This is a genomic window from Microvirgula aerodenitrificans DSM 15089, assembly GCF_000620105.1.
Taxonomy (GTDB): Bacteria; Pseudomonadota; Gammaproteobacteria; order Burkholderiales; family Aquaspirillaceae; genus Microvirgula; species Microvirgula aerodenitrificans.
In genome coordinates, this window is record NZ_JHVK01000013.1 from 1 (window position 1) to 54051 (window position 54051).

The 54051-nt window shown below is 66.1% G+C and carries 60 protein-coding genes (1 of these 60 only partly in view); 5 read left to right on the forward strand and 55 right to left on the reverse strand.

Features of this window, described 5'->3' with window-relative positions; genetic code table 11:
• Positions 1–356 precede the first annotated feature (356 nt).
• From Q352_RS24120 to ydiK, 15 genes are all read right to left on the reverse strand, one after another.
• Positions 357–1286, reverse strand: a complete 930-nt coding sequence (locus Q352_RS24120; protein ID WP_084300104.1) for an isochorismatase family protein — start codon at positions 1284–1286, stop codon at positions 357–359.
• A gap of 28 nt (positions 1287–1314) precedes the next feature.
• A complete protein-coding gene (locus Q352_RS0111700; protein ID WP_028499503.1) occupies positions 1315–1968 on the reverse strand; it encodes a glutathione S-transferase family protein in 654 nt (217 codons plus the stop codon).
• A gap of 73 nt (positions 1969–2041) precedes the next feature.
• Positions 2042–2236 carry a Fe-S cluster assembly protein IscX gene (iscX, locus tag Q352_RS0111705; RefSeq protein ID WP_028499504.1) on the reverse strand — a complete coding sequence of 65 codons (195 nt, stop codon included), beginning with the start codon at positions 2234–2236 and terminating at the stop codon, positions 2042–2044.
• 2 nt (positions 2237–2238) lie between these two features.
• Complete coding sequence (locus tag Q352_RS0111710) at positions 2239–2742, reverse strand: YbaK/EbsC family protein (protein WP_244879577.1); 504 nt, start codon at positions 2740–2742, stop codon at positions 2239–2241.
• A gap of 48 nt (positions 2743–2790) precedes the next feature.
• Positions 2791–3129 carry an ISC system 2Fe-2S type ferredoxin gene (gene fdx, locus Q352_RS0111715; RefSeq protein WP_028499506.1) on the reverse strand — a complete coding sequence of 113 codons (339 nt, stop codon included), beginning with the start codon at positions 3127–3129 and terminating at the stop codon, positions 2791–2793.
• Positions 3130–3138: 9 nt separating this feature from the next.
• Positions 3139–4998, reverse strand: a complete 1860-nt coding sequence (hscA, locus tag Q352_RS0111720; protein ID WP_028499507.1) for a Fe-S protein assembly chaperone HscA — start codon at positions 4996–4998, stop codon at positions 3139–3141.
• A gap of 104 nt (positions 4999–5102) precedes the next feature.
• Complete coding sequence (gene hscB / locus Q352_RS0111725) at positions 5103–5618, reverse strand: Fe-S protein assembly co-chaperone HscB (protein ID WP_028499508.1); 516 nt, start codon at positions 5616–5618, stop codon at positions 5103–5105.
• Positions 5619–5687: 69 nt separating this feature from the next.
• On the reverse strand, positions 5688–6011 hold the full coding sequence (gene iscA, locus Q352_RS0111730) for an iron-sulfur cluster assembly protein IscA (protein WP_028499509.1): 324 nt from the start codon (positions 6009–6011) through the stop codon (positions 5688–5690).
• A 13-nt stretch (positions 6012–6024) separates the two neighbouring features.
• Positions 6025–6414: a Fe-S cluster assembly scaffold IscU gene (gene iscU / locus Q352_RS0111735; protein WP_028499510.1), complete on the reverse strand. Its 390-nt coding sequence runs from the start codon at positions 6412–6414 to the stop codon at positions 6025–6027.
• A 64-nt stretch (positions 6415–6478) separates the two neighbouring features.
• Entirely contained in the window at positions 6479–7696 is a 1218-nt protein-coding gene (locus Q352_RS0111740) for an IscS subfamily cysteine desulfurase (protein WP_028499511.1), read from the reverse strand.
• A 29-nt stretch (positions 7697–7725) separates the two neighbouring features.
• On the reverse strand, positions 7726–8202 hold the full coding sequence (gene iscR / locus Q352_RS0111745; protein WP_028499512.1) for a Fe-S cluster assembly transcriptional regulator IscR: 477 nt from the start codon (positions 8200–8202) through the stop codon (positions 7726–7728).
• Positions 8203–8254: 52 nt separating this feature from the next.
• Positions 8255–9037, reverse strand: a complete 783-nt coding sequence (gene cysE, locus Q352_RS0111750; RefSeq protein ID WP_255420215.1) for a serine O-acetyltransferase — start codon at positions 9035–9037, stop codon at positions 8255–8257.
• Between the two features lie 22 nt (positions 9038–9059).
• Positions 9060–9806 (reverse strand): S-methyl-5'-thioinosine phosphorylase, encoded by a 747-nt coding sequence (locus tag Q352_RS0111755; RefSeq protein ID WP_028499514.1) that lies wholly within the window; start codon positions 9804–9806, stop codon positions 9060–9062.
• Positions 9807–9891: 85 nt separating this feature from the next.
• Positions 9892–10506, reverse strand: coding sequence for a hypothetical protein (locus tag Q352_RS0111760; protein ID WP_028499515.1), 615 nt, complete (start codon positions 10504–10506; stop codon positions 9892–9894).
• Positions 10507–10509: 3 nt separating this feature from the next.
• Positions 10510–11634 carry an AI-2E family transporter YdiK gene (gene ydiK, locus Q352_RS0111765; protein WP_028499516.1) on the reverse strand — a complete coding sequence of 375 codons (1125 nt, stop codon included), beginning with the start codon at positions 11632–11634 and terminating at the stop codon, positions 10510–10512.
• A 127-nt stretch (positions 11635–11761) separates the two neighbouring features.
• On the opposite strand from ydiK, the gene Q352_RS22325 reads away from it, so the two are divergent.
• Complete coding sequence (locus tag Q352_RS22325; protein ID WP_051528900.1) at positions 11762–12427, forward strand: 4'-phosphopantetheinyl transferase family protein; 666 nt, start codon at positions 11762–11764, stop codon at positions 12425–12427.
• Here Q352_RS22325 and Q352_RS0111775 read toward each other — a convergent pair.
• The 25 genes from Q352_RS0111775 to Q352_RS20855 all read right to left on the reverse strand — a co-directional run bounded on the left by Q352_RS0111775 (position 12395) and on the right by Q352_RS20855 (position 35908).
• A complete protein-coding gene (locus Q352_RS0111775) occupies positions 12395–13471 on the reverse strand; it encodes a methyltransferase (protein WP_028499517.1) in 1077 nt (358 codons plus the stop codon). The two genes, Q352_RS22325 and Q352_RS0111775, sit on opposite strands and share 33 nt — an antisense overlap.
• A gap of 83 nt (positions 13472–13554) precedes the next feature.
• Positions 13555–13992 (reverse strand): hypothetical protein, encoded by a 438-nt coding sequence (locus Q352_RS0111780; RefSeq protein WP_028499518.1) that lies wholly within the window; start codon positions 13990–13992, stop codon positions 13555–13557.
• Between the two features lie 34 nt (positions 13993–14026).
• Positions 14027–15259, reverse strand: coding sequence for a beta-ketoacyl-ACP synthase (locus Q352_RS0111785; RefSeq protein WP_028499519.1), 1233 nt, complete (start codon positions 15257–15259; stop codon positions 14027–14029).
• Positions 15256–15987 carry a 3-oxoacyl-ACP reductase FabG gene (gene fabG / locus Q352_RS0111790; RefSeq protein WP_028499520.1) on the reverse strand — a complete coding sequence of 244 codons (732 nt, stop codon included), beginning with the start codon at positions 15985–15987 and terminating at the stop codon, positions 15256–15258. The genes Q352_RS0111785 and fabG overlap by 4 nt, the downstream gene beginning before the upstream one ends.
• 105 nt (positions 15988–16092) lie before the next feature.
• A complete protein-coding gene (locus Q352_RS0111795; RefSeq protein ID WP_036386131.1) occupies positions 16093–16548 on the reverse strand; it encodes a hotdog family protein in 456 nt (151 codons plus the stop codon).
• Positions 16548–17732 carry a beta-ketoacyl-ACP synthase gene (locus Q352_RS0111800; protein ID WP_028499522.1) on the reverse strand — a complete coding sequence of 395 codons (1185 nt, stop codon included), beginning with the start codon at positions 17730–17732 and terminating at the stop codon, positions 16548–16550. Before Q352_RS0111800 ends, Q352_RS0111795 begins: the two co-directional genes overlap by 1 nt.
• Positions 17729–18331 (reverse strand): DUF3261 domain-containing protein, encoded by a 603-nt coding sequence (locus Q352_RS0111805; RefSeq protein ID WP_028499523.1) that lies wholly within the window; start codon positions 18329–18331, stop codon positions 17729–17731. Before Q352_RS0111805 ends, Q352_RS0111800 begins: the two co-directional genes overlap by 4 nt.
• Entirely contained in the window at positions 18328–20688 is a 2361-nt protein-coding gene (locus Q352_RS0111810) for an MMPL family transporter (RefSeq protein WP_028499524.1), read from the reverse strand. The genes Q352_RS0111805 and Q352_RS0111810 overlap by 4 nt, the downstream gene beginning before the upstream one ends.
• The gene (locus Q352_RS0111815) at positions 20681–21286 is read right to left on the reverse strand and encodes an outer membrane lipoprotein carrier protein LolA (RefSeq protein ID WP_028499525.1); all 606 of its coding nucleotides are present in this window, start codon (positions 21284–21286) and stop codon (positions 20681–20683) included. Before Q352_RS0111815 ends, Q352_RS0111810 begins: the two co-directional genes overlap by 8 nt.
• A complete protein-coding gene (locus Q352_RS0111820; protein ID WP_028499526.1) occupies positions 21283–21702 on the reverse strand; it encodes an acyl-CoA thioesterase in 420 nt (139 codons plus the stop codon). The genes Q352_RS0111815 and Q352_RS0111820 overlap by 4 nt, the downstream gene beginning before the upstream one ends.
• Positions 21692–23236 (reverse strand): HAL/PAL/TAL family ammonia-lyase, encoded by a 1545-nt coding sequence (locus Q352_RS0111825; protein ID WP_028499527.1) that lies wholly within the window; start codon positions 23234–23236, stop codon positions 21692–21694. Before Q352_RS0111825 ends, Q352_RS0111820 begins: the two co-directional genes overlap by 11 nt.
• Complete coding sequence (locus Q352_RS0111830) at positions 23217–24170, reverse strand: lysophospholipid acyltransferase family protein (RefSeq protein WP_028499528.1); 954 nt, start codon at positions 24168–24170, stop codon at positions 23217–23219. The genes Q352_RS0111825 and Q352_RS0111830 overlap by 20 nt, the downstream gene beginning before the upstream one ends.
• On the reverse strand, positions 24167–24904 hold the full coding sequence (locus Q352_RS0111835; protein WP_028499529.1) for a glycosyltransferase family 2 protein: 738 nt from the start codon (positions 24902–24904) through the stop codon (positions 24167–24169). Before Q352_RS0111835 ends, Q352_RS0111830 begins: the two co-directional genes overlap by 4 nt.
• Entirely contained in the window at positions 24901–26589 is a 1689-nt protein-coding gene (locus Q352_RS0111840) for an ApeI family dehydratase (protein ID WP_028499530.1), read from the reverse strand. Before Q352_RS0111840 ends, Q352_RS0111835 begins: the two co-directional genes overlap by 4 nt.
• Positions 26582–27124 (reverse strand): COG4648 family protein, encoded by a 543-nt coding sequence (locus Q352_RS0111845; RefSeq protein ID WP_028499531.1) that lies wholly within the window; start codon positions 27122–27124, stop codon positions 26582–26584. Before Q352_RS0111845 ends, Q352_RS0111840 begins: the two co-directional genes overlap by 8 nt.
• A 7-nt stretch (positions 27125–27131) precedes the next feature.
• Positions 27132–27389 carry an acyl carrier protein gene (locus Q352_RS0111850; protein WP_028499532.1) on the reverse strand — a complete coding sequence of 86 codons (258 nt, stop codon included), beginning with the start codon at positions 27387–27389 and terminating at the stop codon, positions 27132–27134.
• A gap of 67 nt (positions 27390–27456) precedes the next feature.
• A complete protein-coding gene (locus Q352_RS0111855; protein ID WP_028499533.1) occupies positions 27457–27717 on the reverse strand; it encodes a phosphopantetheine-binding protein in 261 nt (86 codons plus the stop codon).
• The gene (locus tag Q352_RS0111860; RefSeq protein WP_028499534.1) at positions 27704–28483 is read right to left on the reverse strand and encodes a lysophospholipid acyltransferase family protein; all 780 of its coding nucleotides are present in this window, start codon (positions 28481–28483) and stop codon (positions 27704–27706) included. Before Q352_RS0111860 ends, Q352_RS0111855 begins: the two co-directional genes overlap by 14 nt.
• On the reverse strand, positions 28476–29186 hold the full coding sequence (locus Q352_RS0111865; protein ID WP_107889280.1) for a beta-ketoacyl synthase chain length factor: 711 nt from the start codon (positions 29184–29186) through the stop codon (positions 28476–28478). Before Q352_RS0111865 ends, Q352_RS0111860 begins: the two co-directional genes overlap by 8 nt.
• 284 nt (positions 29187–29470) lie before the next feature.
• On the reverse strand, positions 29471–30565 hold the full coding sequence (locus Q352_RS20845; protein ID WP_051528901.1) for a sigma-54 interaction domain-containing protein: 1095 nt from the start codon (positions 30563–30565) through the stop codon (positions 29471–29473).
• A 52-nt stretch (positions 30566–30617) separates the two neighbouring features.
• Positions 30618–31826 (reverse strand): acyl-CoA dehydrogenase family protein, encoded by a 1209-nt coding sequence (locus Q352_RS0111875; protein ID WP_084300106.1) that lies wholly within the window; start codon positions 31824–31826, stop codon positions 30618–30620.
• Between the two features lie 11 nt (positions 31827–31837).
• On the reverse strand, positions 31838–32986 hold the full coding sequence (gene ssuD, locus Q352_RS0111880; protein ID WP_028499537.1) for an FMNH2-dependent alkanesulfonate monooxygenase: 1149 nt from the start codon (positions 32984–32986) through the stop codon (positions 31838–31840).
• A gap of 45 nt (positions 32987–33031) precedes the next feature.
• A complete protein-coding gene (msuE, locus tag Q352_RS0111885; RefSeq protein ID WP_028499538.1) occupies positions 33032–33604 on the reverse strand; it encodes an FMN reductase in 573 nt (190 codons plus the stop codon).
• Positions 33605–33659: 55 nt separating this feature from the next.
• Positions 33660–34787 (reverse strand): acyl-CoA dehydrogenase family protein, encoded by a 1128-nt coding sequence (locus Q352_RS20850; RefSeq protein WP_084300108.1) that lies wholly within the window; start codon positions 34785–34787, stop codon positions 33660–33662.
• Positions 34788–34798: 11 nt separating this feature from the next.
• Positions 34799–35908, reverse strand: a complete 1110-nt coding sequence (locus Q352_RS20855; protein ID WP_051528903.1) for an acyl-CoA dehydrogenase family protein — start codon at positions 35906–35908, stop codon at positions 34799–34801.
• A 276-nt stretch (positions 35909–36184) separates the two neighbouring features.
• On the opposite strand from Q352_RS20855, the gene gor reads away from it, so the two are divergent.
• Positions 36185–37534 carry a glutathione-disulfide reductase gene (gene gor, locus Q352_RS0111900; protein ID WP_028499539.1) on the forward strand — a complete coding sequence of 450 codons (1350 nt, stop codon included), beginning with the start codon at positions 36185–36187 and terminating at the stop codon, positions 37532–37534.
• A 103-nt stretch (positions 37535–37637) separates the two neighbouring features.
• On the opposite strand, the gene Q352_RS0111905 is transcribed toward gor, so the two are convergent.
• The 5 genes from Q352_RS0111905 to gabT all read right to left on the reverse strand — a co-directional run bounded on the left by Q352_RS0111905 (position 37638) and on the right by gabT (position 42641).
• Complete coding sequence (locus Q352_RS0111905; protein ID WP_028499540.1) at positions 37638–38330, reverse strand: hypothetical protein; 693 nt, start codon at positions 38328–38330, stop codon at positions 37638–37640.
• Positions 38327–38986 carry a hypothetical protein gene (locus Q352_RS0111910; protein WP_199489804.1) on the reverse strand — a complete coding sequence of 220 codons (660 nt, stop codon included), beginning with the start codon at positions 38984–38986 and terminating at the stop codon, positions 38327–38329. Before Q352_RS0111910 ends, Q352_RS0111905 begins: the two co-directional genes overlap by 4 nt.
• Positions 38987–39040: 54 nt before the next feature.
• Positions 39041–39688 (reverse strand): hypothetical protein, encoded by a 648-nt coding sequence (locus Q352_RS0111915; RefSeq protein ID WP_199489805.1) that lies wholly within the window; start codon positions 39686–39688, stop codon positions 39041–39043.
• 140 nt (positions 39689–39828) lie between these two features.
• The gene (gene gabD, locus Q352_RS0111920; RefSeq protein ID WP_028499543.1) at positions 39829–41289 is read right to left on the reverse strand and encodes an NADP-dependent succinate-semialdehyde dehydrogenase; all 1461 of its coding nucleotides are present in this window, start codon (positions 41287–41289) and stop codon (positions 39829–39831) included.
• Between the two features lie 71 nt (positions 41290–41360).
• A complete protein-coding gene (gabT, locus tag Q352_RS0111925; protein WP_028499544.1) occupies positions 41361–42641 on the reverse strand; it encodes a 4-aminobutyrate--2-oxoglutarate transaminase in 1281 nt (426 codons plus the stop codon).
• A gap of 355 nt (positions 42642–42996) precedes the next feature.
• Between gabT and Q352_RS0111930 the strand changes: the two genes are divergently transcribed.
• Genes Q352_RS0111930 through Q352_RS22330 form a run of 3 tightly spaced genes read left to right on the forward strand, consistent with a single transcriptional unit; the run spans position 42997 to position 44493 of the window.
• Positions 42997–43557, forward strand: a complete 561-nt coding sequence (locus tag Q352_RS0111930; RefSeq protein ID WP_028499545.1) for a YqgE/AlgH family protein — start codon at positions 42997–42999, stop codon at positions 43555–43557.
• Between the two features lie 25 nt (positions 43558–43582).
• Positions 43583–44044, forward strand: coding sequence for a Holliday junction resolvase RuvX (gene ruvX / locus Q352_RS0111935; protein WP_028499546.1), 462 nt, complete (start codon positions 43583–43585; stop codon positions 44042–44044).
• Entirely contained in the window at positions 44041–44493 is a 453-nt protein-coding gene (locus Q352_RS22330; protein ID WP_051528904.1) for a DUF3592 domain-containing protein, read from the forward strand. The genes ruvX and Q352_RS22330 overlap by 4 nt, the downstream gene beginning before the upstream one ends.
• 310 nt (positions 44494–44803) lie before the next feature.
• Here Q352_RS22330 and Q352_RS20865 read toward each other — a convergent pair whose 3' ends face one another.
• The 10 genes from Q352_RS20865 to Q352_RS0111990 all read right to left on the reverse strand — a co-directional run.
• Positions 44804–45118, reverse strand: coding sequence for a cupin domain-containing protein (locus tag Q352_RS20865; protein WP_051528905.1), 315 nt, complete (start codon positions 45116–45118; stop codon positions 44804–44806).
• A gap of 65 nt (positions 45119–45183) precedes the next feature.
• Positions 45184–45618, reverse strand: a complete 435-nt coding sequence (locus Q352_RS0111950; protein WP_028499547.1) for a ClpXP protease specificity-enhancing factor — start codon at positions 45616–45618, stop codon at positions 45184–45186.
• A 5-nt stretch (positions 45619–45623) separates the two neighbouring features.
• A complete protein-coding gene (locus Q352_RS0111955) occupies positions 45624–46226 on the reverse strand; it encodes a glutathione S-transferase N-terminal domain-containing protein (protein ID WP_028499548.1) in 603 nt (200 codons plus the stop codon).
• 177 nt (positions 46227–46403) lie between these two features.
• On the reverse strand, positions 46404–47165 hold the full coding sequence (locus tag Q352_RS0111960) for a cytochrome c1 (RefSeq protein ID WP_028499549.1): 762 nt from the start codon (positions 47163–47165) through the stop codon (positions 46404–46406).
• A 14-nt stretch (positions 47166–47179) separates the two neighbouring features.
• Positions 47180–48511, reverse strand: a complete 1332-nt coding sequence (locus tag Q352_RS0111965; RefSeq protein ID WP_028499550.1) for a cytochrome b — start codon at positions 48509–48511, stop codon at positions 47180–47182.
• 16 nt (positions 48512–48527) lie between these two features.
• Positions 48528–49112, reverse strand: a complete 585-nt coding sequence (petA, locus tag Q352_RS0111970) for a ubiquinol-cytochrome c reductase iron-sulfur subunit (RefSeq protein WP_028499551.1) — start codon at positions 49110–49112, stop codon at positions 48528–48530.
• A 363-nt stretch (positions 49113–49475) separates the two neighbouring features.
• The gene (locus Q352_RS0111975) at positions 49476–50222 is read right to left on the reverse strand and encodes a Nif3-like dinuclear metal center hexameric protein (RefSeq protein WP_028499552.1); all 747 of its coding nucleotides are present in this window, start codon (positions 50220–50222) and stop codon (positions 49476–49478) included.
• A gap of 108 nt (positions 50223–50330) precedes the next feature.
• On the reverse strand, positions 50331–51950 hold the full coding sequence (locus Q352_RS0111980) for an electron transfer flavoprotein-ubiquinone oxidoreductase (RefSeq protein WP_036386181.1): 1620 nt from the start codon (positions 51948–51950) through the stop codon (positions 50331–50333).
• A gap of 167 nt (positions 51951–52117) precedes the next feature.
• Positions 52118–53308 carry a CaiB/BaiF CoA transferase family protein gene (locus Q352_RS0111985; RefSeq protein WP_028499554.1) on the reverse strand — a complete coding sequence of 397 codons (1191 nt, stop codon included), beginning with the start codon at positions 53306–53308 and terminating at the stop codon, positions 52118–52120.
• 15 nt (positions 53309–53323) lie between these two features.
• Positions 53324–54051: the 3' portion of an acyl-CoA dehydrogenase gene (locus Q352_RS0111990; protein ID WP_028499555.1), read on the reverse strand. The gene runs 460 nt beyond the window's last position; only the last 728 of its 1188 coding nucleotides appear in the window; the start codon falls outside the window, past its right edge; its stop codon occupies positions 53324–53326.

Here is a 54051-nt window from a genome sequence, read left to right on the forward strand (position 1 = left end):
TTGCATGTGTAAAGCATGCCGCCAGCGTTCAATCTGAGCCAGGATCAAACTCTTCAGTTCAATCTTTGCAAAACTGGCTGACGCAATTCTCAAAAGAACTTCTGAAAGTTCTTCCTTGACTGTGTAAGCCTTGCTTTTCAGCAAGCGCCTACACTTATCGGTTGTCTGTTTTGTTAAAGAGCGTTTTTCCGAACTGAATCAGCAACTTGCTGCTTCGTTCGGCGCTGCGTCGTGCAGCGAGGAAGCGAACTATACGTCCGCCCCTCCCTTCCGTCAACACCCGTTTTCCGCTTTTTTGTCACCGATCCGGCAAGTCCTTGAGCGGAAAGATTTTTCCTGAAACCACTTTTCCCGCTTCATCCTGCGACGGCAATCAGCGAAGGCGATTTCCCGCTGGCGATGTCCAGCAGACGGTCGATATTCGGGTGTTTTCCGGGGTTCGCCCGGGCATCCGCGCTGTGTTCCGCATACAGCAGCAGCCCGGCTTCGGCCGCTTCCGGGCCGATACGGGCCTGGAAATGATCGAGCAGATAGCGGTAGACGCGCAACGAACCGCTCTGTCCCGGCTTGTCTTCCAGCAGGACCGGAGGCACTTCGCTCTCGAACCCCAGCAGCGTCAGCCGGCAGGCCGCCGCAAAGTGGCCGCGCCCTGCGTCCAGCAGCGGCAGGATTTCGGCAAAGGTCTTGCCGCGCAGCTGCCCCTGCATGACCGCGCTCTCCCGCTGCGACACGCCAAGCGGCTTGTCTTCCACCAGGTAGGTCTTGCTCATATGGCGGAACAGGTCGGTGCCGGCGAGACGCAGGGTCTCGAACAGCACCATTTCGCGCGTCACCAGAATCACTCCGGCCTGCTGGCAACGCAGCAGGGCGACGTCGACGTCGCTGTCGGCGCGGGAGCCGATGCAGTCGCGGACCAGGAAGACCTGCCTGCCCTGCGCGCGCAGTTCCAGCACGGTCTGCAGCACGCAGACGTGGGCTTCCATCCCGCACACGATCACTTGCGAGCGCGCCATCAGGCTGTCCGGCAGGCAACCGGCGGCCACGCAGGAGAAGTGGTTCTTTTCGACGATATCGGCACGCGGCGCCCGCGCCAGCAGCGACGGGGCGGTATGCCCCAGTCCGCGCGGGTACTGTTCGGAGAAGACAATCGGCAGACCGGCATCGGCCGCGGCCGAGATCAGTTTGCCGGCATTGGCCAGCAGCGCTTCCGCGCCACGAATGGCCGGCAGCAGCTTGTCCTGGATGTCGACCACCAGCAGGGTGGCGTCGGAGAGATCAATCAGCATGCGGAGTCCTCGTTCTGGGGAAGGAAGATCAGGCGTCGGCGTAGGGTTCGGCCGAACGGATGAGCGGTTCGCTTTCTGCGGCCTGCAGCCATTCGTTCATTGCCGGCAGTGCATAGAGGGCATCGACCCAGTCGCGCACCAGCGGCGGCAGCTGGACGCCGTAGGTGACAAGCCGGGTCGCCACTGGCGCATACATGGCATCGGCAATGCCGAACTCGCCAAACAGGAAACGTCCGGTGCCGCCAAAGCGGGTCCGGCAGTCACTGACCAGTTCGACCACCCGCGCCACGTCGGCCAGGGCCGCGTCGGTATGGCCGCGCCCGGGCAGGCGGGCGCAGAAGTTGGTCGGCATCGCCTGGCGCAGTGCGCCAAAGCCGGCATGCATTTCTGCGGCGATCGAACGCGCATGGGCACGGGCAATCCGTTCCGCCGGCCACAGCGGCAGTTGCGGAAAACGCTCGGCCAGATAATCAAGGATCGCCAGCGATTCCCAGACCAGCGCGCCATCGTCGATCAGTGCCGGCACCTTGCCGGTCGGCGAGTAAGCCAGCCGCTCGGCACGGGTGTCACCCTGGTACAGGTTGACCATGATTTCGTCGAACGGCAGATCGAAGTGGCGCATCAGCAGCCAGGGCCGCAGCGACCAGGACGAATAGCGCTTGTTACCGATGATCAATTGCATGAAATCTCCCGCGTGCAGGTCACAGTGAGCAAAACGCTCCGGCATGCGGAGCGTTTCTGGTAATAGCTACAGCTTATTCGGCTTCATCGATCCACGCCATCTGGATGGCTTCGAGGATCTTCTCGCCACAGTGACCGGGGTCGTCGTCGAAGTCGGGCAGTCCCATCACCCAGTCGCGCAGGTCGGTAAAACGTACCGTTTTCGGGTCGATGTCCGGGTGCTGCTCCACCAGCTCGATGGCGATATCCAGCGTATCGGTCCATTTCATGTTCAATTCTCCTTGATGTCGGCGACACGGGTACCGGTAGCCGCCACCAGGTCGGCGGCCGTGGTGCGGAACACGGCGAACGGGCTGCCGGCTGCGGCCCAGAGCTCGTCATACTGGAACAGGTCTTCATCCAGCAGCAGATCGACCGGATCGTTGGCATGGCCGACCGGCGATACGCCACCGATGGCGAAGCCGGTCTTTTCGCGCACGAAGTCCGCGTTCGCCTTGCCGATGGTCTTGCCGGTCAGTGCCGCCAGCTTGGCGGTCGACACGCGGTTGGTGCCGCTGGCGACGACGATCAGTGCGCGGTCGCTGTCGACCTCGCGAAAGACCATGGATTTGGCAATCTGCGCCACGCTGCAGCCGATGGCGGCGGCGGCTTCGGCCGAGGTGCGGGTCGAATCCGCCATTTCGCGGATCTCGGCCTGCAGGCCCAGTGCTTTCAGTGCTTCCGCGACCCGGGCGACGCTGCCGCCGCCTGTCGCGCCCTGAGGATGCTCACTCATGCTTCTCCCCTGCCCGGCCGGCAGTTGACGGCCGGTCCGATGAGCTGATCAATGATGTTCGCGGGCGTGGTTGACGGTATAGCGCGGAATGTCCACGACCAGATCGTCTTCCGCCACGATGGCCTGACATGACAGGCGGGACTGCGGTTCCAGCCCCCATGCCTTGTCGAGCATATCGTCTTCCAGCTCGTCGGACGGATCAAGGGAATCGAAGCCTTCGCGCACCACGACGTGGCAGGTGGTGCAGGCGCAGCTCATTTCGCAGGCATGCTCGATCTCGATATCGTGTTCCAGCAGGAGCTTACAGAGGTTCTGCCCGGGAACGGCGTCGATGACCGCCCCGTCCGGACACAGGTCGGGATTGGGCAGGACGATGATTTTCGGCATGGGGAGTCCTTACAGGTCGCTGATTTTCTGGCCGGCCAGCGCGCGACGGATATTGCGATCCATGCGCCGGGCGGCAAATTCGTTGGTGGCGTCGTTCAGGCGGGCAGTGGCGGCGTTGATGGCCACGGTCTGTTGCGAGGCGATCGCGCTGCGCAGCCCGGCTTCGGCATCGACGATCGCGGCCCGCTCGGCGCCGTCGAGCAGATCGCCGTCGACCTGCAGTGCGGCTTCCGTCGTGGCGAGCAGGCTTTCCGCGTCAACCACGGCTTCGCGCAGCTTGCGCGCGACGATATCGTCCTTCACGTGCTCGATCGAGTCGGCCAGCATCTGGGTGATCTGGTCGTCGGTCAGGCCGTAGCTCGGCTTGACCGAGATGCTGGCCTCGACGCCGCTCGACTGCTCGCGCGCGCTGACGCCGAGCAGGCCGTCGGCATCGACCTGGAAGGTGACGCGGATCCGCGCCGCACCGGCCACCATCGGCGGGATGCCGCGCAGTTCGAAACGCGCCAGGCTGCGGCAATCGGTAACCAGTTCGCGCTCGCCCTGCAGCACATGCACCGCCATGGCGGTCTGCCCGTCCTTGAAGGTCGTGAATTCCTGCGCCCGCGCGGTCGGGATGGTGCTGTTGCGCGGAATGATCTTTTCCACCAGCCCGCCCATGGTTTCGATACCGAGCGACAGCGGAATCACGTCCAGCAGCAGCCAGTCGTCTTCGGTCTTGTTGCCGGCCAGCACATTGGCCTGCATGGCGGCACCGAGGGCGACGACCTGGTCCGGGTCGAGGTTGGTCAGCGGCGTGCAGCCGAAGTACTCGCCGACCGAGCGGCGGATTTGCGGCATGCGCGTCGCGCCGCCGACCAGCACCACGCCGTTGACGTCCGCCGGCGCGATCTTCGCGTCGCGCAGCGCCTTGCGCACCGGCAGCAGGGTCTTTTCCACCAGCGTGCGGCTGATGTCGCCGAAGACGTCGCGCGTCAGCAGCAGGTCGACTTCGGTCTTGTCCGACAGCACGGTGTTGATATGCGCCTCGCTGGCGTCGGTCAGGCGTTCCTTGGCAGCGCGGGCGTGGGTCAGCAGCAGGCGGATGTCGTGGTCTTCGAGTTGCGACAGCGATGCCTGTTCGAGAATCCAGCAGAACACGCGCTGGTCGAAATCGTCGCCGCCCAGCGCGGAATCGCCGCTGGTCGACAGCACTTCGAACACGCCGCGTGTCAGGCGCAGCACCGACACGTCGAAGGTGCCGCCGCCAAGGTCATAGACGACGTACACGCCTTCGGACGCGTTATCCAGGCCGTAGGCGATGGCCGCCGCCGTCGGTTCGTTCAGCAGGCGCAGCACATTGAGGCCGGCCAGCCGCGCCGCGTCCTTGGTCGCCTGACGCTGTGCGTCGTCGAAGTAGGCCGGCACGGTAATGACGGCACCGGTCAGTTCGCCGCCCAGCGACGCTTCGGCGCGGACTTTCAGTGCCCGCAGGATGTCGGCGGAGATTTCGACCGGCGACTTGACGCCCTGGCGGGTCGCCAGCTGCACCATGCCCGGCGCATCGACAAAGCGGTACGGCGTCGAGGCGGTGTCGCCGATGTCTTTCAGGTCGCGGCCCATGTAGCGTTTGACCGAGACGATGGTGTTGTGCGGATCGTCGCTCTGCCGCGCGCGCGCGGCATGGCCGACGACGACGCTGCCGTCTTCCATGTAGCGGACCACCGAGGGCAGCAGGTTGTAGCCATGCTCGTCCGGCAGCACGGTGGCAGAACCGCTGCGCACGGTCGCCACGAGGGAGTTGGTCGTGCCCAGGTCGATGCCGACCGCGAGGCGATGCTGGTGCGGAGCGGCCGACAGGCCGGGTTCGGAGATTTGCAGCAGAGCCATGAACGTTATGTCACCACAAAACGGGACGAGGACGACCGCTGGCGGCGGCACGCCGGATCAGTCCGGCGGCCTGCGGTCTCGTCACCCCTTGGGAATCATCGGAATCAGAACAGCAGCGCCTCGATGGCATCGCCGATTTCTTCATCGAGTTTTTCGAGAAAACGCAATTTTCGCACGAGCAGCGCCGCAGTTTCATTGTCTGCGTCGACATCCAGCGCCTGCCCGAGGCTGACGGTCAGCGCGTCGGTGTCGCGACGGACGTCGGCCGACAGGCGTTCCAGCTGGTCGACGTCGCGCGCGATCCGCGCGTCCGCCACGGCCTCGCGCCACTCCATCTGTGCCATCAGGAAGTCGACCGGCATCGCGGTGTTGGTTTCTTCCTGGGTATCGACACCCGCCAGCGACAGCAGATAGCGCGCGCGCAGCAGCGGGCGCTTCAGCACCTGGTAGGCTTCGTTCACGCGTGTCGCGTACTGCATGGCCAGACGCCGGTCGGCATCCGGCTTGTGCGCATGGCGGTCAGGGTGGACCTCGGCCTGCACGCGACGGTAGGCGGCTTCAAGTGCCGGCAGGTCGACGGCGAAGCGCTGGGGCAGGTCGAACAGGGAAAAGTGGGTCATCGGGCGGACAGTGCAGCAGAAATGAACAAGGCGCGCCTCCTCGCGGAGGGCGCGCCTGGCAAGCGGGGCTCAGACGTGGAAGCTCTCACCGCAACCACACTCGTTCTTCACGTTCGGGTTGTTGAACCTGAAGCCCTCGTTGAGGCCTTCCTTGACGAAATCGAGTTCGGTGCCGTCAAGGTAGGCCAGGCTCTTCGCATCGGTAAACACCTTGACGCCGTGGCTCTCGAACGTCAGGTCCGAACCGTCGACCGCGTCGACGAACTCGAGCTTGTAGGCCATGCCGGAGCAGCCGGAGGTTTTGACGCCCAGCCGCAGTCCGACACCCTTGCCACGCTTTTCGAGGTAGCGCTGGACGTGACGCGCCGCGCTTTCGGTCAGGGTAATCGACATCATGCGTCCCTTCTCAGTTTTCCGCGCCGTGCTTCTGCTTGTAGTCGGTCACGGCCGCCTTGATGGCGTCCTCGGCCAGAATCGAGCAGTGAATCTTGACCGGCGGCAGCGCCAATTCTTCGGCAATCGCGGTGTTCTTGATCGTCAGGGCTTCGTCGAGCGTCTTGCCCTTGACCCATTCGGTGACCAGCGAGCTGGAGGCGATGGCGGAACCGCAGCCGTAGGTCTTGAACTTCGCGTCCTCGATCACGCCGTCGGCACCGACCTTGATCTGCAGCTTCATCACGTCGCCACAGGCCGGTGCGCCGACCATGCCGGTCCCGATGGTGGTGTCGCCCTTTTCGAACGAACCGACGTTGCGGGGATTCTCGTAGTGGTCGATGACCTTGGAACTGTAAGACATTTCTCTACTCCTCGAAGCGAGGCCGATCCGCCCTGTTTCCGGTCGGGATCAGCCCGTCAGTCAATCAATGCGCGGCCCACTGGACGCTGTTCAGGTCGACGCCGTCCTTGAACATTTCCCACAGCGGCGACAGTTCGCGCAGCTTGCCGATCTTGTCGTGCAGCAGCTTCACGGCAAAGTCGATTTCCTCGACCGTGGTGAAGCGGCCGATGGTGAAGCGGATCGAGCTGTGCGCCAGTTCGTCGTTGCGGCCCAGGGCGCGCAAGACGTAGGACGGTTCCAGCGACGCCGACGTGCAGGCCGAACCCGACGACACGGCCAGGTCCTTGATCGCCATGATCAGGCTTTCGCCTTCGACGAAGTTGAAGCTGACGTTCAGGTTCTGGGCGACGCGGCGTTCGAGGTCACCGTTCAGGTAGACCTGTTCGATGTCGGACAGCCCGCTCCACAGCCGGTCGCGCAGCATGCGGATGCGTTCGTTCTCGGTGGCCATTTCCTCGCGGGCGATGCGGAATGCCTCGCCCATGCCGACGATCTGGTGCGTGGCCAGCGTGCCGGAGCGCATGCCGCGTTCGTGACCGCCGCCATGCATCTGCGCCTCGATGCGCACACGCGGCTTGCGGCGGACGTACAGCGCGCCGATGCCCTTCGGGCCATAGGTCTTGTGGGCGGAGAAGCTCATCAGGTCAACCTTGAGCTTTTCCAGATCGATCACGACCTTGCCGGTGGCCTGGGCGGCATCAACATGGAACAGCACGCCCTTTTCGCGGCACAGGTTGCCGATGGCATCCATGTCCTGAATCACGCCGATTTCGTTGTTGACCAGCATGACCGACACCAGGATGGTGTCCGGACGGATGGCGTCGCGCAGGCGGTCGAGGTCGAGCAGACCGTTGTCCTGCACGTCGAGATAGGTGACTTCAAAGCCCTGGCGCTCCAGCTCGCGCATGGTGTCCAGCACGGCCTTGTGTTCGGTCTTGACCGTGATCAGATGGCGGCCCCGGGTCTTGTAGAACTGGGCCGCGCCCTTGATGGCCAGGTTGTTGGACTCGGTCGCACCGGACGTCCAGACGATTTCCTTCGGATCACAGTTGACCAGCCGCGCGACTTCGGTACGGGCGTTTTCGACCGCCTCTTCCGCGACCCAGCCGAAGCTGTGGCTGCGCGATGCGGGGTTGCCGAATTTTTCGGTCAGGAACGGGATCATCGCCTCGGCGACACGCGGGTCGATCGGGGTGGTTGCCGAGTAGTCGAGATAGACGGGAAGCGAAAGTTGGCTCATCGATATGCTCCAGTTGCCAATGAGGTTCGTCAGGCTGCGGCGCGTGCGTCGCTGCGGCCGCGCCGCTCACGGGCGTCGACCAGCACATTTTGTCCGCACTGCGCGCGCTGCTGATCCACCAGGCTGCCGAGCGTAACGGCCTCGAGGTAGGCATAGATTGTGCGGTTGAGATCGGTCCACAGATCGTGGGTCATGCAGCGGTGGCTGTCGTGACAGTTTTCCTGCCCACCACAGGAGGTGGCGTCGAGCGGTTCGTCGACGGCGATGATGATGTTCGCGACGGAAATGTTGACTGCATCCCGGGCCAGACAGTAACCACCGCCCGGACCGCGCACGCTGTCCACCAGTTCGGCACGGCGCAACTTGCCGAACAACTGCTCGAGATAGGACAGGGAGATGCCCTGGCGCTCGCTGATGCCGGCGAGCGTGACCGGACCGTTGTGCTCGCGCAGCGCCAGATCCAGCATGGCGGTTACGGCGAAGCGGCCTTTGGTGGTCAATCGCATGTCGTTCTCCCTCATCGAATTTCGATGGTGAGAATACTAAAACCCGAGTGTTTTAGTCAACAATTTTATTGAGCCGGTCAGGGTCGAAATCGTCGCCGTTGCGGCCGGCGTTTCCGGTGTCGATACCGTGCTGTTCGAGCAGGGCGAGCAGCCGTTCCAGGCGCCGGTCGGTCAGTGCCGAATGGTCGATCAGCGCGTGCAGCGCCTTGACCACCGGATCGTTCATGTCGCCGCCGACCCCGTACTGGGCAAAGCGCGTGTCGGTGCTGCCGCCATCGCGCGACTCGACCAGTCTGGCCGGGATGCCGACGGCGGTCGCGCCAGCCGGCACGTCCTTCATGACGACAGCGTTCGAGCCGATACGCGCCTTGTCGTGCACGGTGATCGGCCCCAGCACCTTCGCGCCGGCGCCCACCACGACCCCGGCGCCGAGTGTCGGGTGGCGTTTGCCTTTCTGCCAGCTGGTGCCGCCCAGGGTGACGCCATGATACAGCGTGCAGTCATCGCCGACTTCTGCCGTTTCGCCGATCACGACGCCCATGCCGTGGTCGATGAACACCCGGCGGCCGATACGGGCGCCGGGATGGATCTCGATGCCGGTCAGCCAGCGCGACAGATGCGACACGAAGCGCCCGCTCCACTTGAAGCCGCGCTGCCACAGCCCGTGCGCCAGCCGGTGCAGTGTCAGGGCGTGGAAGCCGGGATAGCAGGTAAGCACTTCCCAGACGGTCCGCGCGGCGGGATCACGGTCGAACACGCAGCGGATATTTTCGCGCAGCCGGGAGAACATTGTCGGGTCCGGTGTCAAAGAAGGGACACCGCGAGTGTGGGCCACCCGCGGGCAAATGCAAACCGGTTCAGTGGCTGCCGTGGGTGACCGCGGCGATCAGGATCTTGCCGACCGACTCCAGTGCGGCGGCAAAGGCCTGGCTCTGGCTGTCGAAGGTCACCGAGGCGACGCTGTCGCCCTTGCCGGCGGCCCAGTTCACCACCGGCGCCAGGCACGCATACGGCACGCCCTTTTCCCGGGCCAGCGCGGCTTCCGGCATGCCGGTCATGCCGACCATGTCGGCACCGTCGCGTTCCAGCCGGCGGATTTCCGCCGCGGTTTCCAGTCGCGGCCCCTGGGTGCAGGCATACACGCCGCCATCATGGGCGTCGACGCCGGCGCTCTTTGCGGCCTGCAGCAGGCGCGCGCGCAGTCTGGCGTCATAGGGCAGTGTCAGGTCGGTGTGGACGACCGGGATGTCGGCGCCTTCGAAATAGGTGTGCGCGCGGCCCCAGGTGTAGTCGATGATCTGGTCCGGCACCGCGACGGTGCCCGGTGGCACGCCGGCGGAAATGCCGCCGACCGAGCCGACGGCGACGATGCCGCTCACGCCCTGCTCCGCCAGTGCCCAGATGTTGGCGCGGTAGTTGATCTCGTGCGGCGCCAGCGAATGTCCGTAGCCGTGGCGGGCGATGAACACGACCGGATGGCCGCCGATCAGGCCGAAGGTCAGCGGGCAGGACGGATCGCCGAACGGGGTGCGGACGATCTGGCGCTGGGTGGATTCGAAACCGGGCAGGCGGTACAGGCCGCTGCCGCCGATAATGGCGAGCATCACGTCTCCATGACGGAATGAGGATGGCGAAACATACCATTCGCTTCGCCATCCACCAACGGCCACGCGCCGCCGTGATCCGGAATTACAGTACGCCGTCCTTGCGCATGCGCTCGATCAGCACCCCGGCCAGCTTCGTGGTCAGCCCGGCCACGTCCTGCCCGGCGATGGTTTCGCTGGTGCCGCTCCAGATGACTTTTTCCTGTTTGAAGTCCCACAGCGTCGACTCGATGACCAGCACTTCATACTGGTCGACCTGCGGCGGCATCGATGCCCAGGCCGCGCCATACCAGCCATAGAAGCCGCCATAGCCCGGTCCCATGTAGCCGGGCGACACGCTGATGCGCTGATCGACGCGCAGCAGCCGGGTGACCAGGATCGCGTCGGAACCGGTCCGGGTGACCGTGTCGCGGATGTCGGCCCGCGACAGCTGCCCGCTTTCCGGCAGCAGCGCATAGCTGGTCGCGGCCGGGATGCCGGCATCGCGCAGGCTCCGGACAAAGCTGTCCTCGAAGATGCGGCGATGACTGTCGCTCTTGCTGATGCCGATCACCAGTATCTGCTTCGGTGCCGGTCCGCTGAAATCGGGGCTGCGCCAGACCGAGGTCAGTTGCGGCGTCGAGCAGGCGGTCAGTACGACGCAGGCGGCCACGGCCAGCCAACCGGCAATCCGGCGGCCTCCGGTGGAGAGGATCGACATGGCTTACTCCTGTGAGTGGGGGGAATGACTGTCGGCAGGGGTCGGGACGCTGTCCGGCGTCACGACAGGCGACACCAGGCCCTCATCGATCCATGCCTTCAGCAAGGTATAGGACACGGCCAGAATCACCGGACCGACAAACAGGCCGACGATGCCGAAGGCCAGCAGGCCGCCGATCACGCCGACCAGGATCAGCAGCAGCGGCAGGTCGGCGCCGCGCCGGATCAGGATGGGGCGCAGCACATTGTCCAGCGTGCCGACGATGCCGGTCCAGACCAGCAGCGACGTCGCCCACACCGGCTCGTTCTGCCAGTACAGCCATGCTACCGCGCCCAGCAGTGGCAGCGTCGGCCCGATCTGGGCGATGCACAGCAGCAGCATCAATACGGTCAGCAGACCGGCAAACGGCACGCCGGCAATCCAGACGCCGAGCCCGCCGAGCGCGGACTGGGTCAGCGCGGTGACGACGATGCCCAGCGCAACGGCGCGGATGGCCATGCCGGCCAGCAGCAGCGCATTCTCGCCCCGGGAGCCGGCCAGCCGGCGTGCAAAGCGCCGCAGGCCGCAGGCCGCCGCTTCGCCCCGGGCGTACAGGATGGCGGACACCGCCAGCGTCAGCAGCAGGTGGACGACCAGCATGCCGGCCGAGCCGGCGGCAGCCAGCCCCTGGTTGGCGATCAGCATCGCATACGGCTGCAGCCGGGCCAGCACGCCGCCGGAGCCGGCATCGGACAGGCGCTGCCACTCGCTGCCGACGGCGTTGCCGATCAGCGGCAGCTGTCCCACCCACGCCGGCGGCGCCGGCAGGGTGTAGGCGGGCAGTGCCTTGGCCCAGCCGGCGATCGCGTCGGCATGCTCGGCCACGATGGAAATCCCGGCGACGATGGGCAGCACCAGCAGCACCAGCATGATCAGCATCATGACCAGCACTGCCAGGCTGCGACGTCCCCACAGCCGGCGCTGCACCGACAGCAGGATGGGCCAGGTCGCGACGACCACCGTGGTCGCCCAGACCAGCGCGACCAGGAACGGACGCAGGACCCAGAGGCTGCCGGCAATCAGCAGACTGGTAATCAGGATGAGGAGCAGCGCGCGCGCCAGATCGTTGCGGGGAGAAACAGGGTTCACGGACGCTCCATGGCGCAGGGTCGAATGACTAGGATGCCCGGAGCCCGGGCAGAATGCGAGTGAGTATAGAACAGCGTTCCCTTGCCGGCGGCGGGCCAAACCCGCGCGGCAGGCGGATAATGCGCGCATGAACATCCATCTGGCCTTTGCCCGCCTTGTGCCGCCGGACGCTGATGCGGCGCCGCTCCCGCAGCGCGCCTCGCTGGCCGCCCGCGCGCTGCTGGCACGATTGCTGGCGGTAACGCACGGCATGGAGGTGCTGCCGGAGATCGTGCGCGAGGCCGGCGGCCGCCCCCGTTTCCGCGATGCCGCGCTGCCCGCCTTCAGCCTCAGCCACAGCCGCGACTGCATTGCGGTTGCCCTGGGCGGAACCGGGCCGGTCGGCCTCGATATCGAACTGCCGCGACCACGCACGCACATGGCCGACATGGCCGATGCGCTGTATTCGGCACCGGAGCGCGACTGGATGGCGTCAGGTCCGGCACTGGAACGCTTCTACCTGCTGTGGTGCATCCGCGAGGCGGCGCTGAAGGCGGGAGGGCACGGGCTGGCGGAGCTGTCCCGGGTCGAGGTCGATCCGGTCGCCGCCACGCTGCGCTATCCGCGCACGCCGCACGGCCAGGTGCTGGCCGGCCTGCATGACGGCTGCAGCTGGGCGCTGCATGTGCCGTGGCCGGCGCGGCTGCACTGGCGGGATGCGCAGGCCGCGCCGATCGGCAGTCCGCCGCTTGTCCTCCGGCTGGACTGCCTGCCGGCCGGATCAGGCGTCGGCCAGCTTGCGACAGATCAGTAGCGTGTGACCCTTGCCGAGGTCGTCGTATTCGTCCTCGACATGAAAGCCCGCCAGCCGCAGGCACTTCAGCATCACTTTCGAGTGATAGAAACGGCTGTTGCCATTGGCGAGGCAGGTAAAGTACAGCGATGTCGCATTGAGACTGAAGGCTGCCGCCTCGAAGCGCTGACGGTCCCAGAACAGCTCCATGATCGCCAGCCGGGCGTCCGGGCGCATACTGCGGCCGATCAGCTTGAGGATGTGGACGATCTCGTCCTCGCTGAAGCAGTCGAGGAACTGGCTCATCCACCACAGGTCGGCGTCGCCGGGCAGCTGTTCCGCCTTGAGAATGTCGACCGGCCAGCCGTCGATGCGGCCGGCCAGCCCCTCGCGTTCGATGTTGTCCTGCGCCAGGGCCAGTTGCTGCGGCAGATCCAGCAGCGTGACACGCACGTCCGGATCGTGGCGCGCACAGCGCAACGCCCACTTGCCGGTATTGCCGCCGACGTCATAGATATGCGCAGGCCGGTAGTGGAAGATTTTCGCCAGCGCCTCGCTGAACGCCTGATCGGAATAGAAGTGGTCGAATTCGAACCAGCTTTCGCGCGCCTCGTCGGGCAGTTCGCCGAGTGCCGGGTAGATGGTCGGCCAGTCGCCGAACACCTGCAGCCCGGACGGCTTGCCACTGCGGATGGCATCCAGCAGATGGCGCATCGCCTCGTAGCAGGTGTGCTGGGTGAAGTCCATGTTGGTCCGGGTCATCGGATCGTTCAGCAGGTAGTGACCGACCCGGGTCAGCCGGTAACGCGCCGACTTCAGGAACAGCACGCCACCGCTCAGTCCCATGTCCAGCAGCACCCCCACGGCATAGGGTGTCAGCCCGCTGTCGTCGACAAGGGTTTCCAGACTCGCGCCGTCGCGGTCATGCCGTTCCAGCGCGGCCAGCAGGCCGGTCTCGCGCAGGCACCAGACCGCCTGGAACAGAATCGGCGCAAAGGCGATCTTCTGCGCAGCCGATACGGCCTCCAGCGCGTTCAGTCGATCATGGTCATAAACGGTTTCCACCCTGTCTCCCTGTTGCGGTCCGGCCAGCCGGACCCGTCGTGCATAGATGATGCCGGCCCGCATCATGCGGGCCGGCGGACCACTCAGTTGGCCATCTTGCCGTAGCGGCCCTTCAGCGCCACGCCGGCGACCATGGCGCCGGCATGGCATTCATAAGTCGTGCTGCTGCGGGTTTCGTTTTTCTTGTAGTAGCTGACGATGTCGTACACCGCATTCGCCCCCAGTGACTTGGCCTTGTTCTGGAAAGCCATCAGCGCGGACAGCGCGGCCCAGCGGCAGGCGACGTCGTCGGCCTTGCCAAAGCCGTTGGTCTTGCGGTTGGACACGTCCTCACCCAGCTGCTCGGTAATGGCCGGGGTCTTCTGTCCGGCCAGGTAGAACTTGACCGAGCCGTCGAGCTTGTCCTTGGCTTCCGGCATGTTCAGCACGTCCTCGAACGGCAGGTGCAGCTCGGTGTCGCGGGCATGGGCCTGGCCGGCCAGCAGCAGGGCAAGCATCGAAAGCGCCAGTGTTTTTTTCATGATTCGTTCATCCTGTTGTCGATTGAAAAGCGGGTCAGTCGCAGCGGCGGAAGATCAGCGAGGTGTTGATGCCGCCGAAGGCAAAGTTGTTGCTCATGACCACGTCGGTTTCCAGCGCGCGCCCGTTCCCGGTCAGGTAGTCGAGCTCGGCACAGGCCGGATCGACGGCGTCGAGGTTCAGCGTCGGCGCAAACCAGCCGGCCCGCATCATCTCGATGGTCATCCAGGCTTCCAGCGCACCGCAGGCGCCGAGGGTGTGGCCCATATAGCTTTTCAGCGACGAGATCGGCATGCGGGCACCGAACACGTCCTGCGTGGCATGCGATTCGGCGACGTCGCCATGGTCGGTCGCCGTGCCGTGCGCGTTCACGTAGCCGATGTCGGCCGGCGCCAGGCCGGCGTCGTCAAGGGCCAGACGCATGGCAACCGCCATGGTGTCCGGGCGCGGCTGGGTCACGTGGCGGCCGTCGCTGTTGGTGCCATAGCCGATGATTTCCGCATAGGGCCGCGCGCCGCGCGCCAGCGCGTGCTCGCGCTCTTCCAGCACCAGCGTGCATGCGCCCTCGCCGAGCACCAGCCCGTCGCGGCGGGCATCGAACGGGCGCGGGGTCAGGGACGGCGTGTCGTTGTGGTCCGCGCTGGCGGCAAACAGGGTGTCGAACACCGCCGCCTCGGTCGCATCGAGTTCCTCGGCGCCGCCGGCGAGCATGGCGACCTGCTTGCCGGACTGGATCGCCTCGAAGGCATAGCCGATGCCCTGGCTGCCTGAGGTGCAGGCGCTGGAGGTGGTCACGATGCGGCCGGTAATGCCGAAGAACACGCCGATATTGACCGCTGCCGTATGCGACATCATCTTGATGTAGGTAGTTGCGCTGATGCCGGCGGTGGTCTTCTCGCTCATCACCGTGCCGAAATCGCCGATCGCGCCCGGCGAGCCGGCCGACGAGCCGTAGGAAATGCCCATGCGGCCCGAACTGACCAGCGGATCGCCATACAGGCCGGCATCACGCAGTGCCAGTTCGCTGGCACGGGTCGCCATCAGCGCCACCGGTCCCATGCTGCGGGTGCTCTTGCGGTGGTACAGCTCGGTCGGCAGGACATACGGCGCGACCGGCGCGCCGACCTGGGTGTTGAGCCCGGCATAATCGGCCCAGGCACTCATGCGCTGCACGGCGTTGCGGCCGGCGCGCAGGCGCGCATGCACCGTTTCCCAGTCATGGCCGAGCGGGCTGAGCGCACCGATGCCGGTAATCACTACGCGCTTCATCCGAGCAGCCCCCCGTTGACCGAAATGACCTGGCGGGTGATATAGGCGGCATCCTCGCCGAGCAGGAAGCGCACGGTGGCGGCGACCTCCTCCGGTTTGCCGACCCGGCGCGCCGGAATCATTTTCAGCGCTTCCTGCAGGATGTCGTCGTCGACCATCTCGGTGCCGATCAGGCCGGGTGCCACGCAGTTCACGGTGATGCCGCGGCTGGCCAGCTCGACCGCCAGCGCCTTGCTGGCGCCGATGATGCCGGCCTTGGCCGCGCTGTAGTTGACCTGGCCACGGTTGCCCATGATGCCGGACACCGACGACAGCGTGACGATGCGCCCCGGCTTGCGCGTCCGCACCATCGGCATGATCAGCGGGTTGAGCACGTTGTAGAACGCGTCGAGGTTGGTGTGAATCACCGCGTCCCAGTCTTCCGGCGGCATGGCCGGGAAGGCGTTGTCGCGGGCAATGCCGGCATTGCAGACCACGCCGTAGTAGCAGCCGTGCTGCCCGACATCGTCGAGCAGCGCCCGGGCAGTCTCTTCGCGCTGGCCGACGTCGAACTGCAGCACGCGCACGCGCCGGCCCAGCGCCGCAATCTGCGCCGCCACCTCATCGGCCTGCTCTCGCCGCTCGCGGCAGTGCAGGACGATATCGTAGCCATCCTGCGCCAGGCACAGCGCAATGGCGCGGCCGATGCCGCGGCTCGACCCGGTTATCAATACGGTCTTGTCAGTCATGTCCTGCTCCCCGCAATCCGGGTTCCACTCGCAAACTCGATGTCATGAATTGGGTAACAATAAAAATCGTCAAAAAAGCAGCCAGCCATCATACAGAAGCCTCTTTCAGTCCGCCCTGACGGCAACGGTGTCTTCGTCGGGGCCGTAGACTGTCAGTGTGGCGGTCGCGACCGTGTCGCCGCGCAGCTGCAGCGCGCACTCGAACTGGCCCAGCCCGTTGTCGGACTGGAAAATCCGGGTCGCCGTCACCTGCAGCGTGTCGCCGGCAAGGAAGCGCGGGCAGCGGCATTCATAGCGCCGCGTACCGAGCAGGAAGCCGATCCGGGGTGTCTCGCCGACGCCGCGCGCCTGCCAGCCGGCCCAGGCGGCGACTGCCTGCGCCATGTATTCCAGCCCGACCCAGCCGCCAACGCCATCGTCGCCGTGAAACAGGTCGTCGGCGCGAATGTCGACTTCCGCCAGCACGCTGTCGCCGTCGCACGTCAGCACCCGGCTCAACAGGCACATGCGACCGGCATGGACCACCAGTTCGGTCACCGGTATCCGGCTCGGATCGGTCATCAGGCTCTCCCCAGCAGCAGCACGGCATTGCTGCCGCCAAACGCAAATGAGTTACTCAGTATCCAGTCCGGCTGGCGACCGAGCCGGCCACCGGCCGGCACCAGGTTCAGCACCGGCAGCGCCGGGTCGGCCACGCCATCCCAGCACTGCGGCGGCAGTTCGCCCTGCGGGTTGTCGTGCAGCAGCAGCCAGCCGATGGCCGCTTCGATCGCCCCGGCCGCGCCGAGCGTATGCCCGGTCAGCGGCTTGGTCGAACTGGCCAGGGTGCCGGCGCCGAACAGGGTGCGGACCGCCAGGCTTTCCATCGCATCGTTCTGCACCGTCGCGGTGCCGTGCAGATTGATGTAGTCGACCTGGCCGGGTTCGATGCCGGCCCGCGCCAGCGCCTCGCGCATGGCGGCCAGCGCCCCGGCGGCGGACGGATCGGGGGCGGAGATGTGGTGCGCGTCGGACGATTCGCCCCAGCCGGCCAGCCGCACCCCGCCCGGCTCGCGGCTCATCAGGAACAGCGCCGCGCCCTCGCCGAGGTGAATGCCGCAGCGGTTGGCGCTCATCGGGTTGCAGCGTCCGGGGCTGACCGATTCCAGCGCAGTAAACCCGGCCAGGGTGAAGCCGCACAGGGTGTCGACGCCACCGGTAATGACCACGTCGCACAGCCCGGCGCGCAGCAGCCTGGCCGCACTGGCGATGGCTTTTGCACCGGACGAGCAGGCAGTGGACACCACCAGCGCCGGTCCGGCCAGCCCGAGCAGTCCGCTCAGCGCCAGCGCGGGCGAGCCCAGTTCCTGCATGGCGAAATCATAATCGGCCGGCAGGGCGCCGCCGGCATGAAACGCCCGCGCCGCCCGTTCGCTTTCGGCAATGCCCGAGGTGCTGCTGCCAAGCACGACGCCGATCCGCTCCGGTGCATGACGCGCCAGCGCGGCATCGACCGCCGGGCGGATCTGCGCCAGCGCGGCCAGCATCAGTGCGTTGTTGCGGCTGCGCCGGGCGGGCGGCAGCAAGGACAGGTCGGCGTCAGCCACCGTCACCCGTCCCAGCAACCGTGGCTGCCCCGGCGAATCGCATTCGTCCAGGCTGCCGGGCAGCGGCGTCCGGCCCAGCATGGCGTCGCGCAGCGCCGCCTTGCCGTTTCCGGCGGCGCAGACCACGCCCAGTTCGTTCAGGTAGACCGCGGCGCTCATGGCGCTTCCTCCGGCTGCAGGGCAGATTCGATGCGCAGCCGGTAGTGCTCGGCCACATTGTCCAGTTCGGCCGTGCCGATCCAGCGTGGCGCGCCGGCGGCATAGCGGATGTTCACCACGGCGCTGCCGTCCCGGCTGCGCAGCACGCGCGCCCGTTCCGACTCGTCCAGCGTCCAGCCCGGCGGCAGCGCCGCCTGCAGCGCGCTTGCCGGCCAGTACACCAGTTGCACGTCGCGCAGCACATGCGCGGCGTCGACTTCCATCGGCAGCAGCGGATGACGCTGGCTGCGCAGTGTCTTGCCGTCATAGTCGAGCGTCAGCACGCGCTGGTTCATGACGAAACCGGCCAGCCGGACCCGTGCCGGGTCCAGTTCCAGCAGCACGTCGATGCTCCTGCCGGTCGATGCCGCCTCGCCACCGTTGCGCGGCACTTTCAGCACCGTCAGGCGCTGGACCAGGGTCAGCGAACTGCCGAGCGTGGCCGGTGCCAGCTGCAGCGGCGGCACGGCCGCGACCGGCGCCGGCGAACGCGTGGCGCAGCCGGTCAGCAACAGCAGGCAGAGCACGCCGCAGCAGCCCCATCGGTTCACGCGCCTCATGGCGTCCTTTCTTTTTGCCGCGCCGGCCCCGAGCAGAACATCGGCGCCAGCAGCCAGGCCAGGCCGATCCCGAGCAGCATGGTCAGCCCGAAGGCGCGCAGCGCCGGGGTGTGCGACAGCGCCAGCAGGCCGAACGACAGCAGGGTGCACGCCGCCCCCAGGGTGACCGACAGGAACGGAGCGCCGGCATCAGGGTCGGGCTGCTCCTGCAGGAAAATGCCGTAGTCCACGCCCATGCCGAGGATCAGCAGCAGGGCCAGGACATTGAACAGTTGCAGCGGCTGGCCGAACAGGGCGAGCACGGCGAGGGTCAGCAGGCTGGCCAGGGCGGTCGGCAGCAGCGCCCGCCACGCCTTGCGGCCGAAGCGACGCCACAGTGCCGCCAGCACCAGCAGGTAACTCGCAAGAATGACGCCGCCCATGATCTGCCGGTACCGGCTCAGCACCGACGACACTTCCGCCACCTTGTCGACCCAGCGCACGCCGGGCAGTCCGTCGGCCAGTGCCGCCAGACGCGGCAGGCGATCGGGCGAGTCCACGCCGCGCAGCATGATCACGCTGGCGTAGCCGCCATCGAGCCGGCCCAGCCACAGCGGCCGCAGCGGTTCGGAGACCGGCGCGGCCAGCCAGCGCGCCAGGGTCATCAAGGGCACCGGGCCGGCAGTGCGGGCGGCGGCCGGGGTTTCTCCCAGTCGCTGCGTGGCCAGCGCGATGACCCCGCCGTCGCCATCCAGCGTCCGGCGCAGCAGCGCCACACTGGCGCGCTGGCGGGCCGCCGACGGCACCCAGTCGGAGACCGCCTGATAGCCGCGTATCCAGCGTGCGCCGACCAGCGCGTCCAGCCGGGCCTTCAAGGCTTCTTCCCGGGCCAGCACCTGGTCCGGCGTGGCCCCGCGCACCAGGTAGAACTGGGCCGGGCTCGGCAGGTCGAGCAGGCGGGAAATGGCCAGTTGCTGTTCGATCAGCGTCGCCGGCGAGCTCTGCAGCAGGCGGATGTCGTCATTCGCCTGCAGGCGCCAGCCGCCCCCCAGCAACAGGCCGGCCAGCAGCAGCGCCAGCAGCAGTGTCGCCCGGTTGCGACCGACGCGCGGCCAGTAGCGGCGCGCACGACCGATGGCAGCGGACAGCGGCGTCACCGACATGTAACCGCGTTCAAGGAACGGGAACCACAGCATGACGGTCAGGAACGAGGCCAGCAGGCCAACGGCGGAAAACACCGCCATCTGCTTGAGGCCGGGAAATGGCGTCAGCGCCAGCGCCAGATAGCCGATCAGCGTGGTCAGCAGCGCCAGCCCCATCACCGGCGCCTGCTCGCGCACCATGCGCCAGCGTGAGGCCGGCGGCTGGCCGAGCCGGCCGGCAAAATAGTTGGTGCCGTAGTTTTCAGCCACGCCGACCAGGCTGGCGCCGAATACCAGTGTCAGCAGATGCAGCCGGCCAAACAGTGCGGCAGTGACCGAGATGGCAGCCAGCAGGCCGACGCCGATGGCCAGGGTCACCAGCACCCGCGGCCGCAGCGCGCTGAAGGCGAACACGGTCAGCAGGATGATGCCGGCCAGCGAGCCGAAACCGATGGTGTGCACTTCTCGCTCGGCCTGGCTGGCCGCCGCCGCCGCATGCAGCGGGACGCCGGCGCTGAGCACGCGCACGCCGGGCGCGGCCTGCTGCGCGGCCTGCGCAGCGCGTTCCAGCCACGGCATCAGCGCTTGCTGGGCGGAGATCGAGAACGCCGGCCCCTGCTGCTCCAGCATCAGGACCGCATGGGCGCGACCGTCCACCTGCAGCGACAGCCGGCCGTCGGCCGGCCGCACCCGGCTGTCGGCCGCACGCTCGGTCAGCCAGTCGCCATACAGGTTCAGCGGGTCCTCGATCCACGGCCCCAGCCGCGGCATGCCGACCGGGCGGTACAGCGCGGCGACGGCATCGTCGGCCAGCGCCTGCGGCGACCGGCTCGCCAGCCGCTCCGCCTGGCGCGCACTGAGCAGGGCCTGCCGGTACGGCGCAAAGAACGACAGCCAGTCGTCGGCCATCCGGTCGCTGACCCGGTATTGCAGCGCCAGCGGCAGGCGCGCCGAGGCCAGCACGGCCGCATAGGCATCGCCGGCGCGGCGGGCGTCAGCCCAGTCGTCAGCGCCGACCAGCACCACGATGCGCCGGGTGGCCGCATCGGCCAGGCGACGGGTGGCCTGCTGCACGGCCGGGTCGCGCTGGTCCTGCGGCAGCATCGCCAGCACGTCGGTGTCCAGTTGCAGCCGGTCGCCGGTCCACAGCCACAGATTGTGCCCGGCGACCAGCGCGACCAGCAGCAGCCAGAGCAGCGCCAGCCGGCGCATCAGCGGGGAGGCGGCGTCAGTCAAACCGGGCGGCCTCTTCGGCAGTCAGCGCGGGCGGCGTGCTGCGCAGCGCGGAGAACTGGATATGCGTGCTGTCGCCATTGCTTTCGTCGATGGTGATCTGGCGCACGTAGCGGTCACCGGACAGGTCTACCCGGCGCATGCTCTTCGCCAGTGCCGCATGGCGCGGCGTCAATGTCAGCGACCACGACTTGCCGGACAGCTTGCCGTCGATGGTGAAGTATTCCTTCAGCGCCAGCACATCGCCGCCGAGCAGCGAGAACATCAGGTTGTTGATGACCCGCACCGACGGTTCGCGGCCGGCGTCGAGCTGGAAGGCAACGCGGCCATCCTGGGTCGCCACGATTTCATTGCGCGTCATGCGCAGCTCGCCGGCGAAGGGTTTGCGGGTGTGCCACAGCACCCCGCGCTCGCGCGAGACCAGGAAATCCCCGTTCGACGCCAGCGGCTTCCGGAAGCCGGCCACCGACTTGCTCTGGGTGAAATCCCCGCGCAGCAGCGCCGGTTGCGCGAGTCGTTCGCGTACGCCGGCCACCAGATCGGCGGCCTGGGCCGCACCGACCGCCAGCCACAGGGCCAGGCCCAGCCACAGCCGTCTCATGCCACCTCCACGCCGAGTTTTTCCCACAATACCGGCGGGCAGACGTAGCACATCTCCCCGCTGTCGAGACCGACCGCCACCTGGATGGTCCAGGCCTCGTTCAGCTTTTCGCCGCTGTCGGCATCGGTCATCCGGTAGTCGATCTTCAGCCGGTTTTCCCATTCGACAATGCGGGCACGCAGCCGCACGCGCTGGCCGTATACCAGCGGCCGGACGTACTTGAGCCGCATGTCCACCACCGGCCATGCATAGCCGGACGCCCGCATCTGCGGGTAGTCGTAGTCGAAGCGCGCCAGCAGCGCGCAGCGGGCGATTTCGAGGTAGCGGACGTAGTTGCCATGCCAGACCACTTCCATCGGGTCGAGGTCATGGAAGGCCGGCGTCAGTTCGATCTCGTGACTCAGCTCAGTCGTCATACAGGCTCCAGGCTTCGGCGCGGATCGCCGTCAGCAGCGATTGCAGTTCTCCGTCCAGCGCGCGGTCCTCGACGATCAGCGGGATGCGCGCGGCCAGATCGTCCAGCGTGGCGGCCAGTACCGGGCTGAGGTCGGGGTCGTGCCGCAGCCGCAGCGCCACGCCCTGGCGGGCGCAGATCAGCATGGCGGCCAGCACCTGTTCGGACAGTTCCAGCACCCGCAGGCAGTCGCGGGCGGCGATGGTGCCCATGCTGACCTTGTCCTGGTTGTGGCACTCGGTCGAACGCGAGAACACCGAAGCCGGCATGGTCTGTTTCAGCGCTTCGGCGGTCCATGCCGACACGCTGATCTGCAGCGCCTTCAGGCCATGACTGATGGCGGCGCGCGGTCCGGTCGCCGCACTCAGGTTGCCGGGCAGGCCCTGGTTGTAGCGGGTGTCGACCAGCAGGGCCATCTGCCGGTCCAGCAGGTCGGCGACATTGGCCACCGCATTTTTCAGCCCGTCCATGGCAAAGGCGATATGCCCGCCATAGAAGTGGCCACCATGCAGCACCTTGCCGTGGTCAACGTCGATGATCGGGTTGTCGTTGGCGCTGTTCAGCTCGTTCTCGATCATCATGCGGAAGAACGGCAGCGCCTCTTCCAGCACGCCGATCACATGCGGCGCGCAGCGCAGCGAGTAGCGGTCCTGCAGCCGGCGTTCATTGCGCGCCGGCCGGTCGCTGGCCAGGTCGGCACGCAGGCGGGCGGCGGTCAGTTGCGGTCCGGCGTGCGGTTTGACGGCAAACAGCGCCTGATCGAAGTGGTAGGCGTTGCCGGCAGCGGCAAAGACATTCAGCGCGGTGATGCGGGTCGCCAGCCGGGACAGGTAGTCGGCGCGGCGCCAGGCGAGGCAGGCCAGCGCCGTCATCACCGCGGTGCCGTTCATGATCGCCAGTCCTTCCTTCGGCCGCAGCGTCAGCGGCGCGACGCCGATCGCGGCCAGCGCGTCGGCGGCGGCGCACGGCTCGCCACGGAACCAGACCTGCCGCTCGCCGCACAGCACCGCGGCCAGGTAGGACAGTGGTGTCAGATCGCCACTGGCGCCGACCGAACCTTCGGCCGGAATCATCGGCAGCACGTCATGGCGGAGCAGGGTTTCGATCTGTGCCAGCAGGGCCACGCTGACGCCGGACGCGCCCTGCGACAGCGATGCCAGTCGCGTCGCCAGTACGGCACGGGTTTCTTCCGGGGTCAGGAAACGCCCGGCGCCGCAGCCGTGATAGGTGTACAGCCGCGATGGCAGCTCGGCCACCAGCTCCGGCGGCACGGCGACGGTGCACGAGTCGCCATAACCGGTGGTGACGCCGTAGACCACGCCGTCCTCGGCCAGCAGGCGGTCAAGGAAATCGGCGCCGGCGGCGATGCGCTGGCGGAACGCCGGGGCAGGCGACAGCACGGCCGCGCGCTCGCGGCGACTGATGGCGACAATGTCTTCCAGGGTCAGGCGGCTGCCGTCGAAGCAGACGGCGTTATCAGGTTGATCGGACAGCATGGGGCAAGGCTTTCTGTTCCCAGAACGGGAAAAAATTGAACCAGTCATAAGGCGATGCCGCCAGCAGCGCGCCCAGCCGTCCGGCATAGCGCGATGCCTGTGCGGCCAGCGCCTGCTGGCGCTGCTGGCGTGGCAGCACGACGCGCCCGGCCAGCAATTCGAAATGCAGGGCATAGCCCTCGCCGTCGTGCAGGCAGCCCAGCAGGTACAGCGGGCACTTGAACAGCGAGGCCAGCAGATACGGACCGACCGGGAAGGCGGCGTCATGGCCGAGGAACGGGACGGTCACGGTCTGGCCGGAGCCGACCGGCACCCGGTCCCCGGCAATGACCACGTATTCGCCGGCCTCGACCCGCTCCGCGAGCATGACGGCCGTGGCCGGGCCCAGTTCGCTCACTTCGAGCAGGGTCAGCGCGGTATCGGGATTCAGTCGCCGCAGCACCCGGTTGAACTGTTCGGCATGGCGGGTATGCACCAGCACGGTCAGTTTCAGGGTCTCGGTCCGCTCGGCCAGCGCACGGCACAGCTCCAGGCAGCCGACATGCGCGGTGACAATGACGCCGCCCTGCCCGGCACGGATCGCGGCCAGGATCGGTTCGGCACCGAGGGTGCGCACGCGCTGCAGCGGGTAGCGGCCGGCAACGGCCAGCAGCTTGTCGAGCAGGGTGTCGGCAAAGGTCAGCAGATGGGAAAAGGTGTCGCGGCGGCGGGCCGGCCGGCCGAGGGCACCGGTTGCCGCCTGCAGCCGGTCCAGATACTGGCGCGACTGCGCACGCACATCGGGACGCCCCAGCCAGTAGGCGAGCACGACCGGGTACAGGCAACAGCGGAACAGCCGCCGGCCGAGCAGGCGCTCGATGCCGTACAGCAGCCAGATGCCGGCGACGAACGTGTTCTCGCCCAGCTCGGCCCAGTGCGCGCCGCGTTCGCTCATCGGCGCAGTCTCCGCCACAGCAGCAGCGGCGCGCGCAGCAGCATGCCGGCGAACAGCCCGGCATGCAGCCGGGAAATCAGCACGTTGTCGCGCAGTACCCGAAAGTGCGACACGCCGTCTTCCGGATAGCGCACCCGTGTCGGCAGACTGACGATGCGCAGCCCGCGCCAGACCAGACGCACCAGGATCTCGATGTCGAAATCCATGCGCCGTCCAAGCCGGACCGTATCCAGCAGCGCCAGCACCGGCGCCAGCGGATAGACGCGATAGCCGCACATCGAGTCGCGGATTTCCAGCGACAGGGTGTTGATCCACACCCATACATGGGTCGCGTAACGGCCATACAGCCGTCCGGCCGGCACCGAGGCGTCGTAGACCGGGCAGCCGCAGATCACCCGCTGCGGATACTGTTCGGCCAGCGCCAGGAAACGCGGAATGTCATCGGTGTCATGCTGGCCATCGGCATCGATCTGCAACGCCTGCCGGTGGCCCAGGCGTGCGGCCTCGCGCAGGCCGGCCATGACCGCCCCGCCCTTGCCCTGGTTGCTCGCCAGCCGCAGCAGGTGAACGCCGTCGGGGTCGGCGGCGGCCAGCGCATCCAGCGCGGCGGCGCAGGCGGCGTCGCTGCCGTCGTCGACCAGCACGCAGAACAGGCCATGACGGCGCACGCCGGCCAGCACCTGGCGTACGGCATCGCCATGGTTGTAAACCGGGATCACGGCGCAGACCGTCATGCCGTCTCTCCAAAAAGGATCCGCCCGCCGGCATGCCGGCCGGCATCCGAGTCGAAGGCGAAGGTCAGCGAGCCCCGCGCCGCATCGAAGTCCAGCGTCAGCGTCAGCACGCTGTCAGGCACGATCACCTGCTGGAACTTCAGCACTTCCAGCCGCTGCACGGTCGCCGGCAGCGGAAACAGCTCGCGGCCGAAACGGATCGCCCACTCGATCTGGGCGATGCCGGGCAGGATGGGCCGGCCGGGGAAATGGCCGTCGAAGTACGGGAGGCCGGCCCCGGCGCGCAGCCACAGCCGGACGGACTGCGCCTCGCGCGCCAGCAGGCACACGTCGGGCCGGCGCGGGTCGAACCAGCGCGTCAGCGCCGCCTGGGTGATCTTGCCCTGGCTGTCGGCCGGCAGCGCCCAGCCGTAACGCCAGTGGCGCGGCAGCACGCTGGCTTCCACATCGCACGCCAGCCACTGCCGCAGCCGGCGACCGAAGGCGCCGCGCCCGTCGGCAACCAGCGCCGCGCGACCGGCGGCACTCGGCACGGCGGCGACGCCGAGCCGTTGCCGCGCGCCGTCCAGCGGCAGCACGCGCACTTCGTCGAGCAGGCCGGACGCCAGCAGCCGCTGTTCCATCGCCGTCAGCGAGACGCGCTTTTCCTCGATCTTGACGATGCGGTCCTGACGGCCCAGCAGCAGGAAACCGTCGCCATGCGGCCGGGCATGGTCGGCGGAGCGGAACCAGTCGTCATCGGGCAGGTTCGGCGAACGCACCCACAGGGTGTCCTCGTAACGCAGCGTGACCGCCGGGAACGGCAGCCAGCCGGTGGCGTCGTCGCGTTCGCGCTGACGCCAGGCGATGCCGCCGGTTTCCGAGCTGCCGTAGACCTCGATCGGCGCCTGGCCCAGCAGTTCACGGCACACCGGCACGGCGTCGTCCGGCAGCGGACCGCCGGACGAGAACACCGCCCGCAGGCCGCGCGTGGCTGTTGCCCAGTCCAGCCCGGACGGCAGCCGCTTCAGGTGCGCCGGGCTGGCGACCAGCACTGCCGGCTGGCCAGCCAGGGCGGCCACGATGTCCTCCGGATACGCATGCCGGGCGGCAATGAACGGGCGACCGCTGGTCAGCGGCCACAGAATGCGGAACAGCAGGCCGTAGATATGCTGGTGCGAAACGGTAGCAAATACCGGTGCCTCACCCAGCAGCCCGTCCCAGCAGGCGGCCAGCGTGCCCACTTCGGCCATCATCTGCCGCAGGCACTTGCCGATGGCGGCCGGTACCCCGGTGGAACCGGAGGTATGGATCACCAGCGCGGAAAAATCAGGGTCCAGCGGCTGCCAGTCCGGTGTGGCGGCCCCGCTCAGCGGCGTCAGCGGCAGACAATCGGCCGGCAGATCGCCGGCAAAGCGGTCGACCTCGTCGCGCAGTCGGGCCAGCGTGCCCGGCTGCGCATCGGCCGGCAGCACCACGGTCTTGCCGGCATGCCAGGCACCGAGCAGTGCGCAGGCGAAGTCGAAGCTGTCGTTGAAGTACAGCGCCACGGTCGGACCGGGCTCGGCGGCAAAGGCCGCGTGCCAGTCTGTGCAGCCACGCAGCAGGGCGGCGTAGTCGAGCCGGGCGCCATCGCGCCAGGCGACCGTGCTGTCCGCGGCGCGGCCGCGCGTCAGCAGGGTATCGAGTGTCAGGCGTTCAGGCATGGTTCCTCCCTGCCCTGACCCGCCGCCGCACCAGCCATTCACCGGCGAACAGCACGCCCATCAGCAGGTAGGAGATCAGGCCGTTGTACAGCGCCCAGGTGGCGGCATCGCCCCACAAGGCGGTCAGCAGCGAGAGGCTGCCGTTGAACAGAAAAAATCCGCACCAGACCTGGGTGACCTTGCGGGTGTAGCCGACGGCCTCGGGCGGAAAATCCGGTTCCATCCGTCGCGCCAGGCGCTCGATCACGCTTTGCGGGCTGTACAGGCTGGCCGCGAACACCGCCAGCAGCACGGCATTGATCAGCAGCGGATACAGTTTCAGCGGCCAGGCCGCGTTGGCCAGCAGGCCGGCCACGGCCAGCACCAGCGTGCCGGCGGCCACCACCAGCCAGACCCGGTCGCGTTGCCGCCAGGCGCGCAGCAGCGCCACCGCCACCAGCGGCACGGCCAGCCAGCGCGGCTCGACCAGTCCGAGACCGAAATAGACGATCAGCGGGTAGGCGAGCAACAGCAACGACGCGAGCAGCGTGGTCATGGGCGCTTCAGCTCGGGTCCGGCGCGTGCATCAGGGTGTGCAGCGCGTCGACGACATCCTGCAGCGTACGGACCGACTTGAAGGTTTCCGGGTGCAGGCGCTTGCCGACCAGCGGGCGCAATTTCACGATCAGGTCGACCGCGTCGATGCTGTCGATGTCGAGGTCTTCCTTCAGCCGGGCTTCCGGCCGGATGCGCTCGGCATCGATTTCAAAACATTCCTGCAGGGTGGCCGACAGGCGGTCGAAAATGTCCTGTTTGTTCATTCTGTTCTCTCTGGCTGGCGGCGAAACGGGGAACGCCGCACGGGTTGCTGTCAGGTCGGGGGCGCCATCAGCGCTGGCGGCTCGCCGCGACGAAGGAAGCCAGGGCGCGCACGCTGGCGAAATGGCGGCGGGTTTCTTCCGCTTCGGCCGACAGGCTGACGCCATAGCGCTTCTGCAGCACCAGCCCCAGTTCCAGCGCGTCGATGGAGTCGAGGCCGAGGCCGTCGACGAACAGCGCCGCTTCCGGGTCGATGTCGTCCGGGGTCACGTCTTCGAGATTCAGGGAATCGATGACAAGCTGTTTGATTTCCAGCTCAAGGGATTGCATGGATCGGGATCTCCGTCGAAAAGTAATGGCTCAGATAGCGGGTCAGTTGCCGTACGGCCAGCGCTTCGCTGCCGTCGGCTTCCAGAAAGGGCGCGACTTCGATGTCGTCACGGACATCGAAGGAAAAATCGATGATGCGCGGCGGCACCTTCCACCATGGCAGTTCCTTGCTCAGCGCGGGCGGCGAGCAGCGAATATGCACGGGTGTCATGTCGCAGCGTCCGCGAATGGCGATATTGGCCGCGCCGCGCTGCAGTTGCAGCGGCCGGCCGGGGGTGGTGCGCGTGCCTTCGGGGAAGATGATCAGATTGTTGCCTGCCCGCAGCGACGCGATGCAGTCGTCGATCACGCCGACGCCGGAATCGTTGCAGATGTAGCTGGCGGCCCGGACCGGGCCGCGGGTGAACGGATTGCGCGCCAGCCCGGCCTTCACCACGCAGTCGGCGTTCGGCACCATGGCGATCAGGAAAACCACGTCGATCAGGCTCGGGTGATTGGCCAGAATCAGCTGTCCGCCGCGCGCCAGCCGCTCCTGCCCGCTGATCCGGTAACGCAGCAGACCGAGCCCGCACATGATGTCGACGAACAGGCGGAACGAATGGTGGATGGCCAGCCGCGCCCGCCGCGTGCGGCGCACCGGATCGCGATCCAGCCACTGCAACAGCGGAAAGTACGCCAGCCACAGCAGCAGGCCGCCGAGGCCGAAGACGGAAAAGGCCAGCCCGGTTGCCAGCAGGCGCCAGGCGCGACCGGCGCGTTCAGTCATGCCGGCACCATTGCCATTGCCGCACCCCGACCCGGCGGGTATAGGCCGGCCGGTCCGACAGCAGAAAGGCCAGCGCGGCCAGATCCGGCGGCAGCACGCCGTCGGCCACGCACTCCCGGCCGGCCTCGCCGGTACAGAGGCTCAGCCCGCCCGTGTCGGTGGCCTCCAGCCGACAGGCCCAGCCGCGCGGAAAGGTGACCCGGTCGGCAAATGCCTGGTAGCGCGCCGGCAGCGGCTCGTCATACACCACGACCATGACCGCCGGCGCCCCGTCGGCCAGCAGGCCGCCGGCTTCGACAAAGGCGGCTTCGACGGTTTCGTCACCGGCGGCGATCGCCGAGTACGGCTGGACATCGTGACGGGCAATCGAGTACAGCGCACCGATGGCATTGTGAACCGACAGACTGAACGACGCCGGTGACACCTGGCCCTCGCTGACCAGCGAGTCGAGCAGGGTCAGCGAGCGGCCGACTTCGCCATGGCGCGACGCAAGCACGACCGGGCAGGCATCGTCGTCGGCCTGGCACGTGTAGGCGGTTTCCAGCGCGACCCGGCCCAGCGGATCGAGCCGTCGGCGCATCATCGCCGGCATCGCTGCCAGCGCCGGCTTGCCATCGACCGGCAGCGGAAACGGCGCCGCCAGCCAGCGCAGCCAGCTCTCGCTGTCCGTCAGGCCGGGCGCCCATGCGGCCCAACGCACCATTTTCCACCTCACCGCCATCACCAGTCGTTCCGTTTTCTCATGCGTGCCCGGCACGGATTCCGGGGAAATCCGCGCAATTCTTTTGGCATATAAAATATGGCGGACATTTTAATCCATGCCGCGCATAAAGCCCATAAATGGCGCGATGATGGCCGTCAGTACGTTGTTTCCGCCCAACGCCGGCGGGTATGGCAGCGAGGAATTCTGAACGTTATTGGCGCATTTCCCGCAGCGGCCAATTAACTAACGATTAATTCCAAAATAGAGAAATTCTGAATCTGGGTTCAACCCTGTGACCCGCGCTCGCGCACCGACAACAGGCCGGCACGGATCAGCCGGGCGCGGGTGACGCTGCGGCTGAGGCCGAGCAAGCGGGCGGTATGGACCTGGTTGTCCTGGCTGCGTGCATAGGCAAAACGCAGGATCGCCGTCTCGATTTCTTCGAACAGCCCCTCCCGTCGGTCCTCGGCGCACAGGGCATCAAAGGCCTGCTCCAGCAGCGCCATTCCGGTCGAAGGCGCCATGGGCGGCAGCGCGACGGGGACCGCTTCGGTCGCCGCTGGCGCAGACAGGCTGTCCAGGCGGGTCAGTTGCAGGTCATCGGGGCGGATCTCGCCGTCGCGACACACCAGCAGGGTGTGATGGATGACGTTTTCCAGTTCGCGGATATTGCCGGGCCACGCATGCCGGCGCAGCTTGTCCTCGGCGCGGGCATCGATGCGGATGCGCTCGTAACCGAGCCGCGACTGGTACAGGCGGATAAAGAAGTGCGCCAGCGGCAGGATGTCGCCCGGCCGGTCACGCAGCGGCGGCAGTTCGAGCCTGACCACGTTCAGCCGGTAGAACAGGTCTTCCCGGAAGCGGCCGGCGGCGATGGCCTGTTCCAGCTGGACATTGGTCGCCGCCACAATGCGCACGTCGATCGGCACCGGCTTGCGCGCGCCAAGCCGCACCACTTCGCGCTCCTGCAGCACGCGCAGCAGCTTGACCTGGATCGCCAGCGGCAGGTCGCCGATCTCGTCGAGAAACAGGGTGCCGCCATTCGCAGCCTCGAACCAGCCTTCCCTGGCGGCAAAGGCGCCGGTAAAGGCCCCCTTCTCGTTGCCGAACAATTCGGCTTCAACCAGGTTTTCCGAAAAAGCACCGCAGTTCACCGCCACGAACGGTCCGTCAGCGCGCACGCTGAGCGCGTGCACGTGACGGGCGATCAGTTCCTTGCCGGTTCCGGTTTCGCCCATGATCAGCACACTGGCATCGCTGGGCGCCACCCGGCGGATGCGCGACAGCAGCGCCCGCGACGCCGGGTCCTCGAACACCTGCGCGGTCGCGCGGATCGAGGTGGCCAGCGCCTGGGCATTGGGAAGTGTCAGCAGCGTCATCGGCGGGGCGACCCCGGCTGCGGGTGCAGGACAGACAGGATGGGCAGGGACATCAGGAATAAAAGGATGGCGCGGGCGGCTGCTGGTTCAGCGCCCAGTCTCCGAGTTCGCGGAGCTTGTAGTCTACGGGATCGTGCAGGGTCTGCGTTCGCAGATTGCGCCAGTGGCGATCCAGCCGCAGTGCGGCATGGGTGGCACGCGCGCCGGTGACTTCGAACAGCCGGGTGCAGACATCCAGCCCGATCCGCGTCGCCGCCACCTTGGCACTGGCGATGCTGACCGCCAGCCGGCCGCGCTCGTCCGCCGTCAGGGCGTCGCCGCACGCCCAGGCATCGTCCAGCATCCGCGCCGCACGTTCGACCAGTGCGCGCACGCTTTCCAGGCCAAGCCAGAACTCGCCGTAGTGATTGAGCACGTACGGGTCTTCGCCAACCGTCGCCGCCGCGGAGCGATGCCATGGTCGCGCCTCGTGCAGCGAGAAATGCCGCGCCTCGTCGAATGCGCCCTCGGCGATGCCGAGATAGACGCAGGTCAGGGTCAGTTGGGCAATCAGCGGCCGCAGGCACGAGAACGGCGTGGTCAGCGGACCGGGGTCGGCCAGGATCTCGCTGTTCTCCACCCTCACCTGCTCGAACTGCACCGTGCCGCTGTCGGTCTGGCGCTGGCCGATGCTGTCCCAGTCATCCAGCAGGGTGATGCCGCTGCGCGCGGTCGGCACGGCGGCAATCAGCAGCCGCTGGTCATCGGCATGCCGCGCCGACACGATCAGCATTTCCGAGTCCAGTGCGCCGGAGCAGAAGCGCTTCTGCCCGGCAAACAGGTAGTGGCCCGGCCGCGGCCGGGCCTGGGTGCGCGGATCGAGCGGGTTCAGCGCATTGCCCCAGAACCACTGCCGCCGCGCGGTATGCTCGAACCACGGCTGCCACTGCGCCGGCCCGGCGAACAGGCGCACGGTCGCCAGCATCAGATGCTGGAAACCGAACACATGGGCGATCGACGCATCGACGCGGGCAAAGCGGCGCACGATGGTCAGCATCTCGCTCCAGCTGGCCCCCAGCCCGCCGAACTCGCGCGGGATGGCCAGCGTCAGCAGCCCGCTGCGCCGCAATGCATCGCGCTCGGCCTTCGGTGTGCCACCCGCCTGGTCGCGCGCCACGGCCGTGGCGGCGAAGCGCTGCGCCAGTTCATCGGCAATGGCGAAGATATCGTCGTGACGCGGGCGGGCACGCCCGGCGATCGGCGGGGCCAGGGTATTCAGCATCGGCGTCTCCGTCAGGCTGCAGGGCGTTCGCGCATCGGCACGATGTCGTTGGCAATCATTTCCCCGAACGGGCCGGTCAGGTTGCCGCTGCTGGCCACGCGCTCACGCAGCCCCAGCGGCAGCAGCGGAAACACCAGCTCGGCGAAGCGGTACGCTTCCTCCAGGTGCGGGTAACCGGAGAAAATGAAGCTGTCGATGCCGAGCGCCGCGTATTCGAGAATGCGTGCCGCCACGGTTTCCGGATCGCCGACCAGCGCCGTGCCGGCACCGCCGCGGACCAGACCGACGCCGGCCCACAGGTTCGGCGCAATTTCCAGCTGGTCGCGGCGGCCGCCATGCAGTTGCGACATGCGCCGCTGCCCTTCCGAATCGAAGCGCGAGAACGACTGCTGTGCGGCGGCGATCGTCTCGTCCGACACCTGCTCGATCAGCTTGTCGGCAGCGGCCCAGGCTTCGGCGGCCGTCTCGCGCACAATGACGTGCAGGCGGATGCCGAAGCGCACCTCGCGCCCGAGCCGCCGGGCGCGGGCGCGCACGTCGGCGATTTTCTCCGCCACCGCCTGCGGCGGCTCACCCCAGCTCAGGTACACGTCGACCTGCTCGGCGGCCAGGTCGTGCGCCGCATCCGACGAGCCGCCAAAGTACAGCGGCGGGTACGGCTGCTGCAGCGGCGGGTACAGCGCCCTGGCCTTTCTGACTTTCAGGTATTCCCCGTCATAGTCGACGCTTTCGCCCTGCAGCACGCGGCGCCAGATATGCAGGAATTCGCGCGCGGCCGCATAGCGCTGGCCATGGTCGAGAAACACGCCGTCGCCCTGCGCTTCGTCAGGATCGCCGCCGGTCACGACATTGATCAGCAGCCGGCCACCGGACAGCCGGTCCAGCGTCGCCGCCATCCGCGCCGAAACCGTCGGCGAAATGATGCCGGGCCGGACGGCGACCAGATAACGCAGTTGCCGGGTCAGCGGCGCCAGTGCGGACGCCACCACCCAGGCATCCTCGCACGAGCGCCCGGTCGGGATCAGCACGCCGTAATAGCCCAGTTCGTCGGCTGCCTGGGCAATCTGTTTCAGATAGGCCAGCGTCACCGGGCGGGCGCCGTGCGACGTGCCCAGATAGTGGCCGTCGCCGTGGGTCGGTAAAAACCAGAAAACCTGCATGGTCGCTTTCTGTATCGGGGGAGTCGGGAACAAGGGTGAGGTCATTCAGGCCGCCAGCAGCTCGGCCGCCCCCCGGGCCTGCCTGGCCCGCAGCAGCGGCAGGGCCCGCTCGACCGCCAGGTCGATGCGCGCCTGCAGCGCCGGGCTGCTGACCCGGTAGTCGCTGAAGTCGGTTTCGGTGCCGTATACGCCGATCGGCAGCGTCAGCGACTGGAAGAAGCTGAACAGCGGCCGCAACTGGTGATCGATCACCAGCGCATGGCGGTCGCTGCCGCCGGTGGCGGCCAGCAGCACCGGGGTGTCGACCAGCGCGTTCTGGCCAACCAGATCGAAGAAGTGCTTGAACAGGCCCGGATAGGTGCCGCGGAACACTGGAGCGGCGACAATCAGGAAGTCGGCCGATTCGACGGCCGCAAACTGTCTGCGTACGGCCTCCGGCAGGGCCGATACCGAAAAGGCGCCGCCGAGTGCCTTGCCGATATCGCTGATTTCGATCACGTCGATATCGACCGGCAGCCGCTCGGCAAAGCGCTCCAGCAGGGCTTCCACCAGGGCGGCGGTGCGGGACGGGCGCTGGAAGCTGCCGATGACGGCAGCGATTTTCAGTCTGTGTTGCATGGCATGAACTCCTGTTGGTGCAGCCATCGGCCCGTGGCCGTGGCGAGGGATGGGGTCAGTACGCGCCATGGCGCGGAGGCGGTGTGCCATTCAGGCAGTGGTCGCCGATCACGCGCGCCTGTTGTCGCGCGGGGCGACCGGCGTCATGACGACGGGCGTCGCGCCAGTGCCGGTCCGGGCGGGCGGCATCCGCCAGCAGGCGGCGACCGGCCAGCTCGAACACGGCAGCGCCAGCCTGCGACGCCAGATCGGCGCACAGCACCCGCGCCGCCGTGACGGCCAGCGCGGCCGCATCATGAATGGTCTGGCCCGGCACGGCGGTCAGCGCATCGACCTGCAGTGCCGCGTCGTCGAGCAGCGCACCGGCAGCGGCCTGGCAGGCGCCGAGCCAGCCAAAGCGCGCCAGCCGCTGCGCATCGTGGTCATGGCGCAAGACGGCGGCGCTGTCCGCCAGGGCGGCATCGGCGATGCCAAGGTCGATGGCAGCATGCAGCAGCTGGGCCAGCGGTCCGACCCGGCCCGGCGTGTCGAACACCACCCGGTACGGAATCACCGCCAGTGGCCCGACCTCGACCTCGTCGATCGCCACGCCGCCATCCGCTTCGACCCGCAGGCCGGCACTGCCGCGCGGGACAAAGGCCAGCAGCAGGTTGCCATCGCCGGATCTGACCGACAGCGCCACCCAGTCGGCCTGCGCCGCGCCACCGGCATCGCACTTGCGTCCGTCGATGCGGTAGTGACCGTCGACGCAGTGAATGCGGGTTTCGATCCGGCAAACCTCGTCGACACCGGTTTCCGCCAGTGCGGCGGCAAAGCGTTCGCCGTCCAGCGCCCGCCGGAAAAACGCCTGTTTCTGCGGCTCGCTGCCGGTGGCGCGCAACACTTCGAGCACCGCGTAGTGGCTGTGCGCGATACGGGCCAGCGCCGGGTCCCCGGCCGCCAGCAGACGGATCAGCTGCGCCAGGGTGCCGCTGCCGACACCACCGCCGCCATACGCCTTCGGCACGGCCACGCCGCCCAGCCCGCTGGCCCGGAACTGCGCCAGCGCGTCGGGGACACCGCCCTGCAGCCGCAATGCCAGTTGTCGCGCCGCATCGAGCGCCTGCGCGTCATCGGCGCGGGATGCCGTATCAGTCGATGGCGCCGGTCGACGGCGGCGGCGGGGTACGGGAGAAACGGTCATGAGGATTCCAGTCAGAAAGGGGCGCGGAGAGGCGCGGCAGACGGCAGGTCCAGCAGCCGTTCGCCAAGCTGGCGGCAACTGTCGGCGGATGGCGCGTACTGTGCATGGGCCCGGGCATCGCGCCAGCAGCGATCGCGGTCATCGCCATCGACAGCCGGGACCGGCCCGGCCAGCTCGAACAGCGCATCGACCGCACGCAGCGCGATATCGCCGCACAGCACCCGGGCCTGGAGCACCGCCACATCGGCGTCGTTGCCGGCATCCAGCGCGCGGGCAGCGTGGCGCAGCAGTGTCTGCGCCGCAGACAGCCGCACCTGCAGTTCGCCGATCGTCGCCAGCAGCGCATCGGTCTGCGCCCCCGGCCGGCGCCGGGTGCCATCCAGTGCGGCCGCCGCCATGCCGGCGTCGATGGCAGCGGCATACAGCGCCACCGGCGATGGCGACCGGGCCGCCCCGTCGAGGTCGAACACCCACTTCGCCGCGACCGTGACCTGCGTCAGCCGCAGCGTGCCGCCAGCGACGGTGCGCAGCCCGACCGGCACCGCTTCATCCTCGATATCGAGGCCATGCGCGTTATGTGGCACCAGCGCCAGCCACGTCCGCTGCCGGGCATCCCGGGCCGGCACCGCCAGCCACTCGGCAAAGCCGGCGCCGGCGACCTGGTGCAGCTCGCCGTTCAGACGCAGCGCGCCGCCGGAATCCGGTTCGCCATCGACAGTGCCGGCCGGCGCGGAGGCGAAATGCCGTCCCTGCAGCAATTCGCGGTACAGCAGGCGCTGTTGCGCCCCGCCCGCCGTCCGCAGCCGTTCCAGCGTGTCGACATGGGCGAGCAGGATGCGGGCAATCGACGGATCGGCCGCCGCCAGGGTGCGAAAGATCGCGGTCAGGGTCTGGCGCGATACCCCGGCACCGCCGTGCTCGCGCGGCACGGTCACCGCCCACAGCCCGGCGCGGGTCATGGCCGCCAGTTCGTCCCATGGCAGGCGCCGCTCGCGGTCGCGCACGGCAGCCCCCGGCGCGAATTGCGCGGCCAGGGTACGGGCGGTGTCCAGTGCTTCATCGTCGCTGCGGATCAGGTGCACGGCGATGTCGACGATCGGTTCGATGGCGCGGATGGTCATCAGGGGCTCCGGCAAGTTTCTGATAACTGTTCAGCAGCTTGCGTGCCAGAAACCCAACCTTCTGTTATATAAGCCTTTCCCCGTTCCGCGCGCCGATCTCTGTACGAATCCGGACAGTGGCACTGTCCGGATTCGTACAGCGGCATGGCCCCGATGCGGGAAATGCAGCAGCGCCGGTCGTCGGCAGACGGCCCGGTCTGCTATCGTTCGGTCTCGTTCCGGCATGCCGGCCCCACCTACCGGCCCTCGCGGCCTTCACCGGGAGACTCTCGCCCCATGGCTCAATACGATCTCGACCTGTTTGTCATCGGCGCCGGTTCCGGCGGGGTACGCGCGGCGCGCGTCGCCAGTCAGCACGGCGCACGCGTCGCCATCGCCGAAGAAGCGAATTTCGGCGGCACCTGCGTCAACCGCGGCTGTGTGCCGAAAAAACTGTTCGTGTATGCGAGCCGCTTTGCCGCCGAGTTCGAACAGGCCGCGGCCTATGGCTGGCAGCTGCCGAAGCCCGCCTTCGACTGGCCGACGCTGCTGCGGAACAAGGATGCCGAGATCGCGCGTCTGGAAAGCGTGTACCGCCGCAACCTCGACCAGGCCGGCGTCACCATCCATGCCGAACGTGCCGTACTGGAAGATGCGCACACCGTGCGTCTGAGCACCAGCGGCAAACGCCTGACCGCCGCCCATATCCTGATTGCCGTCGGTGGCCGGCCACATGCCGGCCCGGCCTTCCCCGGCCAGGAACTGGCCATCACCTCGGACGAGGTGTTCCACCTGCAACAGTTGCCGCGTCGCATCCTGATTGTCGGCGGCGGCTATATCGCCATCGAATTCGCCGGCATCTTTGCCGGACTTGGCGTCAACACCGCACTGCTGCATCGCGGCCCGCACGTGCTGCGCGGCTTTGACGAGGAAATCCGCACCACGCTGGAGGACAGCTACCGCCAGCGCGGCATCCGCATGCTGCTGAACAACACGCTGACCCGGCTGGAGAAAACCGCCGACGGACTGCGCGCCACCCTGGCTGACGGCAGCACGGTCGAGACCGATGTGGTCATGCTGTGCGTCGGCCGCCGCCCGTACACTGGCGAGCTCGGGCTGGATGCGGCCGGCGTGGCCACCGGAAAGAACGGGGAGATCCGGGTCGATGCGCAATCGTGCACCAATGTGCCGTCGATCCACGCAGTCGGCGACGTGACCGACCGCGTCAACCTGACCCCGGTCGCCATCCGCGAAGGCCAGGCCTTTGCCGACAGCGTGTTCGGTCAGCGACCGGCGACTGTCGATCACTCACTGGTACCCACGGCGGTGTTCTCGACCCCGGAAATCGGCACGGTCGGCCCGAGCGAGGAAGCCGCCCGCGAACGCTACCCGGCACTGAAGGTGTATCGCGCCCGCTTCCGGCCGATGAAAACCGCATTTGCCGCCAGCAACGAACCGATGCTGATGAAGCTGCTGGTCGACGGCGAAACCGACCGGGTGGTCGGCGCCCATGTGCTCGGCGAAGGCGGGGCGGAGATGATCCAGTTGCTGGCGGTATCGATCGGCATGGGCGCGACCAAGGCCGACCTCGACCGCACCATCGCACTGCACCCGTCCGCCGCCGAGGAATGGGTGACGATGCGCTGAGTATTCATTGAGTACTCATTGGCCTGCGTGAGCAACCCGGGGTTTTCCCGGTCCCGGCCATGAGGACACCGCCCCCCGGGATGACATCACGGCATGCTTGTGGTCAATCCGACGACCACTGCGCATACAGGCCGGCACGACGGAAGTTGTCACCGTGCTGCTGCGATGGCCCTCCCGGGCTTAACCGCAAATAGCTGCAATCATCTGCAGGCCGCTTTTCCCTGGTCCGGCGAAGGTCCCAATAACCATCCGTGGAAAGAACCCAGGCTTGTCCCCCTGTCTGACTGAGCTCCATCACCTCGGGAGTGGCAAGCCGGCAAGCTTTGAGCACTCGGGTCACAAGATGACGATCCGGTGACCGGCCTGCCTGCGCAAGAGCGGCCTCAAGGGTATGCACAGGGGTCTGCCACTGTTCTTGCTGCCCCTTTTCCTGTGACCCGACCCGGCAATCTCCGCAAACAAATGCGGTGCAGGGATGATCGTCATGAGGAATGAGCAATGCAGCAAAACACGCTCTTTCCTGGAACAACTTCGCCTGGCGAAGAGGTTGTCTGGCCTCCTGCATCATGCCGATGACGCGGTCAGCGGAAGGAGGGTGCTCAGGTAGCTGTTTCAACAAGGCGTCCAGCCAGATGGCATTGAACAAAGACGCATCGTTCCCCTTGCCCGAAGCATCCATGATGATGGCAAAAGTGTAGGCGTCACTGGCATATAGCCCCCCGGCATCACGGTTCTCATTTTGTTCTGTGCCCTTGACGCTGGCCCAGTGAAAACCGTACCGCCGGGCGCCATTCATGCGCCGCGGCCTTGAACGGCAATCAGCCGGATACGGTCAAACAGCGCCTCTTCTCTTGATATGTCGTTATTGGCTGCAGCTTGAACTGCATAGTCGAAATCCCGGTGCATTTGCAGTGCCGCCATCTGTGTACCGACATACGCCCTCAGTGCGGCGGGAGCATCCAGTATTTCACCGATCAATTCCGTGCGACCATCAATCAGCGTCAGGATGTCTTCAATATCCCGGCTCTCTATCGGATCATCATTTCCACGCTGCAGGTATGCTTCAAGCTTTGTAGCCATGAAGTATGTTGGCGGTATCAGCCGGATAGTGAGTTGAGCAGGCAGCACATATGGCTCTGCTTTCAGGAAGGCGTCCCGGTACCACTGATTCGTAAAGCCCAGGACGCTTGCATCGTCCGGCATAAAATCAACGCGCAGTTCTCCCAGCCGCATGGCGCAGACAGGATCCTCACTGGAGACAAGGGAATCCCTGAATCCCTTGCTGCGCAGCTTCTCGACCAGCACGTGCCATCCGACAGTGCTGATCACGTGAACAATCAGATCAACGTCGTCAGTATGTCGGACCTGCCCTTGAGAATAGGTGTCTGTCACGAATAGTGCCGTGGTGCATCCCCCGACAAAAGCAACCTCATTGCACAGTTCCTGGCCCATTGCTTGTGCCACAGCAGTTATCATCGCAACGTGGTTTGCCCGACTTGCCATTTTTCAGCCTCGAAGCAATTTTTCGAGTTCAGCAATAGCCAGGCTGCGTTCCCTGGGCAACCCAAGCCGGATCGAGTCTACCGCGGCCAGCATGGCATACAGTTCCGCATCGTGAATCACCGCCATCGGGACTGTTTTGTAAAGGGGCGCCACGGCCGGGCCTGCAGCGTTGCCTTTTGCGTATGGCCATACCGGAACCGCGTCTCCCGAATGCAACTTGCCCTGAAAAATCGGCGCGGTAAGACAGGTTGCGATTCCGCGCGTGGTCTCCTGCATCCTGACCGGGAAAACATAGCGGATACCGTAAACGAGAAACTCCAGCAATGCCCTTGTGTTGACTGCTGGAGGCTCGCCTTTTCTGCCGGGTCTGGCGAGCCCGCTGAAAAAGCAGCGGGACATCACATTGCTGACCTCTGATTTGCCTATGCCAGTGAGCCGGGCAAGTCCTCTTGCACTATACCGGCCAAAGGGCGCTTCCCCCGCCCCGGGATCATCGACAGGCTCCCCGCCCTCGATATCCCGTGACCACGCCACTGACTGGTCGTCCGCAGGGTAGTCATATCCGCTGCCCGTACCTTCATGTCGCCCAAGGGCGACCAGCTTGAGCAACAAAAAGACATCTTGACTCTTCATATTCGTCACAACCAGCACGTCCACAGTCCATGGACAATGGACACACTGTCACCATCAGGCGTTGCGTTGTCAAGTGTGGAGGACGCCGCCGCCTTTCAGAGCGGAAAACAAGGAAAAAGGGCCATGACGGCCCTTGAAGGTAAAGCGCAATGCGCTGATCAGCGATCCAGCCCGGCCAGCAGCAGGTACTTGATCTCGACGTAGTCTTCGATGCCGTACTTCGAGCCTTCACGGCCGAGGCCGGACTGCTTGATGCCGCCGAACGGTGCGGCTTCGTTCGAGATCACGCCGGTGTTGATCCCGACCATCCCGTACTCGAGCGCTTCGCCGACACGGAAGATGCGGCCGATATCGCGGCTGTAGAAATAGCTCGCCAGGCCGAATTCGGTATCGTTGGCCATCCGGATGACGTCGGCCTCGGTGTCGAACCTGAACAGCGGGGCCAGCGGGCCGAAGGTTTCCTCGCGGGCGACCTTCATGTCCTGGGTCACGCCAGTCACGATGGTCGGCTCGAAGAAGCTGTGGCCCAGCGCATGGCGCTTGCCGCCGGCAATGACCTTGCCGCCCTTGGCCACGGCGTCGGCGATATGCTCCTCGACCTTCTCGACCGCCTTCTCGTCGATCAGCGGGCCCTGGGTGATGCCGGCGGACGCGCCGTCGCCAATCTTCAGTCCGGCCACGGCGGCGGCGAACTTCTCGGCAAACGCATCGTAGACGCCGGCCTGCACGTACAGCCGGTTCGCGCAGACGCAGGTCTGGCCGGCGTTGCGGTACTTGCTGATCATGGCGCCTTCGACGGCGGCATCGAGATCGGCATCGTCGAAGACGATAAACGGCGCATTGCCGCCGAGTTCCATCGACACTTTCTTGACCGTGCCGGCACACTGGGCAATCAGTTCGCGGCCGATTTCGGTCGAGCCGGTAAAGCTGAATTTGCGCACCAGGTCGCTGGCGGTCATTTCACCGCCGATGGCAGCGGCCGAGCCGGTAATGACGCTGAACACGCCGGCCGGCACGCCGGCGCGGTGGGCGAGTTCGGCAATCGCCAGCGCCGACAGCGGGGTCTGGCTGGCCGGTTTGACCACGATCGGGCAGCCGGCGGCCAGTGCCGGGGCGGCCTTGCGCGTGATCATGGCATTCGGGAAGTTCCACGGCGTCACGGCAGCACATACGCCGATTGGCTCCTTGATCACCAGCACGCGCTTGTCGTTCTGATGGGTCGGGATGGTATCGCCGTAAATGCGCCGGGCTTCCTCGGCATACCATTCGATATAGCTGGCGCCGTAGGCGATCTCGCCCCGGGCTTCGGCCAGCGGCTTGCCCTGTTCGGCAGTCAGGATGGCCGCGAGGTCATCCTGCGCCGCCATCATCAGGTCAAACCATTTGCGCAGGATGCCGGCGCGTTCCTTGGCGGTCTTCTTCTTCCACGCCGGCCAGGCGGCATTGGCCGCTTCCAGCGCGCGCCGGGTTTCCGCCGCCCCCATGCGCGGCACGCGGGCGATCACTTCGCCGGTGGCCGGATTGGTGACCGGCAGGGTTTCGCCGTTGTCGGCGTCCAGCCACTGTCCGTTCACATAGCACTGCTGGCGCAACAGTCCCGGATCTTTCAGGTTCAGCATATGGATTCTCTCTCTCGTGTTGGCCACAACGACACGCCGGCCCCGCGCGGGGCCGGCGGACGAACTCGGGTTCAGGCGTTTGCCGCGTGCAGCAGGGCCGCTTCGAGCTTGCCCAGCGCTTCGTCGAACACCGCATCTTCGATGGTCAGCGGGAACAGGAAGCGAACTACGTTGTAGTACATGCCGCAGGTCAGCAGGATAAGGCCATTGGCCAGGGCGTGCTGCTGGACCTTCTTGGTGAAATCGGCGTCCGGCTCGTGCGTGCCCGGCTTCATGATTTCGAGGGCGACCATGCCACCCAGACCGCGCACGTCGGCGATATGCGGCACGCGGCTCTTCAGCCCGTTCACGCGTTCGCGCAACTGGTCACCGAGGCGGACCGAGCGTTCGCACAGCTTCTCTTCGGCGATGACGTCGATGACGGCCTGCGCGGCGGCCAGCGCCAGCGGGCTGCCGGCATAGGTGCCACCAAGGCCGCCGGGAGCCGCCGCATCCATCAGTTCGGCACGGCCGCTGAGCGCGGACAGCGGGTAACCGCCGGCCAGCGATTTGGCCATGGTCACCAGGTCCGGCTGCACGCCGGAATGCTCGATGGCGAACATCTTGCCGGTACGGGCAAAGCCGGACTGGACTTCATCGGCGACCAGCAGGATGCCGTGTTCGTCACACAGGCTGCGCAGTTCGCGCAGGAAATCGTACGGGGTGACGTTGAAACCGCCCTCGCCCTGCACCGGTTCGATGATGATCGCGGCGACGCGCTTCGGGTCGATTTCGTACTTGAACAGCCCCTTCAGCGCCTGCAGGGCATCTTCGCTGGACACGCCATGGAACGGGTTCGGGTACGGCACGTGATAGACGTCGCCCGGGAACGGACCGAAGCCCAGCTTGTACGGCGCGACCTTGCCGGTCAGCGCCATGCCGAGCATGGTGCGGCCGTGGAAGGCGCCGGAGAAGGCGATCACGCCGGCACGGCCGGTGGCCACGCGGGCGACCTTGACCGCGTTTTCCACCGCTTCGGCGCCGGTGCTGAAGAAGGCGGTCTTCTTCGCGTGCTTGCCCGGGGTCAGGGCATTGATCTTTTCTGCCACATCGACGTACAGCTCGTACGGAACGACCTGGTAGCAGGTGTGCGAGAACTTCTTCGACTGGGCATCGACTGCCGCGACCACTTTCGGGTGCAGGTGGCCGGTGTTCAGTACGCCGATGCCGCCGGCGAAGTCGATATAGCGGTTGCCTTCGACATCCCAGATTTCGGCATTCTTGGCATGGTCGGCATAAAAACCACACATGACGCCGACGCCACGCGGCGTGGCGGCATCTTTGCGGGCTTGAAGTTCAGCATTCTTGCTCATCTTGTATCTCTCCTGGCGGCGGGCAGGCCCGCCGGATCTTTCGCAGGTAAAGGCCGGATCGGCGACTCATGACAACCATCTCGGCGCGTGTTTAATTTTTTAAGCGTTTGATGGCGTTTTTCTCATGCAAAACCTTGACATGGCCTGTTTTGGTCAACACTTCAGCACTTATGGCACTGAAATTTCGCCAAATCGGCGTTTATTGTCAGACAAGTCTGCAACAAGTGTCGAAGATTGTAATCACGTGTTTAGAAAATAACCACAGGGTGCGGCAAAAAAATTAAACGCTCCGGCATGCGGTTTTCCGCGTGCGCGTTCCACCGCCAATGCGGCCCGCTCATGCCATAATCGAGACATGAGCGAATTCTCCCTCTCCCACCATTTTCTGATCGCCATGCCGCACATGGACGACCCGTTCTTCGCCCGCGCCGTGGTCTATCTGTGCGAGCACTCGGAGCGCGGCGCCATGGGGATGGTGATCAACCGACCGTCCGACATGACCATGGCAACGCTGTACCGGCAAATCGGTCTGACGCTGGACCAGCCGCAGTTCGCCGACCTGCCGGTCTACTACGGCGGGCCGGTGCAGTCCGATCGCGGCTTCGTGCTGCATGAGCCGATCGGCAACTGGCAGTCGACGCTGACCGTCACCGACGATGTCGCCATGACCACGTCGAAGGACATCCTGACCGATACCGGCAAGGGTCAGGGACCGGAGCGCTTCATCGTCACGCTCGGCTACGCCGGCTGGGAAGCCGGCCAGCTGGAACATGAGCTGTCGCACAACGGCTGGTTGACCGTGCCGGCCGACATGCGTATCGCCTTCGACCTGCCGCCGGAAGACCGCTACGACGCCGCCATGAAGCTGCTGGGCTTCGATCCGCTGGCGCTGTTCGGCCAGGCCGGGCACGCCTGATGCAGGGCCAGACGTCCTGCAGGAAATGATCATGAACGGAACTTATCTCGGCTTCGACTTTGGCGAAGTCCGCATCGGCGTTGCCGTCGGCGAACGCCTGGTGGCCCTGGCCCATCCGCTGGAAACGCTGGCGACCCCGAACAACGACGAACGCTTTGCCCGCATCGCCACCCTGCTGCATGACTGGCAGCCGGAAGGGCTGGTGGTCGGCCTGCCGACCCATGCCGACGGTACCCCGCACGAAATGACCCGTCTGGCGCGGCGTTTTGCCCAGCGCCTGCACGGTCGTTTCGGCCTGCCGGTGTTTCTGGTCGACGAACGCCACACCTCGCTGGTCGCGGAAGAAATGCTCAGGGAAGCCGGCCTGCGCGGCCGCAGGCAGAAGCCGGCCCTCGACCAGATCGCCGCCCAGCTGATCCTGCAGACCTATTTTGATGGCGGCGGCGAAGCGCTCGATGTGAAGGGCGGCAGCGAGGAACGCGAATGAGGACGCTGGTGCTGCTGGCGCTGGCCCTCGGCGGTCTGCTTGGCGCACTGATGATTCATCGCCAGGGCAGCAAGGCCGCCGCCGCACTCGACTGGCCGCAGGTGACCGGCAGCGTGCTCGACAGCCGGGTCGAGACCCGCGCCGCCCGCGGCAGCGCGGCACGGCAGTGGGACTACAAGGCGGTGATCCACTATCGCTACACGCTGAACGGCCGGCAGTACGATGCCAGCCGCCGCCGTTATCCCGAGCCCGGCTACAGCGACAACGAGGCCGGCGAAGCCGCCATTGCCGCCCGCTATCCGGCGGGTCAGCCGGTGCGCGTGCACGTGAATCCGGCCAACCCGGCCGACAGCGTGCTGGAGGCCGGCCGCCACTGGACCGTCTGGGCCGGCATGGCCATGGCCACTCTGGTCGCCGTCATCGCCATCGCCGTGCTGGTCGCCGGCTGAACGCCGGTTTTCCACAGCAATGCCGGTTCATCCCCCGGCAACGGGGATGGCGCAGGGGACTGCCTGTGGAAAACTCTGCTATCTCATTGAAATCGCTTCATCTTCCCGTTGCTGTCTGTTTTTTGCACAAGCCCCTGTCAGCCATGCCAATGGAATTGGCGGTCAGCCAGAACTGTGGACAAGTTCCCTCTGACTTCATCCACTATCGGCGGGGACAGGGTTGGGGACGTGCTGTGGACAAGTCAGACAAGTCATTGACCAACATGAACAATTCGCATCCTGCTTATTTTTTGCGCAACAGAAAAACCGGTCAGCCGAACAGCACCAGCACCTGCCCGTCGCTGTCAGCCGCATAGTGGTGGCTGAGTCCGGGCGGAATACAGGCCATCTGGCCGGCTGCCATCTCGACCCGCTGCTGCGCGGTCTCCAGCGCGACGCGGCCGGCCAGCACCACGATGCGCTCGGACACCACGTGCTGCTCGTCCGGAAACGCCGCAGCCTGTGGCCGGTAGTTCAGCAGCAGCAGATCGCCTTCGGTGACCCGGGCCAGCAGGTAGTCGCTGTCGACATCCAGTCCGGATGCCAGCGTGCGCAGGTCGCTGACCTCGATGGAGAGATCGTTCATCGTGTGTACTCCCAAGAAAAAACCGGGCCACGACGGACCCGGTTTGAAAATGGACAGGCATCGTCCTATTTGACGATGCGCAGCTTGCCTCTGGCCGGCGGCGTGCCGCCGGCATCCGGACCGGCAGGAGGCGTCGGATCGTCATCACGATCCTCTACCGCCTGCAATGCCGGGCGCTCCGGCGTCTCGTCGACTTCGAGCTCGAACCCCATGCCCTCGCCGGTTTCCCGGGCGAAGACCGACACCACGTTGCCGACCGGCACCCGGATCGCATGCGCCACACCGCCGAAACGGGCGGAGAACGTGATCCAGTCGTTGCCGATATCGAGGCCGTGCGTGGCGGTGTTGCCGATATTCAGCACGATCTCGTTGTCGCGCACGAACTGGCGCGGTACCTGCGTGCGCTCGTCCACCCAGACGGCCAGGTGCGGCGTGTAGCCGTTGTCCACGCACCACGACCACAGTGCGCGGATCAGATAGGGCTTGGTCGATGTCGTCATGGGACTCACTTGCGCATGGCTTTTTCGGCCGGCGTCAGCGAGTCGATGAACGCCTGACGGGTGAAGATCCGTTCCGAGTATTTGAGGATCGGCGCGGCGGCGCGGCCAAGGTCGATGCCATAGCTTTCCAGACGCCACAGCAGCGGGGCCACGGCGACATCGATCATCGAGAAGTCGTCGCCGAGCATGAACTTCTGCTTGGCGAACACCGGCGCGATGGTGGTCAGGCCGTCGCGGATGCCTTCACGGGCCTTTTCGGCTTCGGATTTCTTCGGCGAGCCTTCCAGCGTCTTCACGTGGATGAACAGTTCCTGCTCGAAGCGATGCAGGAACAGGCGGGCACGGGCGCGCATGATCGGGTCGGCCGGCATCAGTTGCGGGTGCGGGAAGCGCTCGTCGATGTACTCGTTGATGATGTTCGACTCGTAGAGGATCAGGTCGCGTTCGACCAGCACCGGCACTTCGTTGTACGGGTTCATCACCGCCAGGTCTTCAGGCTTGTTCAGCAGGTCGACTTCCTTGATTTCGAAGTCCATGCCCTTTTCGAACAACACGATGCGGCAACGATGGCTGAAAGGACAGGTGGTGCCGGAATAAAGCGTCATCATAAATACGGAGATCCTCTAGACGTCATGTGGGCCATACAGGCCTGGATGGCGGGAATTCTAGCACTCCGCTCTCCGGCACTGCCACCACAAGTCGTCAAACCCTTGATTTGAAAAACAAAACAGACGGGTCAAAAAACCCGTCTGTCATGAATTGCCGACTGTTACCGGAGAATGCCCTTAGTGGACGTCCTTCCAGTATTCCTTCTTCAGCAGGTAGGCCAGCGGCAGCATGACCAGCGCGAGGAACATCAGCACGACATAGCCGATCTGTTCACGCTTGGTCTGGACCGGTTCGCTCATCCACACCAGGTAGTTGGTCAGGTCGGCCATGCGCTGGTCGAACTCGCGCGTATCGGCCTTGCCGTTTTCCAGCTTGGTCATGGAACCGGCCTTGACCAGGGCCAGCTTGTGCTCGTCCTTGCCGTCCTTGCCCTTGACCGTTTGCAGAACCTGGTCGCCCTGCCATTGCCACAGTGCATGCGGCATGCCGACCTTGTCGAACACCAGGTTGTTCCAGCCGGTCGGACGGGTGTCGTCACGGTAGAAACCACGCAGGTAGGCGTACAGGTAATCGGCGCCGCGCGAACGGGCGATGACCGACAGGTCCGGCGGCGCAGCGCCGAACCATTCCTTGGCGTCCTTGACCGGCATGGCGGCGTGCATCGTGTCGCCAATCTTGTCGGTGGTGAACATCAGGTTGCTCTTGATCTGCTCTTCGGACAGGTTGATGTCCTGCAGGCGATTGAACCGCATCGCCTGTGCGCTGTGGCACGACAGACAGTAGTTGGTGAAGATCTGCGCACCGCGTTGCAGGCTTTCCACATCGCGGACGTTGATCGGCGCCTTTTCGAGCTCCGGGCCTTCGCCGGCGGCCATGACGGCCGTGGTCGGCAGGATGAAGGCCAGTGCGGCGATCAGGTGACGGAATTGCATTTTCATCGTTATCCCCTCGATCAGACCAGTTTGGCGAACAGTGTCGCGCCGCCGATGGCCACCAGCCAGTACACCACGAACATCAGTTGGCGCTTGCCGTTGGTTTCCGTCACGCGGGACGGGACCGGCACCGAGCCGACATCGTTCCGGGTGTAGAACGGCATGGCGAGGAAGAACATGAAGTACACGAACGACAGCACCTGCGAGATCACCGTGCGTTCGCTGGTTGCCGGCATCGCACCGAGGATGCCCAGGCCGAAGAAGCTGATCAGGAACAGCACCAGCATGAACTTGAACTTCGGGCCACGGTAGCGGATCGACTTGATCGGCGAGCGGTCAAGCCACGGCAGGAAGGCGATCAGCACCACGGCGGCACCCATGCCGATCACACCCCAGACCTGGGTACCCAGGAAGGACGGGATCGCGCGGAGGATGGCGTAGAACGGCGTGAAGTACCAGACCGGCGCAATGTGCGGCGGCGTCTTCAGCGGATCGGCCGGATCGAAGTTCGGCATTTCCAGGAAGTAGCTGTTGTGCCCGATCGGCAGCGTCGGCGCGAAGAACACGATGGCGCTGAACACGATCAGGAACACGACCACGCCGAGGATGTCCTTGACGGTGTAGTACGGGTGGAACGGGATGCCGTCGAGCGGGATGTGCGTCTCCGGGTCCTTGTTCTTCTTGATTTCGACGCCGTCCGGGTTGTTCGAGCCGACTTCGTGCAGCGCGATCAGGTGGGCGACCACCAGACCCAGCAGCACCAGCGGCACGGCAATCACGTGCAGGGCGAAGAAGCGGTTCAGCGTGGCGTCCGACACCACGTAGTCACCCCGGATCCAGACCGACAGGTCCGGGCCGATCACCGGGATCGAACCGAACAGGTTCACGATCACCTGGGCGCCCCAGAACGACATCTGGCCCCACGGCAGCAGGTAGCCCATGAAGGCTTCGGCCATCAGACAGAGGAAGATCAGGGTACCGAACACCCACACCAGTTCGCGCGGCTGCTTGTACGAGCCGTAGATCAGGCCACGGAACATGTGCAGATAGACCACGACGAAGAACATCGACGCGCCGGTCGAGTGCATGTAGCGGATGATCCAGCCGCCCGCCACGTCGCGCATGATGTATTCGACCGAGAAGAACGCGGTGGCCGCGTCCGGCTTGTAGTTCATGGTCAGGAAGATGCCGGTCAGGATCTGGATCACCAGAACCAGCATGGCCAACGACCCGAAGAAGTACCAGAAGTTGAAGTTTTTCGGCGCGTAGTATTCGGAGACGTGCGCCTTCCAGGTCGACGTCAGCGGGAAGCGCGCGTCAATCCAATCCAGAACCGCTTGTTGCTTGCTCATGTGTTTCGCCTCTTATTTACTTGTCGTCGCCGATGAGAATCACCGCGTCGGAAAGATATTTATGTGGCGGAATTTCCAGATTGGTCGGGGCAGGCACGCCACTGAACACCCGGGCGGCGAGGTCGAACTTCGACCCGTGGCACGGACAGTAGAAGCCACCCAGCCACTCCGGACCGAGGTCGGCCGGCGCGAGGTCCGGACGGAAGGTCGGCGAACAGCCCAGGTGGGTACAGATACCCACGGCGACGAGCAGGTTCGGCTTGATCGAACGCGTGGCGTTCTTGCAGTACTCGGGCTGCTGCGGCACCTCGGACTTCGGGTCGGCCAGCTTCGGATCGTTCTTCGGCAGACTCTTGATCTGCTCTTCCGTACGATTCATCACCCAGACAGGTTTGCCACGCCATTCGACGTTGATCTTCTGCCCTGCCTCCAGCTTGCTGATGTCGACCTCGACCGGCGCGCCTGCTGCCTTGGCACGTTCGGACGGGAAGAAGCTCAGCAGAAACGGCGTCGCAACGCCGATGGCGGCGACCCCGCCGGCTGCGGCGGTAGCTACCGTCAGGAAGCGGCGACGGCCGTTGTCCACTTGCGGCTCACTCATTGTGTTGATCCTCAAACAAGATATGGAGCTTAAACTCAGACTGCTGACAAAGTTGGGGCTTGCCGCCCCGGCGGTACCGGCACAGGCCGGACTGATGAAAATCCCGCGGGTGGCGGCAGTCTGCCTGATTCATTCCGACGCCCTCCGCCCTCGGCGGCGCGAGGGGACCTCGCTGGCGCTCGCCGGTTTTCCAGGGCCGGGTTTGTCTGCAGGCTCTTAAACCCCGCGATTCTAACTGAATACCCGGATTGCTTAAAGCGGGCTTACAGTTTTTTGCCCTGCCCTTGATCCAGGATGTCCTACAGTGACAGATGGCTGAAGGAGAAAGGCCGGCCGGGCGGCATCCGGTCGACCGTCTGCCTGTCAGACCGGATTGTCGATGTCGACGTAGCGGGCATTCAGCCCGTCCTGGCCGTGCAGCCAGCCGGCCAGCGCCTGCGCGCCAAAGCGCTCGGTCGCATGGTGGCCGGCGGCGATAAAGGCCACGCCGCTCTCGCGGGCCAGGTGGCAGCAGTATTCGGAAGCCTCGCCGGTCACGAACGCGTCGACCCCCAGCGCAATCGCCTCCTGGAAATAGCTCTGCGCGCCGCCGGTGCACCAGGCCAGCCGGCGCAGCGGCCGGTCGGCCTCGCCGATCAGCAGCGGCGTGCGGCCCAGCACCTGCCCGATACGCGCGCCAAACCCGGCCAGCGTCGCGCCGTCTGCATTGCGTCCGTACCACAGCAGGTTCTGTTCACCGGTCTGCCCGTCGGCCTCCAGGCCCAGCGCACGGCCCAGTCCGGCGTTGTTGCCCAGCTCGGCATGCGCATCGAGCGGCAGGTGGTAGGCGATCAGGCTGATGTCGTGCGTCAGCAGTGCCTTCAGCCGGGCCTGCTTGATGCCGACCACGCGTGCGTCCTCGCCCTTCCAGAAATAACCATGGTGGACGAGCAGCGCATCGGCGCCATCGGCGATGGCGGCATCGATCAGCGCCTGACTGGCGGTCACGCCGGTGACGATGCGCCGCACTTCGCCGCGCCCCTCGACCTGCAGGCCGTTCGGTGCATAGTCCCTGAACCCGCCCGGCTGCAGCAGGGTATCGAGGCGGGAAACGAGATCGCTGAGCAGCATGGCAGGCTCCGGGTCAGGGTAAGGAATGGCCGGATTGTGCCGTGCAACACCCGGCGGGCCAAGCGCAAAAAAGCCCGGCGCTGTTGTCGCCGGGCAATCCGTGGAGTGTTACATGTTCGGATAGTTCGGACCGCCGCCACCCTCCGGCGTAACCCAGTTGATGTTCTGGGTCGGGTCCTTGATGTCACAGGTCTTGCAGTGCACACAGTTCTGCGAGTTGATCTGCAGACGGGGCTCCCCCGTGTCCTGCCCGACGATCTCGTACACGCCGGCCGGGCAGTAGCGCTGCTCCGGGGCGTCGTATGTCGCCAGGTTGATGCGGATCGGCACGCCCGGGTCCTTCAGCCGCAAGTGGATCGGCTCGTCCTCGCGGTGATTGGTATTGGACAGGAACACGCTGGACAGCTTGTCGAAGGTCAGCACATTGTCCGGCTTCGGATAGACGATCTTCGGCATCTGGCTGGCCGGTTTCAGCGTCTCGTGGTCGGCATGCTTGTGATGCAGCGTCCACGGTGCGCGACCACGGAACAGATAGGTGTCGATGGCCGAGTAGATCATGGCCGGCCACAGCCCCCACTGGAACGACGGCCGCACATTGCGCACGCTGTACAGTTCGTCGTGGACCCAGCTCGCCTTGTAGGCGGCGGTATAGCCGGTGGCTTCGTTGCCGGCGTTCTCGTCGCCGAGCAGCGCGAAAAGGGTGTCGGCCGCCAGCATGGCGGACTTCATTGCCGTGTGCGTGCCCTTGATCTTCGGCACGTTCAGGAAGCCGGCGGTATCGCCGACCAGTACGCCGCCGGGGAAGGTCAGCTTCGGCACCGACTGCAGGCCGCCCTCGGACAGCGCGCGGGCGCCGTACGACAGCCGGCGACCGCCTTCGAACACGCCGCGGATGGCCGGGTGGGTCTTGAAGCGCTGGAATTCATCGAACGGCGACAGGTGCGGGTTCTGGTAGTCCAGACCGACCACATAGCCGACCACCACCTGGTTGTTTTCCAGGTGATAGATAAACGAACCGCCATAGGTGCTGGTATTCATCGGCCAGCCGATGGTGTGGGTGACCGAACCCGGCTGATGCAGCTCCGGTTTGACCTCCCACAGTTCCTTGATGCCGATGCCATAGGTCTGCGGCTCGACGCCATCACGCAGCTTGAAGCGCTCGAACAGCGTCTTGGTCAGCGAGCCACGGCAGCCTTCGGCGAAGATGGTCTGTCTGGCCCACAATTCCATGCCGGCTTCCCACGCATCGGTGCGGTTGCCTTCACGGTCCAGCCCCATGTCGCCGGTCGCCACGCCCTTGACCGAGCCGTCCTCGTGGTACAGCACCTCGGCGGCGGCAAAGCCCGGGTAGATTTCCACGCCCAGCGCCTCGGCCTGTTCGCCGAGCCAGCGACAGAAGTTGCCCAGGCTGACGATGTAATTGCCGTCGTTGTGCATCTGCGGCGGCGTCGGCAGCGCACGCGAGCCGGTTTCGGTCAGATACAGGAAACGGTCGGCGGTCGCCGGCGTATTCAGCGGCGCACCCTTGTCTTTCCAGTCGGGGATCAGTTCGTCGAGGGCGCGGGTCTCGATCACCGCGCCGGACAGAATGTGGGCACCGATTTCCGAGCCCTTTTCCAGCAGGCAGACGGAAATCTCGCGGCCGTTCTCGGCAGCGAGCTGCTTGAGGCGAATCGCGCTGGACAGCCCGGCCGGGCCGCCACCGACGATCACCACGTCGTATTCCATGTATTCGCGTTCCACGCGCGACTCCTTCATGCTTTTCGGGTTTCGGCAACTATTGCATGCTATCGGCAAATGAGTCAAACGAGCGTTTGACTTTTTATTCAACCCGCTATGATAAAGCGGCCGGAGCCGGCCGCTTACACAAAAAATCGCATAGCGAATGCGGCGTTTCAGATCACGCCCTGCGCCCGCAGCCTTGCCACCTCGTCCCCGGAATAGCCGAGTTCCGCCAGTACCTCACCGGTGTGCTCGCCCAGGGCCGGCGGCGCGCGATGATAAACCAGCGGCTCGACCTCCAGCCTGATCGGACTCACGACCTGCGGCACGGCCCGGCCATGACCGTCGACCAGATCGGCGCGCAGACCGCGCGCGACAATCTGCGGATCGGCAAAGGCCTCGTCGACGGTATTGATCGGTCCGCACGGCACGCCGGCCGCATCGAGTCGCGCCAGCCATTCATCGCGGCCACGGGTGGCGAACACTTCGGCCAGTTGCGGCACCAGCAGTTCGCGATGGGCGACCCGCTGCGGGTTGGTGGCGAAGCGGTCGTCCTGCGCCAGTGCCGGCAGCCCGACCTGCTCGGCGACGCGCGCAAACTGGCTGTCGTTGCCGCAGGCCAGGATGAAATGGCCGTCGCTGGCGGCAAAGACCTGGTAGGGCACGATATTGGCGTGACCATTGCCGAGTCGCGACGGGGTCTTGCCGCCGACCAGCCAGTTCATGTTGACGTTGGCCAGCATCGTCAGGGCGCAGTCGAACAGCGCCAGATCGATCCGCTCGCCGTGGCCGCTCTTTTCCCGCCCGTACAGCGCGGCGGTAATGGCACTGACCGCGTACATGCCGGTAAACAGGTCGGTCACCGCCACCCCGACCTTGTGCGGCTCGCCGTCGGCAGGGCCGGTGATGCTCATCAGCCCCGACATGCCCTGAACGATGTAGTCATAACCGGCATGCTGTGCATACGGCCCGGTCTGGCCGAAGCCGGTAATCGAGCAGTAGATCAGTCGCGGGTTCACCGTCTTCAGACTGTCGTAGTCGAGGCCGTACTTGCGCAGCCCGCCGACCTTGTAGTTTTCCAGCAGCACATCGGCTTCGGCCGCCAGACGCGCCACCAGCTCGCGGCCTTCCGGCCGGCTGATGTCGACCGTGACCGAGCGCTTGCCGCGATTGGCGGCCAGGAAATAGGCCGCCGTGCCGTCGTCGAGGTTGGGAGGGCCCCAGTGGCGGGTATCGTCCCCGCTGCCGGGACGTTCGATCTTGACCACATCGGCGCCGAGATCAGCCAGCGTCTGGCTGGCCCAGGGGCCGGCCAGCACGCGGGACAGATCGAGCACCCTGATGCCGGAAAGCGGACCGGACATGTGAACTCCTTGCGCTCAGGAAAAGGCCTGGATGCCGGTCTGCGCGCGACCGAGAATCAGCGCGTGCACGTCGTGGGTGCCCTCGTAGGTGTTGACCGCCTCAAGGTTCAGCATGTGACGGATCACGCCGTATTCATCGCTGATGCCGTTGCCGCCATGCATGTCGCGCGCGACACGGGCAATGTCCAGCGCCTTGCCGCAGTTGTTGCGCTTGATCAGCGAGATCATTTCCGGCGCGGCGCGGCCTTCGTCCAGCAGCCGGCCGACCCGCAGCGCGGCCTGCAGCCCGAGGCTGATTTCGGTCTGCATATTGGCCAGCTTCAACTGGATCAACTGGTTGGCGGCCAGCGGGCGGCCGAACTGCTTGCGGTCCAGCGTGTACTGGCGGGCAGCATGCCAGCAGAACTCGGCAGCGCCCATCGCCCCCCAGGCGATGCCGAAGCGGGCCTTGTTCAGGCAGCCGAACGGCCCTTTCAGGCCCTTGACGTTCGGCAACAGCTGCGCATCCGCCACCTGGACCTCGTCCATGACGATTTCGCCGGTGATCGACGCACGAAGCGAGAACTTGCCTTCGATTTTCGGTGCCGACAGCCCCGGCATGCCCTTTTCGAGGATAAAGCCGCGGATCTCGCCGTCGTCGTCCTTGGCCCAGACCACGAACACGTCGGCGATCGGGCTGTTGGTGATCCACATCTTGCTGCCCGACAGCAGATAGCCGCCGTCGACACGACGGGCACGGGTCT

What these genes read in the sequence shown, in the direction of transcription:
- ruvX (WP_028499546.1), top strand. Translation starts at nt 43,583, where the DNA reads ATGATCATGAACGGAACTTATCTCGGCTTCGACTTTGGCGAAGTCCGC.
- petA (WP_028499551.1), bottom strand. Translation starts at nt 49,112, where the DNA reads ATGAGTGAGCCGCAAGTGGACAACGGCCGTCGCCGCTTCCTGACGGTA.
- Q352_RS0111700 (WP_028499503.1), bottom strand. Translation starts at nt 1,968, where the DNA reads ATGCAATTGATCATCGGTAACAAGCGCTATTCGTCCTGGTCGCTGCGG.
- Q352_RS0111980 (WP_036386181.1), bottom strand. Translation starts at nt 51,950, where the DNA reads ATGGAATACGACGTGGTGATCGTCGGTGGCGGCCCGGCCGGGCTGTCC.
- Q352_RS24120 (WP_084300104.1), bottom strand. Translation starts at nt 1,286, where the DNA reads ATGCTGATTGATCTCTCCGACGCCACCCTGCTGGTGGTCGACATCCAG.
- hscB (WP_028499508.1), bottom strand. Translation starts at nt 5,618, where the DNA reads ATGACCCACTTTTCCCTGTTCGACCTGCCCCAGCGCTTCGCCGTCGAC.
- Q352_RS0111845 (WP_028499531.1), bottom strand. Translation starts at nt 27,124, where the DNA reads ATGACCACGCTGCTCGCGTCGTTGCTGTTGCTCGCCTACCCGCTGATC.
- Q352_RS0111780 (WP_028499518.1), bottom strand. Translation starts at nt 13,992, where the DNA reads ATGAAAAAAACACTGGCGCTTTCGATGCTTGCCCTGCTGCTGGCCGGC.
- iscA (WP_028499509.1), bottom strand. Translation starts at nt 6,011, where the DNA reads ATGTCGATTACCCTGACCGAAAGCGCGGCGCGTCACGTCCAGCGCTAC.
- fdx (WP_028499506.1), bottom strand. Translation starts at nt 3,129, where the DNA reads ATGCCGAAAATCATCGTCCTGCCCAATCCCGACCTGTGTCCGGACGGG.
- Q352_RS22325 (WP_051528900.1), top strand. Translation starts at nt 11,762, where the DNA reads ATGAACATCCATCTGGCCTTTGCCCGCCTTGTGCCGCCGGACGCTGAT.
- Q352_RS0111905 (WP_028499540.1), bottom strand. Translation starts at nt 38,330, where the DNA reads ATGAATGGCGCCCGGCGGTACGGTTTTCACTGGGCCAGCGTCAAGGGC.
- Q352_RS0111760 (WP_028499515.1), bottom strand. Translation starts at nt 10,506, where the DNA reads ATGTCGATCCTCTCCACCGGAGGCCGCCGGATTGCCGGTTGGCTGGCC.
- Q352_RS20855 (WP_051528903.1), bottom strand. Translation starts at nt 35,908, where the DNA reads ATGACCATCCGCGCCATCGAACCGATCGTCGACATCGCCGTGCACCTG.
- Q352_RS0111865 (WP_107889280.1), bottom strand. Translation starts at nt 29,186, where the DNA reads ATGGTGCGTTGGGCCGCATGGGCGCCCGGCCTGACGGACAGCGAGAGC.
- gabD (WP_028499543.1), bottom strand. Translation starts at nt 41,289, where the DNA reads ATGCTGAACCTGAAAGATCCGGGACTGTTGCGCCAGCAGTGCTATGTG.
- Q352_RS0111875 (WP_084300106.1), bottom strand. Translation starts at nt 31,826, where the DNA reads ATGCTGAATACCCTGGCCCCGCCGATCGCCGGGCGTGCCCGCCCGCGT.
- Q352_RS0111795 (WP_036386131.1), bottom strand. Translation starts at nt 16,548, where the DNA reads ATGACCGATCCGAGCCGGATACCGGTGACCGAACTGGTGGTCCATGCC.
- Q352_RS0111960 (WP_028499549.1), bottom strand. Translation starts at nt 47,165, where the DNA reads ATGAAAATGCAATTCCGTCACCTGATCGCCGCACTGGCCTTCATCCTG.
- Q352_RS0111855 (WP_028499533.1), bottom strand. Translation starts at nt 27,717, where the DNA reads ATGCAATCCCTTGAGCTGGAAATCAAACAGCTTGTCATCGATTCCCTG.
- Q352_RS0111825 (WP_028499527.1), bottom strand. Translation starts at nt 23,236, where the DNA reads ATGCTGTCCGATCAACCTGATAACGCCGTCTGCTTCGACGGCAGCCGC.
- gabT (WP_028499544.1), bottom strand. Translation starts at nt 42,641, where the DNA reads ATGAGCAAGAATGCTGAACTTCAAGCCCGCAAAGATGCCGCCACGCCG.
- Q352_RS0111910 (WP_199489804.1), bottom strand. Translation starts at nt 38,986, where the DNA reads ATGGGCCAGGAACTGTGCAATGAGGTTGCTTTTGTCGGGGGATGCACC.
- Q352_RS0111805 (WP_028499523.1), bottom strand. Translation starts at nt 18,331, where the DNA reads ATGAGGCGCGTGAACCGATGGGGCTGCTGCGGCGTGCTCTGCCTGCTG.
- Q352_RS0111710 (WP_244879577.1), bottom strand. Translation starts at nt 2,742, where the DNA reads ATGAGTGAGCATCCTCAGGGCGCGACAGGCGGCGGCAGCGTCGCCCGG.
- iscU (WP_028499510.1), bottom strand. Translation starts at nt 6,414, where the DNA reads ATGTCTTACAGTTCCAAGGTCATCGACCACTACGAGAATCCCCGCAAC.
- Q352_RS0111930 (WP_028499545.1), top strand. Translation starts at nt 42,997, where the DNA reads ATGAGCGAATTCTCCCTCTCCCACCATTTTCTGATCGCCATGCCGCAC.
- gor (WP_028499539.1), top strand. Translation starts at nt 36,185, where the DNA reads ATGGCTCAATACGATCTCGACCTGTTTGTCATCGGCGCCGGTTCCGGC.
- msuE (WP_028499538.1), bottom strand. Translation starts at nt 33,604, where the DNA reads ATGCAACACAGACTGAAAATCGCTGCCGTCATCGGCAGCTTCCAGCGC.
- Q352_RS0111820 (WP_028499526.1), bottom strand. Translation starts at nt 21,702, where the DNA reads ATGACGACTGAGCTGAGTCACGAGATCGAACTGACGCCGGCCTTCCAT.
- Q352_RS0111740 (WP_028499511.1), bottom strand. Translation starts at nt 7,696, where the DNA reads ATGAGCCAACTTTCGCTTCCCGTCTATCTCGACTACTCGGCAACCACC.
- Q352_RS0111860 (WP_028499534.1), bottom strand. Translation starts at nt 28,483, where the DNA reads ATGACTGAACGCGCCGGTCGCGCCTGGCGCCTGCTGGCAACCGGGCTG.
- Q352_RS0111955 (WP_028499548.1), bottom strand. Translation starts at nt 46,226, where the DNA reads ATGATGACGCTTTATTCCGGCACCACCTGTCCTTTCAGCCATCGTTGC.
- Q352_RS0111950 (WP_028499547.1), bottom strand. Translation starts at nt 45,618, where the DNA reads ATGACGACATCGACCAAGCCCTATCTGATCCGCGCACTGTGGTCGTGG.
- Q352_RS0111840 (WP_028499530.1), bottom strand. Translation starts at nt 26,589, where the DNA reads ATGCCTGAACGCCTGACACTCGATACCCTGCTGACGCGCGGCCGCGCC.
- iscR (WP_028499512.1), bottom strand. Translation starts at nt 8,202, where the DNA reads ATGCGATTGACCACCAAAGGCCGCTTCGCCGTAACCGCCATGCTGGAT.
- Q352_RS22330 (WP_051528904.1), top strand. Translation starts at nt 44,041, where the DNA reads ATGAGGACGCTGGTGCTGCTGGCGCTGGCCCTCGGCGGTCTGCTTGGC.
- Q352_RS0111965 (WP_028499550.1), bottom strand. Translation starts at nt 48,511, where the DNA reads ATGAGCAAGCAACAAGCGGTTCTGGATTGGATTGACGCGCGCTTCCCG.
- Q352_RS0111785 (WP_028499519.1), bottom strand. Translation starts at nt 15,259, where the DNA reads ATGAAGCGCGTAGTGATTACCGGCATCGGTGCGCTCAGCCCGCTCGGC.
- Q352_RS0111755 (WP_028499514.1), bottom strand. Translation starts at nt 9,806, where the DNA reads ATGCTCGCCATTATCGGCGGCAGCGGCCTGTACCGCCTGCCCGGTTTC.
- Q352_RS20850 (WP_084300108.1), bottom strand. Translation starts at nt 34,787, where the DNA reads ATGACCGTTTCTCCCGTACCCCGCCGCCGCCGTCGACCGGCGCCATCG.
- Q352_RS0111815 (WP_028499525.1), bottom strand. Translation starts at nt 21,286, where the DNA reads ATGAGACGGCTGTGGCTGGGCCTGGCCCTGTGGCTGGCGGTCGGTGCG.
- Q352_RS0111985 (WP_028499554.1), bottom strand. Translation starts at nt 53,308, where the DNA reads ATGTCCGGTCCGCTTTCCGGCATCAGGGTGCTCGATCTGTCCCGCGTG.
- iscX (WP_028499504.1), bottom strand. Translation starts at nt 2,236, where the DNA reads ATGAAATGGACCGATACGCTGGATATCGCCATCGAGCTGGTGGAGCAG.
- Q352_RS0111830 (WP_028499528.1), bottom strand. Translation starts at nt 24,170, where the DNA reads ATGAGCGAACGCGGCGCGCACTGGGCCGAGCTGGGCGAGAACACGTTC.
- Q352_RS20865 (WP_051528905.1), bottom strand. Translation starts at nt 45,118, where the DNA reads ATGAACGATCTCTCCATCGAGGTCAGCGACCTGCGCACGCTGGCATCC.
- hscA (WP_028499507.1), bottom strand. Translation starts at nt 4,998, where the DNA reads ATGGCTCTGCTGCAAATCTCCGAACCCGGCCTGTCGGCCGCTCCGCAC.
- Q352_RS0111800 (WP_028499522.1), bottom strand. Translation starts at nt 17,732, where the DNA reads ATGAGCGCCGCGGTCTACCTGAACGAACTGGGCGTGGTCTGCGCCGCC.
- Q352_RS0111850 (WP_028499532.1), bottom strand. Translation starts at nt 27,389, where the DNA reads ATGAACAAACAGGACATTTTCGACCGCCTGTCGGCCACCCTGCAGGAA.
- Q352_RS0111975 (WP_028499552.1), bottom strand. Translation starts at nt 50,222, where the DNA reads ATGCTGCTCAGCGATCTCGTTTCCCGCCTCGATACCCTGCTGCAGCCG.
- Q352_RS20845 (WP_051528901.1), bottom strand. Translation starts at nt 30,565, where the DNA reads ATGACGCTGCTGACACTTCCCAATGCCCAGGCGCTGGCCACCTCGATC.
- Q352_RS0111835 (WP_028499529.1), bottom strand. Translation starts at nt 24,904, where the DNA reads ATGACGGTCTGCGCCGTGATCCCGGTTTACAACCATGGCGATGCCGTA.
- ssuD (WP_028499537.1), bottom strand. Translation starts at nt 32,986, where the DNA reads ATGCAGGTTTTCTGGTTTTTACCGACCCACGGCGACGGCCACTATCTG.
- fabG (WP_028499520.1), bottom strand. Translation starts at nt 15,987, where the DNA reads ATGACTGACAAGACCGTATTGATAACCGGGTCGAGCCGCGGCATCGGC.